The organism is Prevotella melaninogenica (assembly GCF_003609775.1).
Classification (GTDB): Bacteria; Bacteroidota; Bacteroidia; order Bacteroidales; family Bacteroidaceae; genus Prevotella; species Prevotella melaninogenica_A.
Window position 1 is genome coordinate 865,071 of record NZ_AP018049.1, and the last position, 57,671, is coordinate 922,741.

The window sequence follows — 57,671 nt, forward strand, 5'->3', positions numbered from 1 at the left end:
TATCTCCTTATATTGTATTATTGGGTTGGTATGTTTATTTTATTATTTATCTTTTCTTTCTGCTTGCATATACAAAAAAGGAAATAACCATTATTAGTTATCTCCCTTTTGATTATATATTGAGTTGAAAAGAATATTTTTGTATGTTTCTTAAAGTGCGTTAATCTGCTTTATAAATGTATCGTATTTCTCATTTATTATCTTTCTTTCCTTCGCTGTTTTTTCCTTTAATATATTTATTTCTTCTTTGCGTCTTTTCTCAATTTCCTGCTTTGCTATATCCTTCATTTCTTTTGTAATACAATTATTCATTTTTTAATTGATTTACTGGTTAGTTTATTGAGTATTAAACATTTACGTTATATCCTTTTTGTCTAATCTCTTTTAATACCTTGTCTTGTTTTTCTTGTTCTTTCTTCTGTAATTCCTTGCCTAAATCGACACCCATACAAAAGATACTTACACCGCAAAAGACGGCTGTTAGTATAAAAATTAAAAATAACATATTCATATCTTTTTATCTTTATTCTTTAATTAGTTCTTTAATGTCTTGCACACGTGGCAAAGGTGCTTTTAATGCTTTTCTGTAAGTGGTGTAAACTATATCATTATTTGCCCATTGTGCTATAATTTTACTTTTCGTTCGTGAAATTACTTTGTAAAATATTTTGTCTATTGTTCTGTTTTTGGTATGGTGCATTTTTTGCAGCATTATAACGTCCCCTCTTTTTATGCTGTTGAGGTCGTAGCCGTTGTTATCATTCCACCTTATCCACTGATATTCACCTTCTTTTGTCACCTTTGCGCAATATATTCGGTTTTCACCCCATTTGTAATCAAACCCTTTGAAATGCTGGTGCATTATTCCATTTTTGAGGTTATAAAACTCTCTGTCTGTCAATTCATTAGCCATATTTTCCATATTATATTTTTTATTTCTTTATTATATTATTCTTTCTTTTATTAGTTTACTTGTGTTTGCCCTTTTGCTTGGTTGTATTTTTTAAAAATAAACCTCAATCCGTACCGCTCGTTATCTTCTAAGTTATTGAGTACATAATCAAAATTACAATCTGTTTTGAACTCATCGTAACCGCTTCTTTGCTGCCTGATTATGTGTAATAACTCCCTGCCATTTTCGCCCCAAATGTTGGCTATTGCATTAGCCAGCCCAAGCGTATCTTTGTGATTTTTTGAAAGTTGTATTTTATTTTGCTTGATATCCTCCACCATTGATTTAACCTTTTTAAATTCCCTTTCTGTAAGTGGTTTATTTGCGTTAATTTCCAACCCTTGAAGGGGTTGTTTATTAACTTGGGTTGGTATGTTTAATTTACGTGTATATATATCGCATTTAGTATTCCAATATTCGTTATCGTCAATGCTCATATATCTTTCACGATTGACATTAATGCAACTACTATCTAACTTCAAACCTATTTTATTAAAGTCCTCCTCCAATGCCTTAAACACCGCCTTAAAGTCGGTTTTATTTTCGTCCAAAATTGGTATTAAAGCGTACATTCCTTTGCCTCCTACTGACATACTACTATACATAACATAAGGCAATGAATTAACCCTTTTACGCATTTCTTCAAGTGTCATTCCCTTATTGTCCTTCTCATCTAAATCAACGGCAATTAGTGGGTTAACTTCTTTTACTTCCTTGGCTGTTTCGCCTTGACAAAGACAAGAAGGGGTATAAGATAATACCTTTGCTTTTGCTTGTCTGTACTCACTTTCATTCTTGTTTCTGTCAATGTTTCTCACCGCTTCTATTTCCTCTTTGCAGTTTCTCCCTAACATTATAGCATTGTATAATGTGTATTCATTCAATACTTTATGTTGTCCCATAATGTTAACTTTGGTATTATGTATGAAATCGGGGGTTATTCTTTGCGCCTGCTTTTCCTCTTTTGCTTCCTGCTTTTCTTTCTTTATTTCCTCGGTATTTGCTTTCTCCTTGGCTGCTTCCTCTTTGACTGCTGGGGCTGCTTTGGTTGCTGGTTGTGTTGCTGTTGGGGTTGCTTGTGCTGCTGGCTGGCTGCCTTCCTTTGCTTTTTCCTCCATTATTGCCTTCATTACATCGGTCGCAATATCTTTATTAATATCCTTTGGGGTGTTGTCCTCGGTGCTGCTGTCCGTGTCGCTATATGTAAGGTGTACGGGGTTATACTTTAATACGCATTTGCCCCCCATTACTCCTTTTGCGCTGTCCCTTACTTTCAACACTTTTATAGTTGTTTCTTTGGCTTCATAATCGCTAATTTTCAAACTAAACATAAAATCAGAAATGTTATAAAAGTTTGCGCTGCCATTAACGGAATAAGCAGTAACTTCTTGACCTTCAATTAATTTAGTGGGATGTGTTACTAATATAACCGCTATATCGTTATCTATACTTGCCTGCTTTAGGGCACTCAAAGCCCTTGCTATATTGGTAGTGTTAATCTCACCGATTAAGTGCTGTAGCATTGTAAAGTTATCAATAACCACCATATCAACCCCGTATGTTTCCTTTGCGTCCTTTATCATATCTAATAAATCTTGCCAATCGCTAAAATCATAGTCGTATAATATGCTAAATTCGCTTGCTTTGGCTGCTGATTGGAACAAAATAGATAACATTCTACATTGGCGGTCTTGCGGTGTTTCGGTCGCAATATATAGGGTTTTCCAATTATTATTTTTTGCCATTTGATAGCCGTAAAAATTTGTAAAAGTTGACTTACCGCTGGCAGGGGTTGCGACTATTGTTGTTAATGTCTGTTTGTCTATTCGCAAAATATCATCTATTGATTTAACCCCACATTTATAACCGTCAAATGATTTATAGTCCTTTGCTGCTTGTATGAACTTGTTTGTATCTAATCTTTTGAAACTCATATCTTTATGCTGGTTAAATTTTTATTGCTGCTTGCAATTCTGCAAGTGTTGGCTTATGTTCTTGTTGTGGTGCTGTTTCCTTTTTAGCGTTAATAATACCACCCTTTGAAGGGTTGTTATTATTACTTTGGGTTGGTATGTTTATTTTATTGCTTGTCGCTTTCGCTTGTTTCTGCTTGCCGTCCGTGTCCTTTGCCAACTTTAACGCCTTATTAGATAATATCCATTTTTTCGATTTATATTTATTTTTTGTGTAAATGTCTTTTAAAGGCAAAATATATCCTTGTTCTATCAACTCATTAATTACTTTTGTCATTTGGCGGTGTACATTATCTTTGCCAAATCCGCAAATATTCTCACCGATATATTTTATTTGTGCTTCAATTTCTCGCTTATTAAGCGAAAGCAAGTATAATAAAACTAACTTGCTTGTTGGGCTAATTTCTAACCTTGTTGTTAATATCTTGTAGATGTTCATAGCGTTTTTTTTAACATCATTATTTTTATAGCATTTTTATAGTAAAAAGGTGGTGGAGGAAAACGCTAAATAAACCCCCATTTATACCACCTATATTTTTATCTATTATACTTCATCTTTAAATTGATTGGATAAATCAATTAAATTAATTGCTGCGTTAATCTTCTCCCATTTCTTTTTTATCGCTTCAATTCTTTTCGCTTCCTTTTCTGGTGTCATATTCTTATATCGTGCTTTCTGTGCTTCTGACATCTTGCGCTTTGTTTCCTCGCTGTGCTTTCTTCCTGTCATCATATTTTTATCTTTTTTTTATCGTTATTATTTGGGGTTAAATTTAAGTGCCCCCCTTTATTAAATAATTATCTTTTTATTCTGAAAAGTCAAGTATATTTTTAAAAGTTTTCTTCAAATCTTCTTGAAAACCGCTAAAACAAAGGAAAAATAATTTAAAAATAATTGAAAATAATTTTGAGTTTTCTGTAATTTAATTGAAAATAAGATATAATAGGGGGTAATAATTGGCTGGGGGCTTGCTGGAAGGGGTGTAAATTCAACCGATTATGTCGGTGTTGTGTTCGTTACTGCTGTGCTGGTGGTGGGTAATAAGGCAAAATAAGCACGTATAAGGGGGCTTTTGCTGCTGTAATGGTATAATTTGCAGGCAAAGGGGATTAAAACCCGTCAAATCGCAAATATACGCTTATATGGTGGCTTGGGTGTAATAGTTTGTTATAGCGTTATATATTTCCACCCTTGTGGGGTGTCATTATATAACTTGGGTTGGTTTATTTTTTTTATTGCTCCGCTTTGTCATTGGGTGTATTACTCCCTTACCTTTTACACACTCATCAGTATTACAGCAAAGAATAATATATATTAATAAATCAATACCAACCCAAAGAAAGGAGAAAAGCAAATAAAATGCTTTTTCTCTCTTTCTTGTTATCTCTTTATAATACTATAATATATAAACAGTCATTTTTGACTGTAGGGTAACAGTCATTTTTGACTGTAGGTATTATTTGCTTTTTAGTGTGAATATGAATAATACTTGCAGTCATTTTTGACTATAGGTATTATTTCGTTACTGCTGTAATGTAGGGGGATAGGTGTTATATTACCTATGTAGATACTTCCTATTATATGACTATATAGGGGGTACAAAAATACCCCTGCTTTACTTCTGACAATACAATATACTAAATGAGAAAATACCCCTACTATACATTTACTATATAATAATTTTACACCTTAATTAATATAGAAAATAAAAGCGATATTAGCCGTTAATTATGTGTGGGTTGGTAAGTATAGGGAAAGGGGATAATAAGCCGTTATACGTCAAATAAAGGGGGTATTTGTGGGCTGCTGGGTGTGGTGGGTGTCCCTGCTGTGTGTGTGGTGCTGGTGTCCCCTGCAGGAAGGTGTCTGTTGTATTCGTGGCTGCTTGGTGGTGTCGTCCCTGCTGTGTGTGTGTATTGGCTGGCTAGAAGGTGGGTAAAAGGAAAGAATAAAATAAAAATAAACATACCAACCCAAAATATTATATATCCACCCCTTGAAGGTGGTTATATAATATTGCTAACAACCCCTACAGAAAGAAAAAGGGAAACTAACCAAATACGGCTGTTTCCCCTTGCTTGTTATGCTTCCAATATGTCACAAAGTACGTTTATTTTAGTTATTAAATCGTCCACTTCTTTTGTTTTATCCTTGGTGCTGCTGAATAGTACCTTTATTTGTCCCTTACTTATATACGTGTCTAAGTCCCCACGCAACAAATAAAGCGTGTTTTGTAATTCTTCACTGCTTTTTCTCTCTATTTCTTGGGCTGGGTACTGCAATTTTTTAAGTACTTTTTTTATTAGTTCATTATACACTTTTAAAATGTTGTTTCTTTTACTTATATAATGAAGGGAATAATCAAATACCCCTTCACTCATTACGTTGCTTCTCAACTCCTTTAATCGTGCTAATTTGCTATTTAATTCCTTTTTAATAAAATAGTTGTCTATCTCACTTGTTCCGTATGCTTGTAACGTAACATCATATCCCCCTATGTTCTTTGTTGCTTCTATCTTTGTGCGTGCCTGCTGTGTCGGTGCTGGCTGTTCTGCTTGCACGTGTTGCGCTGGTGCTGCTTGTGCTTGTTGTGGCTGCAACTTGGCTATTATATCGTTGTCTGTAGGGTGTGTGTAAACACGTTCTACCATTTCGGAACTATTGCCCAATTGTAGCGCAATTTGTTCCGATGTTAGCCCCTTTCTTGCCATTTGTGTGGCTGCTGTGTGCCTTGCGTAATGTGTACTTATTTCCTCACATAATGGCTTGCCGTTCTCGGTAATACGTGTTAACCCTGCCCTTCTTGCTATCTTCTTTATGTTGCGGTTTATAAGGTCTTTTAGTGCATCACCATTTTTTGGCAATAACTCACTACCTTGTAACACCTGCAATAAGTCGCTAACTTCCTTTGTCATAGGGATATATGACTTCTTTACTTTTGCCCCCCTTGTTCCCTTTTTATTGATAATTATAATAAATTCGTTGCCGTTGCCGTCTGATTGTGTTGTATATTCCCCTTTTAATATGGTGTATACATCGCTAATTCTCTGACCTGTAGCCAGTTGCAATAAAAATACGTTGCATGAAAATGTTTCCTTTTCGGTCTGTGTTTCCACCTGCTTTAATGCTTCTATTTCCTCCTCCAATAGTTCACATTTAACCTTCTTGCTAATGGTGGCTAAATTTTTGAAAGTCACCTTTTTAATCCCATATTTTGCACCCTTGCCGTTAACTAATTCTTTGATTATACGTGCTATAGTGCTACATTTGATATTGATGTTTTGTGCGCTTTCATTTTGTGCTAACATCCAATCTTTGAATGAATTAAACGCTACTTGACTAAGTGCCTTTGCGCTATCTGTCTGATTGGTGGTAGTTAGCCATTCACACCATTTTTTGTAATCTGTTCGGTATGTGTTAATAGTGTTCTTTGCTAAACTCCCTTGCTGTTCCCACATAGTTAACACCTCTTCTATCATCTTGGTTGCTTTAGGTGTTTTCTTTGATTGTATAAATTGCGGTGTTACTGACATATCGTTATCGGTTAAGTTAATGTTTTCTTTTAATTCGTCAAAGGTAGTAAAATTTTGCGACAATACCAAAATACGGCAATTAGACACAAAAGCGGTTAACTCCGCTTGTTCTTGTAACTGCTTGGTTGTCAAATCGATATGAACACTTGTTAAGATTGGCTGCTGTCGCTTACTATCCCAAAGGGCTGGTAATACTTTCCTTCTCGTTGGTATCTTTGCTTGTACTGATTTTCCTTTGTCATCAACATAGTACACCACCATATATAAGGGGGTGGGGGTTGTACTCTTTGGCTTGCGAAGATTGAAATTAACACTAATTAACTGACTTAATTCCATAATTACACACTTTTTTGTCTGTTCAGACGTTCTTATAAATGGTTCTTATTCCCACATATTTGGAACGTGTGTAAATACGTAACTGATTGATATTCAGCGTTGAGTATAAACGGTAATCATAATATAAGATAATGATAACAAAAGACAGTATCGAAGCTGCTTATTGCTTTTTTCATCAGAAGTATCAAGTTTATGCTTTTTCAAATTGCGAACGACAGAAAGATGACATAGAGTATGCTATCAGTTCCTATGTAGAAGTGATGAATCCAGAACTCTATAAAAAACTTGCAGCAGGAAAAGAAGATTTCCTGCTGACACATTCAAGGTTTGCAGAGGACATAAAAGAGGCTATCGAGAAGCTTTCCGTGGAGTAATTGTCACCTCTATATTCTTATAGCCCATTGCCTTCAAAAACTGAGTAAACTGCTGTTTTGCATTTTTCTCAGCTATCATAATGTTCTCTGCAGTCATACAACGAGCTATCATCTTTTTGTATGCACGATTGTAAAGCTGCTCGCGATCAGCTGAAGTCCAGTCCCCCTTCTCAAAGAACGAACGTGATTTAGCTTCATCTATAAAGTTAGTATCAAGTAATCCAATAGGAGGCAACTTTGCAACGATAACACTGTCATTCTCCACACGAATCCAATGAGGTTCAGTTTGATGCAAGTCAACACCTAAGCGGACTGTCCCATAATAGATACGAACAAGTTCTGAATCAGAGAAGAAACCACGACTTATGGTATCAATAAGTTCCTCGTCGTTGATAGCAAGGAATTCCCATTGTCCGATATCTTGTATTTGCTGTATCTGTGTTGGCGTAATATCAATACGCTGATCTGATGATATACTTATATCATTGGTTGAATTAAACCAATAAAAGAGACCACCACAAAGACTAATGATAATTAAAAAGGTCAGAAGACAGCCTTTATTGGATGCTAAGATACGACTAAGAATCCCTTTCTTAGTCGGCTTATTCTCATTATTATTTTGTTCTATGATAATGTTATCAGATGTATTTATTTTCATTTTCAATCTTTTTTATTTACTTCAATCACCTGTCCTAAATCCTTAAGAGTAAACTTCTTGCGGAAAGATATAGTAACATCAGACTCTTTGTATCCCATAGCTGTAAAGATAGGAACAAGTTGGCGAGCTGCACTCTCCTGTGCTTGTTCTATGATACCCATCTGAGGAATAGAAGCAATAATCTGTTTTCTTCCTTGTGCCTCATAGCTTGTAAGCTCAGCATCCGTAAAGTTATGCCGTGTCAATGCCACATATTGCTTCACCTCCTTATGGTTAATCTTCGTAGAAGTAAGAAGAATCTTAGGATCGGGTAGGGTGACAACAAGTTCTTTTCCTCGACGTTGAATATTCTTATCGCTAAAACTTGATAAATCTATGTATGCCTTCAAAGTAGCATCCATAGGAATTGCAATGCGGCGGTCGCCTAATGGCAAGTTTACACTGAAGTCCTGCTTCATAAACGAGCCAGAAAGTTTCATCTTATCATCATGGGTGATAATCTTATGAATACGATATTCTGTTGTGTAAAGTCGTGAACATTGCTGTACCTGTGTTACCAGCATCGGAATTGTGTCAATGGCCTTTGCTGCAGACTCTTCAGTATTTTTCTTGTTTGTACAACCAATTGTAAGCAACGATAAAAACGATAATATGAGGATGAAATGTTTCATTCTGAATTTTAATAAATATATGTGCGCAAAGATACAAAAAACACACGATAAAACACTTACCAACCTAATAAAAAGAAATAAAAAAGATAGAGTAGGAGTTATATTAGTGCTCCCAGACATCTTATTTTAACGATAAAGATAAAACAATATATCAATCGGCTTATGTCAGTTTCTGCTTGTATAACTCTTTCTCTGACGACATTTTGTTTCCTTTTAGATAACAATTTGCATTGTAGTTAGGCCTTAACACCATTGGTGCGAACCAATAGCACAACACGTGCTAAGCAATAACACAACACGTGTCTGACAAAAACACTCCTATAGTGGATAGGAAAAGTGAAGTATTATAGCCACTATATCAAATATTATAAAACACTAACAGAATAACAAACTATGAGATAAATTATAAGTAAGCACTAATAATCAAAAGGCACGCTATTATTATTTTAAACTTATAAAAAAGCAAGCTGGTAAGGAACAATAGTAGTACAAAAATCGTCTATAGTACAATAAAAAATCATCTTCGCCAATTTATAATTTGTTTTTCTGCATCATTGACATTTTTTTTCGTAAATTTGTAGCATAATAGTAAATTAGAAGTATTTGGGACAAACCATATATGGAATCATTAAGAGAGATATTTAGAATCGGTAAAGGTCCATCGAGTAGTCATACGATGGGACCACAGCGTGCCGCCATTATCTTTGCTGAGCGTCATCCAGAAGCAGCAAGATTTGAGGTTACACTCTATGGTAGTCTGGCAGCCACAGGTGAGGGGCACATGACAGACAAGGCTATTATTGACGTGTTGAAGCAATTAGCACCAGTAGAGATAATACGGGAACCAGAGGTGTTTTTACCTTATCACCCTAATGGTATATTGTTCCGTGCCTATAACAGCAGCCAGGATTTATTAGACGAATGGACTGTTTATAGCGTTGGCGGTGGTGCTCTTTCAGAGGGAAAGGGTAAAGATGACTATTTTCATAAGGAATCTGTTTATGATATGCATACCCTCAGAGAAATACAGACGTGGTGTGAGCATCATGGACGTGGCTACTGGGAGTATGTAAAGCAGTGTGAAGGAGAAGAGTTATGGGACTATCTTCGTGAGGTGTGGAAGACAATGCAGGCTGCCGTGGAGCGTGGTCTCGACAGCGAAGGAGCCTTGCCTGGTCCATTAAATCTTGCGCGCAAAGCACCTAACTATTTTATAAAAGCACGTGGATATAAGCCTTCTTTGCAAAGTCGTGGAATGGTTTATTCATACGCCTTGGCAGTTAGTGAGGAGAATGCATCTGGTGGAACAATAGTAACAGCACCAACTTGTGGTGCTTGTGGTGTTGTTCCTGCAGTTCTATATCATCTCTCAAAAGGACATGAGTTTTCAGAAACTAAAATATTACATGCACTTGCAACAGCAGGACTTTTTGGTAATATAGTAAAACATAATGCTTCTATCTCTGGTGCAGAAGTTGGTTGTCAGGGGGAGGTTGGTGTTGCATGTGCAATGGCTTCAGCAGCTTCTTGTCAGTTGTTTGGTGGTAGTCCTTCTCAGATTGAATATGCTGCTGAGATGGGCTTAGAGCATCACTTAGGCATGACATGCGATCCAGTATGCGGCTTGGTACAGATTCCTTGTATTGAGCGTAATGCTTTTGCTGCTTGTCGTGCACTGGACGCACAGCTTTATGCATCATTTAGCGATGGTAGCCATCGTGTATCATTCGACCACGTTGTTGAGGTAATGAAACAGACAGGACATGATATTCCATCACTCTATAAGGAAACAAGTGCTGGTGGATTAGCAAAGCACTACCCAATGTAAGTCTAACAACTCATGTTCTTATCATGATATTTATCTACACTATATCAAGCTTGTTTATGTTAATATAGAAGTATAGATATTTTTAATGCCCAGTAAACGTTTACCAGATATTGGTAAAAACGATTACTGGGCATTAATCATTATAGAAGAAGAAAATAATCTATGTTTTCGAAACTATAAGACAATAATGATTCTTTGGCTATTGATATACGACGTTATCATATTTCACCTCCATTAGTTTTGTTAAACTTCCTCGGCGACTTTCTGGATTACCTTTCCACTGATGAGTTTTACCTTTGTAGGTAATATCAATACCCATATTACCAGACTTGTCATAAATAGTATAGCTTGCATCCTTATTTTTGAATGTTAACTTACCATTTTTCCTATAGAAAATAAAGTCTGACGTTTGCCGTAATTCTTCAAATGGATAGTAAAACTCCACATTCTGCTTAGCATCAAGAATAACGTAACACAGTCTATCGTCATAAAAATTACAAAGAATAATATCCTTATTCTCCTTATCAACATGAAACTTGAAATAGTCGCTGATAATTTCACTGTCTAAATCAATAGTACTGGTAACTGTCTTTGTCATCTTTTCTCCCTTCCATTCTTCTATTGTTGTAGTGCAAATAGGGGCTTTAAGACAGTCGTCAGTGCGTGTGCGGATAAGCTTTGGATTATTGTTTTCTACTATAAAATCTGAGTAATAGTGCAAACAACATCCACTTTTCTCCATAGTAGATATAAGTCTATTTTTATTGTCAACCACAAACATACCACAATAATTTTGTGCTAAATCCGTGAAAGCATCATTATATATAAACTCTTTATCCGATGCTAAGAAGATTTTAAAGGATGGACCACCATAACAACTATTAAATCCATCCATAATAGCAAAGTCTTTTATTCCATCAAAATTATAGTCTTCATAGAGCAAAACACTATATTCTCCATAAGGAATCTCGGCTATGTTTGCCATAATTTCTCCATCATGAAGGTCAAATGATAGTTCATTGGCATCAACATGAATAAGCTTCTTTTTTGTGGCACGGTCATAAACTTCAACCCAACCTGCAGAAGCAGTCTGTGTTGTATCAGAGAAGTAAACCTTACCATAGTATTGTTCGGAAAAGCCATCAATGTTGAATGTAGCCTGTCCGAAGGCTGAATGCAACCAGCCCAATAATATAAAACAAAGTAGGAAAGTTCTTTTCATTTTTAGAGGTAATTATAGTTTGTTTCTACTTGTACCTTATTCGGTAAGCAGAATAATATAAATTATTAAGTTAAAATGCCCCTCTCTGCATAATTGGAGAGAGGGGAACTCTTTTAAAATCTATTGATTATCTCCTCTGGGGTAAGAAGCTCTTGTTCACCAGTGGACATATTCTTCAGTGTTATCTTGCCTTCCTGCATTTCAGTTTCACCTGCAAGAGCAACAAAACCGATGTTCTTTGCATTAGCATAGCTCATCTGCTTCTTCATCTTCGCCTTGTCTGGGAACATTTCTGTGCGAATGCCGGCTTTACGTGCAGCTGCAACAATTGGCAGACAGTAAGCTGTTTCCTTCTCACCGAAATTGATAAAGAGAAGCTGAGTGCCCTGTACGCTCTCCTTTGGATAGAGGTCGAGAGTATTTAAGACATCATAGATGCGATCAGCACCAAAACTTATTCCAACGCCAGAGATACCTGGCATACCAAAAATACCTGTGAGGTTATCGTAACGACCACCACCTGTAATAGAACCAATCTGTACATCAAGTGCCTTTACTTCAAAGATAGCACCTGTATAATAGTTCAATCCACGTGCCAAAGTAAGGTCGAGTTGTATCTCATTGTTCAGTCCTGAATTCTTCAAGTTGTCAAGAATAAAACGCGTTTCTTCTACACCTTTCAATCCTGTCTCACTCTCCTTTAAGACTTCTGCAATAACATCAAGTTTCTCTTCATTAGTTCCTTCTAACTTAATGATAGGCTGTAACTTCTCTATTGCCTCCTCAGAGATTCCATTGTTACGCAACTCTTCGTTTACATTATCAAGGCCTATCTTATCAAGTTTATCGATAGCAACAGTAATGTCAACAATCTTTTCCTTCTCACCAATCACTTCTGCAATACCTGTGAGAATCTTTCTATTGTTAATCTTTATCTGTACACGAATACCAAACTCTGTAAATACAGTGTCAATAATCTGCATTAATTCCACCTCGTTTAGCAATGAGTCTGAACCAACGACATCTGCATCACACTGATAGAACTCGCGATAACGACCCTTTTGTGGGCGGTCGGCACGCCAAACTGGCTGTATCTGATAACGCTTGAAAGGTAATTGCAACTCATCACGATGCATCACAACGTAGCGAGCAAAAGGTACTGTAAGATCATAACGCAAGCCCTTCTCACAGAGCTTTGTCTGCATCTTAAGTGTATTGCGCTCCTTGAGTTCATCATCGCTAACAGCCTTCAAGTAATCTCCTGAATTCAGAATCTTAAAGAGAAGTTTATCTCCTTCTTCACCATACTTGCCCATCAGCGTTTGTAATGTCTCCATAGAAGGTGTTTCTATCTGCTGAAAACCATAGAGAGCATAGACACGCTTGATAGTATCAAATATGTAATTTCGTTTTGCCATCTCATCAGGTCCGAAATCACGTGTACCCTTTGGAATGGAAGGTTTGTTTGCCATTTATCTCTTATTTATGTTTTTTCGGATAAAAATGTTAGGCTGTGATAACCGGATAAAAGCTTTTAAGAATGCTTATAGCCGCCAGTCACAGCCTAAAAGGGATTATAGAACTATCGTTTGCTCACGGTCAGGACCAACAGAGATGACACCTATACGGGTTTCAAGATAGTTCTCAAGGAAAGATACATACTCACGGAACTCCTCAGGGAATTCATCCTGTGACTTGCACTTTGTCATATCTTTCTTCCAACCACGGAAATCTTTATAGATAGGCTTCACATTATCAATCTCGTAAGGGAAGTCCTTAGTTTCCGTACCATCTGGTAACTCGTATGCAATACAAGCCTTGATAGTTTCGAAGCTGTCGAGGACATCACTCTTCATCATGATAAGTTCGGTTACACCATTTACCATTACAGAGTAGCGAAGCTGAACAAGATCAATCCAACCACAACGACGCTCACGTCCAGTAACAGCTCCATACTCATGACCGAGGTCACGAATATTCTTTCCAGTTTCGTCAAACAACTCTGTTGGGAATGGACCTGCACCTACACGAGTACAGTAGGCTTTCATGATACCATAAACATTGCCCACTTTATTAGGACCAATACCAAGACCAGTACAAGCACCAGCACAAACGGTATTTGAAGAAGTTACGAAAGGATAAGAACCAAAGTCTACGTCCAACATTGTTCCTTGTGCACCTTCGCAAAGGATATGCTTGCCCTCACGAAGAAGATGGTTAATTACATTTTCTGAATCAACAAACTTAAACTCCTTCATGTATGCAATACCTTCCATCCAAACCTTCTCAGTCTCTTCCAAGCCTTCAAAGTCTGTCCAGCCAAGTGCTGCAAGCATCTTCATGTGTCGCTCCTTATGCGCAGCATACTTACGCTCGAAATCGCAGAGGATATCACCTACACGTAAACCATTACGGCTAATCTTATCAGTGTAAGTAGGTCCAATTCCCTTACCTGTAGTTCCAACTTTATCTTTACCTTTTGCAGCCTCGTAAGCACGGTCAAGAATACGATGTGTTGGCATGATAAGGTGTGCCTTCTTTGAGATATGAAGACGCTCCTTTAATGGGTGTCCACTCTTCTCAAGGTCTTTTGCTTCACCCATAAAGAGGTCTGGAGCTAAAACAACTCCATTACCAATAATGTTTACTTTGCCACCTTGGAAGATGCCTGATGGTATAGAACGTAGTACGTACTTCTGTCCTTCGAACTCAAGAGTGTGTCCTGCGTTCGGACCTCCTTGGAAACGAGCTACTACATCGTAGCGTGGTGTAAGCACGTCTACAACCTTACCTTTTCCTTCATCACCCCATTGGAGACCCAACAGGACGTCTACTTTACCTGTGTTCATTTGTTTTTATGTGAGTTTTTAACTTGTTTCTGTGTAAGAAACTTGCTTCTCTGACGCGACAAGGCTGCCTGACAGCGTGAGCATATTCCATATATATATAAGGAGAATCCGTCTCGGCGGAAGCGATGGAACTTTGTGTTCTTGATAGCATCCGCAATCTCTGGGGAATCAACCTCCGTCACTGTTCCGCATAGCGTACAGATTTGATGGATATGATCTTCATTGTTATAGCAGGCCTCATACTTGGTTTGACCAATGAAACGATGTCTGACTACGAGACGTAACTCTATGAAAAGACGCATCGTATTATAAAGCGTGGCGCGCGAAACTCGAAAATTATTCTTTTCAAGTGCTACACCCAGCTCATCCAAGGAGAAATGCTCTCCCATGTCATACACCGCATCCAGAATCGCATATCGCTCTGAAGTCTTGCGATGATTGTTGGCTTCGAGGTATTCATCCAGAATATCTCGAACTCTTTTTTTGACTATATCTTTAGTCACAACTTACTGATTAAATTCGCACAAAGTTACTATTTTTAAATGATATAACTACTATATAGTAATGAAAAAAAGTTAAAAACATGGTGCTTTAATTGTGGCATAAAAGCGGTTCTTCTGTTAAATGCGTAGATTGTAAATAGAATGAGATTAATCCATATACATGGTATGATTACTTTAAATAATATGGTTTTATAATGGGGGGATAAACTACATGATAAACGTCATTAAGTGTGATGTCTATCTGTCTTCTACAAACAATTTATTCCCATGCCATAGATTTTTGTAAACTATTTTCGTGCAATTCAAAACCAATACATGCTCTTTTGGCTTTTAAAAGACGCCTAATTGACTTGCAAAAGGTGCCCTTTTGAGGTCCTACTAACGCCCTTTTGAAGTTCAATTAAGCACCTTTTATTTTACCACTTTATAACTAATTGATTTGCTGTTGATTGCAAACCTGCTTCTTATATGGGTTTTTGCCGTTAGTTATAGATGTTTTTATTGAAATTATGTAATGATTTTTCAAACCCTTATCTGTATTTTTTTGAAGTCTTAAAGTAAAAGGTTTTCAATGTCAGGAGGGTGATAATAGGATAGATAGTTGACTGTCTCAGCCATATTTTTGTTTAATGAGTAACTTTGATTCTTTTGTTAAAGCAATACGAAAAGCATCTACACATTTAACCAAAATTGGTCATTAGAGCCTAAACATATTTTGTTTTATTGGCGAGTAGATTGTTTGTTTTTGTAACGCAGGCGTAGCGGGCTACGTCAAGTTACAAAGACAGACAATATGACGATAAGAAAATAAAAGATGTTAGGAAAGAATACAAAAACAAGAATTCCTAAAACGTTGTTGTCTAATGACCGATTTGGGTTTAATGGAAGAACCATAAAAGCTGTAGTGTAATTCTTTTTACAAGTTTATTACACGTATAGTATTATTCTTTATACAAGTGCTATATCGAATTATTTTCATGAACATAAATTCTTTTCTTCACGATAAAATTATATTAGAATTAGTCTAAATCATAATTTATGATGATTTTTTCTTTTTTCTTTACTTGTCTAATGAAAAATAATACATATCTTTGTGCACGAAACAAGATATAAATCCTATGAAACTAAAAACCATATCTACCAAATTGAAAAGTATGATAGATAAGTTTCTATCATGCATCTCATATCGGCAAAAGGTTACATTATCTATTTTGTGCGGTGTGATAGTAGGATTAACAGGGTTATTCTTTTATCTTCTACGTATGCATACCTATATAATAGGTGATGACCCAGCGGCATGTATTAATTGCCATATCATGTCACCTTATTATGCTACGTGGTCACACTCTGCACATGCTCGAAACACCACATGTAATGATTGTCACGTTCCTAATGATAACGTTGCTGCACACTATGCTTTTAAAGGTATGGATGGTATGAAGCATGTTGCTTATTTTGTTACATTCAATGAATCGCAAACTATTCAGGCAGAATCAGCATCGGCAGAAGTGATAATGGATAACTGTATCCGCTGCCATAAACAATTAAATCAAGAGTTTGTTAATACTGGCAGAATAGATTACATGGAGGCTCAGAGAGGTGAGGGTAAGGCCTGCTGGGATTGTCATCGTGATGTAGCACACATGAAAATGAATTCTCTCTCAAGTACTCCTGGTGCAGAGTATGTGGAACCAATGCCACCTTCTCCTGTTCCAGATTGGTTGCAAAAAATGTTAGGAAAGAAAAAATAAGAACTAAAAATCGATAATTATGGCAAAGACATTAAAGAAATGGCAAGGCTGGCTACTCTTTGGAGGAGCAATGGTTCTCGTGTTCATTCTTGGACTGCTCTGTTCTTCAATGCTTGAAAGAAGAGCTGAGATTGTAAGTGTGTTCAACAACAGACGTACACCGATGACTGACTCCATTGTATCTCAGAATGAGAAATTTGCAGCTGATTTCCCACGTGAATATCAGACGTGGGCAATGACAGAAGACACAAGTTTCGTGAGTAAGTACAATTCTTCCCAGGAAGTAGATGTACTGGCTGAGAGACCCGAAATGGTTATCCTATGGGCTGGCTATTCTTTCTCAAGAGGGTATAATACACCACGTGGACACCGTCATTGTATTGATGACTTACGTAAGATTATGCGTACAGGAAGTCCAGGTGTTGATGGACAAGATGACATACAGCCAGGAACCTGTTGGACCTGCAAGGGTCCTGATGTTCCACGTCTAATGCGTGAGAAAGGAACTGATAAATTCTATGCTGCCAAGTGGAGCGACTGGGGACCAGAGGTCATGAACACCGTCGGTTGCTCAGACTGCCATGATGCAAGGACGATGGAGCTACGTCCCGCTCGTCCTGCTCTCTATGAGGCATGGGCTCGTGTCGGTAAAGACGTGAGAAAAGCCAGTCATCAGGAGATGCGTAGCCTGGTTTGCGCACAGTGCCACACGGAATACTATTTCGAAAAGGAGAATGGTAACAAACTTCATTTCCCTCAAGAAAAGGGTATGACGTGTGAGGCAGCAGAGGAACATTTCGACAGTATTGGCTTCTACGATTACATCAATCCACTCTCAAAGGCTAAGATTCTCAAGGCACAGCATCCTGGTTATGAGTTGTTCTTACAAGGAATTCATGGACAACGTGGCGTTTCATGTGCTGATTGTCACATGCCTTACATTTCTGAAGGTGGCGTGAAGTATACTGACCACCATATCACAAGCCCATTGGCAAACATCGAACGTACTTGCCAGACTTGTCACCGTCAAGATGCAGAAACACTTCGTCAGAATGTATATGAGCGTCAACAGAAGATTTATGACTTCCGTACTAACGTTGAAAGAGAGCTTGCTGCAGCACATATCGAGGCTAAGTTTGCATGGGAAAAGGGCGCAACTGAGGCTGAGATGGAGCCTGTTTTGAAAGATCTTCGTAAGGGTCAGTGGCGTTGGGACTATGCTGTAGCCAGCCACGGTGCATCTTTCCATGCTCCACAGGAAGTTATGCGAATCCTCGCCAGTGCAATGGAATATGCTAAAGATGCTCGTCTGCAGATAGCACGTGTTGTCGCTCGTCATGGATTTACAGGACAAATTCCTATGCCTGATATTTCTACCAAGGCTAAGGCTCAGTCTTACATTGGTTTGGATATGCCTAAACTCAACTCGCAGAAGAAGAAGTTCCTCGATACTATCGTTCCGAAATGGATTGAGCAAGCAAGAAAGAACAAACGGTTTATTACTAAACCTATGTAAATAACCACTTACAGGATTCCTTCCCATTAGGGGAGGAATCTTGTTCAGTAAAATAGGAATACTCTATTTGAAGAATATTCTTGTATCCTAATATTTTATATATCAAAACGAAATCATTTATCTGCTCGTACTTCACAAACATAAAATAAAGTTTTTACAAGACCTTATTAATAGTGGGGGAGAGCCTCTTTTACTATGTGGAATAAACCTTATACACTTAGAGAAGGTACAGCAATAGTCGTTGGTTTATTGGTTACAGGTGGATTATTACAGGTAACAATAGGTCCCTTAGAGTGGGGTGTCTTTGCTTGGCCAGCCAACATTATTACATTAATCTTACTCGTACTGGCACTTATCATAGTCTACGCACTTCGTAAGCGGTCTTATTTCTGTCGTTTCATGTCAACCATGCAAGCGGCGATTCCAGCTATTGCTACAGCTGCAATACTAACTCTTCTTATGGGACTTACCAAACAAGTGGCAGAGGGGAAAGCTCCTATAGACCCACTTGGTCTAACAAAGATGCTTAATTTCTGGCCATTTGTCCTTGTTTACTTATGGATGACAGCCATTGTTGGTGAAGTAACTTTGAATCAAATAGTACATTTCTCTTGGCGTCGCTTGCCAACACTAACGAGTCATGTCGGACTGTTCCTTGTTCTTACATGCGGTACACTTGGTAGTGCAGATATGCTTCGAGTAAAGATGTTTTGCGAGCAAGGGCAGGTAGAGTGGCGTGGTCTTGATACTTTTAGTGCCGTTCATCACCTCCCTGTTGCAATTCAACTGGAGAAGTTTACCATTGATGAATATCCACCTAAGCTCATGCTTATTGATAATATGGGGCTTCCACTTCCTAAGGGAAAGCCAGAGAATATTCTTTTAGATAAGAATGTAAAGTCTGGTCAACTGTTAGATTGTAAGATTGAGATTCTCAAGCGCATTGATAATGCTATGCCAGTTATGCTTAGTAAGATGGTTGGTAAGATGCCTGGTGGTATGATGAGCAATATCCGTATGGACTCTTTAGGACTGGCACGTAATAAGGATGGCTATATAGCTTCGGATGCAACAGGTACAGCTTGTGCGATATTGGTGAAGGTCACTACTGGCAATGCACCCTACAAGGGTGTGCAGCATAGCTACACGGGTTGGCTCACTTGTGGAAGCTATCTTTTCCCTTATCAGTCTTTGAAACTTAGTGATGGTAGAAGATTGGTTATGCCAAATCGTGAGCCACGTCGTTTCGCTTCACTCGTTGACATCTATACGCAGGATGGAAAGAATATTCACACTGAGATAGAGGTTAATAAGCCTTTTAGTATTGATGGGTGGAAAATCTATCAGCTAAGTTACAATGAACAAATGGGCAAGTGGAGTAATCTAAGTATCTTTGAGATTGTAACAGACCCTTGGATGCCAGTTGTCTATGTAGGTATATTCATGTTGTTATTTGGAGCTGTTGGAATGTTCCTGACAGCAAGTCGTAAGAAGGAGGTTAAGCTATGATTTGGAGTTATTTTATCATATTTGCAGTTGTATCAGTAGTTTTATGGGCTATAGGTGCATGGGCTGCATGGCGTAACCGTCGCATCTTAACGTTTGGTGCAACAGGGCTTGGACTTGCGATTTTCTTTGCCTACATTCTTATTATGTGGATAACACTGGAACGTCCACCACTCCGAACGATGGGAGAAACACGCCTATGGTACAGTTTCTTCCTGCCTTTAGCTGGTATTATTGTCTTTAGTCGCTGGCAGTATAAGTGGATATTAAGCTTCTCAACACTTCTTGCAACAGTGTTTGTATGCGTTAATATCTTCAAGCCTGAGATTCATTCCAAGACGCTTATGCCTGCCTTGCAGAGTCCATGGTTTGCTCCTCATGTAATTGTGTATATGATGGCATACGCACTTTTGGGTGCAGCAGTAGTCATGTCGGTCTATCTTCTTTTCTTTAAGAAGGGAACTGATACAGATAAAGAGATGGAGATAACTGATAATCTTGCCTACGTTGGACTGTCATTTATGACACTTGGTATGCTTATGGGTGCTTTATGGGCAAAGGAAGCATGGGGACATTACTGGTCATGGGACCCAAAAGAAACATGGGCAGCAATCACATGGCTGGCGTATTTAGTATATGTTCACTATCGTCAGTACCGTCCACGAACAGTTCGGCCAGCCTTATGGGTACTCATCGTTGCCTTTGTGTTGCTACAGATGTGTTGGTGGGGAATCAATTACCTACCATCAGCGCAAGGTGTAAGCGTACATACATATAATTTGAGTTAAACTTTTATTTTATTTGGTTTAGCTCATTTCAAAGATATAATGAGGCTGTATCAGAGGGTGTAATAATTTACTTCACATTTCTGACACAGCCTCTTTTAATTTAGAAAACATATTAGAGTGTTATTATAGTCATATACTAAGATATAAATGCTGTATCATTGATATTTTTTGTTACTTATGTCTTTTTCATATAGTCGTATACTATTCTATTTACTCTTTTATTTTATTGAAGTTTATAATAAGCTATATTTTTAACAAAATCCTTTGTTCTTCCATATCTTTTTTATACTTTTGACGACTGAATTCAACAATAATAAGATGAGACAAATTATTAATCACTTCACAGACGATGATCTTTACAAGCTTACAATGTGCTGTGCTGTCATTGACAACTATCCACGTGCACATGTTTGCTATCATTTTGTTGACCGTGACGACACGGTTTATCCAGAAGGTTTTGCACGTGAAGTGGAACATCAAATAGAGTTATTGGAGTCGGTTGTTATTACCGATGAAGAGATAAGTTTTCTTCGCGAGAAATGTTATTATCTACCAGAGTGGTTCTTAACATACCTCCGTGGATTCCGTTTTTCACGTGAGTGGGTGAAGGTATGGCAGGATGAAGATGGTCATCTTCATATTGAATTTGAAGGATTATGGGCTGACACTATTTTGTTAGAAGTAAAGGTTCTGGCCATTATCTCAGAGTTATTCTATATGTTTAATGAACAAGCTCAAGAGTTTGATTATCAAGAACTATACGATAAGACCTATCGTAAAACAGAACGACTACTTGAGGCGGGGTGTGTCTTCTCAGACTTTGGCACACGTCGTCGTGCCAGCCTTACAGCAGAAGATACTGCTGTTCGTGCTATGAAGGACTGTTATGATAGTCGTGAATGGAAGGGACGCTTTGTCGGCACCAGCAATATTCACCTTGCGATGAAATATAATCTTATGCCTGTCGGAACTATGGCACATGAGTTTATCTGTGCTATTGGTGGTATGTTTGGTCCTCAAATGGCAAACTATATGGCTATGGAAGCATGGCGTAGAACTTATCGAGGTGCATTGGGAACCTACCTTTACGATTCCTTTGGATGGGATATATTCTCTTATAACTTCTCAGAAGACTTTGCAAATCAGTTTAAGGGATTGCGTATAGATTCAGGAGATAATATCGAGCAGTTAGAGAAAATCATTGCTAAATATAACTCTTTCGGAATTGATCCACGAGATAAGCAAGTGTTATTCTCAAATGCATTAGACACTGATAAGGCTATAGAGATACAGCGTTATGCTGAGAATCGAGTAAAACCATCATTTGGTATTGGTACTCACTTCACCAATGACTTCCCTCACGTTAAACCAATGAATATTGTTATCAAGCTTGTAGCCGTTAAAATTACGGAGTCATGGCCATTCTATAACGAAACCTGTAAGATTTCAGAAGATAAAGGTAAACATACTGGTAAGCCTGAAGTTATTAAACGATTTATGGAGGCTATACATTACGAAGAGTAAATTTTCTACTTGATAGGATACTTCATGTAGAAGAACAATACATAAAAAAGCGGTAATAAGTAATGAAAATATTCATCAACTTATTACCGCCTTTTGCTTTTGCTATTATTTTATTTTGAAGAAGAAGCGTCTTCTATCTTCTTCAACCCCTTCTGATAATAGATATAATATAGTATTCCTGAGAGTGTCAAGCCGAATGGGAAGGCATACCATACACCTACCAGCTGATAGTTCATTACCACACCGAAGAGGTAGCCTAAAGGCAAAGATACGACGAAGAAAGATATAAAGGCAATCCAAATAAGCGGACGCACATTGGCTGTACCACGCATTGCGTTAGCATAATTACACTGCAAACCATCACCAAACTGATAAATCATAAACGGAATAATCGTCATAGATACCATTGAAATAACGTTTACATTATCAGTGAAAAGTCCACCAATGATATGACGGCAAATGAAGATTGGCACAGAAGTTAGTATGGCAAGCAAGAAGACTAAATGAATTCCAGCCGTTGCTGTTCGTCTTACAGCAAGATAGTCACGCTGTCCCATAAAGTTACTGATACGTACTGCCACCGCTGCAGCCAATCCATAGTAAATCATATAGCCTAACTGTGAAATAGTCAACATAACCTGATGAGCCGCTAATGATTCTGTTCCAAACCAACCAACCATTAGACTTGAAAGACTAAAGGCTGCCGTTTCCATACCCATTTGCAGTGCCAAAGGAATACCAAGGACTGTAATTTTCTTAAAATCAGCATACTTTACTGACCCCATGCTCCATCCCTTCTTATATTCTCTATATTTCTTACTGAAAAAGAAGATACCAACCATTACGATTGCCATCACAATACGTGATATCATAGTGGAGAGGCCAGCACCGATCAACCCCAGTTCAGGTAATCCCAAATGACCATAAATAAGTATCCAATTACCAAAGATATTCATTACATTTCCTGCAACAAGAATCCACATTGCTACCTTTGTATCCGTAATACCATCGGTAAACTGGCGAAAAGTATTAAACCAGCAGACAAAAGGGAGGGAAACAAGCTGAATAAGGAAGTAAGGTCGAATGAGGGGCAATAATTCTTCTGGCTGTCCTAATCGGTGAATATTCAGATAAAGAATAACCATAATGACAGACAAAAGTATTGCCATACAAGTGTTAGCTGCTGTAGCACTTTTCATCATCTCACCAATACGATGTGTCTTCTCTTGACCATATAAAATTCCGACGAGTGCTGTAATAGCATACGTAAAACCGATAGCAAAGATAATCACCAGTGTGAACATATTATTGACAAATGCCGCTGCAGCCAATTCCTCTGTACTATGATGACCAATCATAAGCGTATCAGCAAAATTAAGAATAAGGTTTCCTAATTGTCCGATAATGATTGGAACGCCTAAATAAGTAAGGTTTCGGTAGTGTGTTTCGTACTTTGAAAATTGATATGACATACTATTTTTTGCTATTTATTATCCTAAGTGCACTTGCAAAGGTACGAAAAAATATTGTATTTTCATACATATTTCATAAATTACTTATCTTTGTTAATGAAAGAAATGATATAAAACAATATTATATAATAATAAAGGTGTATCTAAATGAAGCCAAGAGTGTCTTTACAACTTTAAAGTCATACCTCTGTTATATAAAAGACAAAAATGATAATAACAAATTAAAAGTATACAGCAGCCATAGAGAAAATAAAACTGTACAAACTAAAAGAGGAGACCACATGGTCTCCTCGAAATAATATAGTATGCGTTTTAATTATTTACAAGTCAAACTTGTAGCCCAAAGTAATCTGGAATACGCTGTTCTTATCCTTGAAGTTCTCAAAAACCTTAGTCAAGCCCCAGTTGTAACGGGCATCAAGCTGGAAGTTGTTGTACTCGTAAGAAATACCTACAGGAATAGAGACGTCAACTGACTTTGCTTTAATCTCATTAGTAGTACTTCCTGATCCAAGGAATGTTTTAGCTTCCGCCTTATTAGTGCTACTAACCAAGAAACCTGGCTGAACACCCAACTTTACTGCCAACCCCTTTGTCACATAAACGTTTGCCATAATTGGAACGTTAATGTAATCAAGCTTATATGTACGCTTAAATGTCTGATTCAAAACAGAAAACTCCTGCTTAGCACCTTGCATAGAGTAGAGAACTCCTGCACTTACAGAAAAAATATCACCAGCCTGATACTCACCTTCTACACCTGCAGCAAGCCCAATACGTGGATCTGAATCTTTAATTTCAGTGAGGTTTGCAATGTTAACACCAACCTTTGGCTGAAGATTGAATGAACCAACTGCATGCTGTGCGAATGTAGCTACTGACGAAAACATCATTGCTGCTACGAATAAAACTTTTTTCATAACTCTTTTGTTGTTAGTTTGGTATAAATTTTATCAATATATTATCCTTTTATTCTTATCGTGTAATACTTTAGAAAAGCATACATTTAAAGATTTGATATCAGCTTTTTTAATAGTTGATGCGTGCAAAGTTAAACGAAACTCATGTATTTCCAAAGAGTTTCATGTTAAATAGTATTTATCTAATGTTATAACTAATGAATTTCAAACAAAAAAAGTGGTTAGAGTAAGAAAAACTTCTCTAACCACCTTATTATTTATCTTATAATCTTCTTCTATGTAAGAATATGTTTATTTGCTTTACTTTACTTCACAACTAAGTTCCTTGTCTTCTGAGAATTCTTTTACACTGCTAAGAGTTGAAACAGCAATATTGTAGAGTGCTTCCTTAGTAAAGAAAGCCTGATGCGAGGTTAACACAACGTTTGGGACCATCAACAAACGAGCCAATACATCATCATCTATCATCTTATCGCTCTTATCCTCATAGAAGTACTCCTTCTCTTCCTCATAAACGTCAAGACCAGCTGAACCCACCTGCTTTGTACGCAATCCTTCGATAAGGTCTTCTGTATGGATTAGCTGACCACGACCAGTATTGATAATCATCACACCCTTCTTCATCTTACCAATACTTTCCTGATTAATAAGGAACTTAGTATCTGGTGTCAATGGGCAGTGAAGTGAGATAATATCACTATTAGCATAAAGTTCGTCAAGCTGAACAATCTTTACATCATACTGTTTTGCAAACTCCTGATCTGGATAGAGATCGTATGCTATAATGTTCATACCGAAGCCATGCAGAATCTTAATAAGTTCTTTGGCAATACGACCCATACCAACAACACCTGCTGTCTTACCATGCATGTCGAAGCCTAACAAACCATGTAATGTGAAATTTCCATCACGTGTACGGTTCACAGCACGATAAATCTTACGATTAAGACTTAGCATCAATGCTACAGCATACTCAGCTACAGCATGTGGAGAGTAAGCTGGTACGTGTGTCACCTTAATACGCCCCTCAGCAGCCTTAAGGTCAACATTATTGAAACCAGCACAACGAAGCGCAATAAGTTTAACACCATTATTCACCAACTCATCAATAACCCTTGCATCACACTCTGCATTTACGAAAATACAAACCACGTCTGCACCCTTTGCCAAAGGCACAGTACTAATACTGAGACGCTCTTGATAATAGCGAATATCGAAATTATAATCCTTGTTTACATCATTGAAAGACTCGATGTCATACGACTTTGCGTCAAAAAATGCTATCCTCATTGCTATTTACCTAATTTAATTATTATAAGTGCTATAGATAATCCTTTATACGGTAAAAGGATTTCTTTATTTTTCTGATTCCTCAGGTAATCTTTAATCTTACTCAAAGACAATGCAAAGGTACACATAATTTGTAATTCTTGCAAATAAATATCTTTCATAGTTGTTCTTTATGAGATAGAATAGTTTACCATTTTGCAGAAATGCAGCAATATTACTATAATAGTTTTGATTTTATTTTGCTGTCACTTTTAACAGTTTAAAGAAATCTGTTATAAATCAATAAGTTACAAGTCTTTTTTAGATGATAGGAGTGACAGGAAATCTATTTTAAAGAATTTGTGATGTTATTAGAAAGCAGAAATTTGGAATGAATTGGTAGGGTAGCGTATAATGGTTTAGAATTACTCATGATTAAAAGTAGAATGTAGTTGTTTTCACTTTGATAACATACCTTATCAACAAGTCTCTTTTTTGGTTCTTCTGTTAAATGCGTAGATTGTTAATAGAATGAGATTAATCACATAAACGGAATAATTACCCCCATTTAGATGGTTTTATAAGGGGGAATAAACTATATGATAAACGTAATTAGCTGCGATATCGATCTGTCTTCTACAAACAACTTATTCCCCCGTTAGTTGAAGTTTGTAAACTATTTTCATGTGTTTCAAAACCAACACATGCTCTTTTTGCTTCTAAAAGACGCCCAATTGACTTGCAAAAGGTGCCCTTTAAGACCCTTACTAACGCCCTTTTGAAGTCCAATTAAGCACCTTTTATTTTACTACTTAGTAACTACTTGATTCTCTGTTGATTGCATAGCTACTTCTTATATGTGTTTTTGGCGTTATTTATAGATATTTTCTTTGAAATTATGTAATAATTTTTCAAACTCTTGTCTACAAGTTTTCAAAGTCTTAAAATGAAAAGGTTTTCAATGAAAGAGGATGATAATAGGATAGAATGTTGATTGTCTTAGCCATATTTTTGTTTAATGAGCAACCTCGGCTCTTACGTTAAAGCAATACGAAAAGCGTCCATACATTTAACGGAAGAGACTCTTTTTTCGGTTAAAGAGGAACCTTTATAAACCCAATTTACCTGATACGCACGTATTATTACGAATGCCTAAGATTAATATGAGATAAAGTTAAAAATAAAAATTTCATTCAGAAGTTTTTGTTTTCATGAAAGTTTTATATATTTGCGTCTGATAGTTGTGATTTGTTATTTTAAATTTATAGTATATGAAAAAAAATCTATTAAAACCTTTTTTAGTAACCTTATTGGTTATCTTTTGCAGCGTATCAGTTAATGCACAGCGAGTAGAAAATGGTAAACTTATTTCGTGGGACGGAGCTTCTGGAAGTATAAAGATACCCGATGGCGTTACTGAAATTGCCGAAAACTGCTTTTATACACAGGATGAAGGTGGAGAAGATAGTTGGGGCGGTGGTGAAGCCATTAGTAACACACAAATTACGAGTGTTGATTTTAACCAAGTAACTACCATTGGTAAGAATGCTTTTAAGGGTTGTACGGGCATTACTTCTTTGGTAGCTATACACGTTAAAACTATAAATAAGGAGGCTTTTGAGGGTTGCTCATCTATCAAAACTCTTTCTCTGCCAGCAGTGGTAACCATTAGTAAGAATGCTTTTGCCAATTGTGAACAATTAAACACGGTGTCTTTGGGAGCTTCCTTATCTAACGTTACAGCTAATCCTTTTTCTAATTGTACTGCTTTGAAAGAATTTGTAGTTGATCAATCGTCAGCAACTTTTATGGCAGATGGTCACGCCTTAATACGCAAAAGTGATGGAACATTGGTTTCATTTCCTTGCGCTTTAACGGAATACACGGCTTCTTCAGTGTGTAAAAAGTTAGGTGATAGTAGTTTTAAGAATTGTTCTAAGCTTGTTAAACTTAATCTTCCTTCTGTTTTAGAAATAGGAGAAAGTGCACTATCTAATTGTTCCTCGCTTGTAGAATTATTAGTTCCTCATTTGCAAAAAGTAAATAATATCTATGGATTGACATTTAATGGAGTAGGAAACTTGAAGGTGGTAGATGTTCATCTAAGTGATCAATTCTCTGGTTTTGGAGGTGCTTTACCAGATAAAGAGGGTACAATTGTATATGTTAGTAATGAGGCTGTAAAGCAAAGACTACAAAATGAGTTCAAAAAAGCAAAGATAGTTGTTGGTGAAGCAAATGCTGTAAAACAAGTAAAGGTGACTTATAGTAGCGAAGGACCTGGCTCGTTAGAGGCTTGGACCTTGTCTGGGACAGATGTGAAAAATAATACATACATTGCACAAGGTTCTAAATTATCTATTAAGAGCATACCTTTATTTGATTGTGAGGCTTATAAATGGTTAGTAAATGGTGAGGATAGAACTTCTAATGTAAAAGAAAACATATTAGAAATAGAAGATGTTGCTCAGGATATAAACGTTGTTGTACATTTTAGGAAAACAGAAGAAGGGGCGTACATCTTTTTCCGAAGTGTGTCGCCTATGATGGGTTCAATTACTTGCACTAAGGAAGATGGAACACAAGTGTTAAGTGCTTCAAAGGTAAAAGTTGGAGAAAAACTTACATTCACAGCTAAGCCACGCCGTGGATATAGAATAACAAACTGGCAAAGAGAAAAGAAAAATGTAGCAACTGCTGAGTTTGAGAACTTAACAGATTTTTATTCAATGTCGAGTATCACACTTTCTGCAGAAGATGCAATGGATATTCAGGTAGACTTTGATCGTAAAGCAGATTATTATGTCGTTAAATTTGCATCGTTTAATGATAAAACTGGTACACTTTCAGCTCAAAATGTAAGCGATAATACTATGTTAAGTACTGGTGAGGCATTGCCAAAGGGATCTAAGATTGTCTTTACTGCGCAACCTAAGGAAGGATATGGTGTTGATGAATGGCAATTAAATGGCAATACAATACTCAAGTACACAAGCTCTACTTATACCATTGATAACTTACAATCAGACGTAGAAGTAAATATGGTTTGTAGTGAAAGGAGAGAAGAGGTGCCAACTGACGCAACAATAGTAGATGGACATTTAATTAAATGGTCACCTGTTGGTGATGCTGTTTTGCCATCTAATGTGACTCACATAGATGCTCATGCTTTTGAAGGAGCTAATCAAATGACCACTCTCACCTTGAATGATAGGGTAGAAAAGATAAGCTATCCTGCATTTTTATATTGTAATAGCTTGGTCAAGTTTGAAGTTCCAGCAACAAATCAATACTTTACCAGTGTAGATGGTGTGCTTTATAGTAAAGATAGAACTACGTTGGTAAGCTATCCTAACGGACGTCCTGATGCGTCTTATACCATACCTGCCACGACTCAAAATGTGCAGCCAGCTGCCTTCACGACAGTTCCTGCCCTAACAAGTGTAAAGGTTGAAGAAGGAAATAGTTATTTACGCAGTGTTGAAGGAGTTTTATATGACGCGCAATTATCAACGCTTTTATTCTATCCAGTTCAACCATCAAGAGAGAAGGCAAAAGAAATAGTGTTAAGAGAAGGTCTTACTACACTTGCACCTTATGCGCTAACACACCACACTGCTTTAGAGAAAATAACTTTACCAGAATCATTAAAGGTAATAAAAGATAATGCATTGTGTTATAACCCTAAACTCACTAATTTGAATATAAAAGAGGAAGGTAGTTCTGCATTAGTATTTATAGGTGAAAGTGCATTTAAGTATTGCCGTAGTTTAGATACTCTTCCTTATTTCTCAATGCTTAAAACTATCTCTAAGAGTGCATTCTCAACCTGTACAGGCTTGTATACTATTCACATTCCAGCAGGTTGTAGTTTGGAAAAGAACGCATTTGAAAAGTGTATTAATCTACATGATGTATATGCTTATGATGTTACTCCTGCTACAATAGATGCTAACATGTTTACGGATATTGTGTTTATAAACGAAACACGTTTGATAGTTCCAGTCAAGAGCGGACATCTTTATGCTAATCAAATAGGTTGGAATGTGTTTGCGGGACATATTATTGAATCTATAGAAACAGGTGTAAGAACTATCGAAGATACGCATGTAACAGTTAGAGAAACATCTAATGGTGTAATTGTAGATGGATTGCAAGCTGGTTTACGCTATGTTCTTTATAGTACAAATGGGTGTCTTGTTGCACAGGGTGTTACAACAATGGCATCTTTAACATTAACACTACAAAAAGGTTTATATATGCTGAAGATAGAGAAGGTTGGTACTTTTAAATGCATGAAATAAATGATTTTGATAGGCTTGATAGCCGTTAACAATCTTCTATAAACTTTTGTGATAAAGGAGGGTGTGTCAAAATTGATACACTCTCTTTTTATCGCTCTTTACCTCATCTGTCGCATGATTCGTTATTTATTGCGGCTATCCTGATAATTTAATATAAATTGCTTGTTCGGCTTCAAATAGCCAATATGAACTTCAATACGTCCGATTCTCTAATAAGTAGACTATGTTTGTTAAGGAGTTAATGCTCCGCACATGTGGTGTTGATGGTAAACACCAATAGTGCGAACGATGGGGAGTGAAACGAAAAAAGCATTCTAATAATATGAATAGTAGTTTTCTTGCTTGTATTTAATAGAAGCTATCATTTCAATGGAACCCCAAAAATGAATAGTAAATTTGCTTTTTAATTTTTTTGTAAATGATTATCTTTGCTTTTTCAATTGTTTGTTATCAAACCTATTAACAAAACATCAATGATGATGAATAATAAAATTATACAACAAAAGACCTTTATGATTCTGAAAGAAGCAGAAACATTGGATTATATACCTTTAAAGGTTACATCGTCAATGGGATTGATGCACACCCCAGTTTTTTTTATATTTCGTTTTTTAGAGGAATGATAAAAGGTCAATTGGAGAATCATTTTTATTGAGTTTAAGTTTATATTAGCCTAAACTTATTAAAGGAGTGTTCGAATATGCTTTAGATATTCATCTACTTGTGGTTCTGACATACGCTTCCATATATCTCCTAAAAAAGCAACACCACCAAAGTGCCACTCTTTGACAAGTGAGATATTATTAGCAGTTATACCTCCCAAGGCAATTACTTTTTCATCAATTACATTCTCTATAGCAGCCTGCTTAAGTAAGGTAGGGGAGAATGCAGCATGATATCCAACCTTAGAAATACTATCAAAGATAGGACTCAAAAAAACATAATCTTTTGAGTCTTTCTGCTTTTTTACCTCTTCTAAGCTATGACAAGAGCAAGAGATATTCCGATGAAAAGAGTTGGGAACTTGCGAACATCGCCGATTTAGATGAATTCCATGAAGCCCAAACTCTTCTGCTAAAGCGAAATGTTCATGTAAGACAATACGACTATACCACTGCTTCGGTATTTGAAGTAAAAGCCGCTTATAGGCTTCTAATGGTGCGTCTGGTTTACGTATATGTAATAAATCAAGCCCCTGTAAAAAGAGTTTATCAATGAAGATAGCCTCTCCCGATATAAAGTCAGGAGAGGTTATAGTTATCCATTTCATCAAATGATGTTTATTTCTTTAGTTTCTCTATAATCAAATCAGCTACCTTCTTGCCAGAAAGTAACATACCACCAAAGATAGGTCCCATTCTTGGAGTGCCTGCTACAGCTGAAGAAGCCATACCAGAGACATAAAGGCCAGGATAGATTTCACGCGTTCCTTCAACAACCATACGTTCACCTTCAGCCACATCCAAAGACATTTCACCAATAACACCACCAGTAGCTGTGTCAAGTAGAATACCATTCTTACGTGATACAACCTTACATATCTCACTATCATGCCCCGTACCATCAATCACACATTTAGCCATAATATTCAATGGATCAACATGTAACCCTTCACGAAGAACAGGAGTCCAGTTAACAACAACGCCACTTACAACATTATTCTTAAAAACAACATCTTCTACTGAGTAGCAATTAAAGATAGTTGCACCTGCATGTGCGGCATGATAGAGCAGGGCAGAGGTGCTTTCAACAGAGTCAATGGTATAAAGTTCATTTTCATAAGGCTGATAGCTGATATTGAAGTCCTTAACAATGTGCAATGCTTCTTCCTGTATAACAATTTGGTTGAACATCATTGCTCCGCCCCACATACCTCCGCCAGGTGACAACTTACGATCGAATAAAGCTGTTTTTAACCCTGCTTTCGCCAGATAATAGGCTGCAACAATACCAGAAGGTCCGCCACCAACGATGGCAACATCCAGTTCTAAATTACGCTGAAGTTTGTCGAAATAGGTACTAATAATACCTTTTGATACTTGTGTCTCAATCATAATAAATTTATATTTACGGGTAAATGTTATTCTTTTGCTTATTCCTCACAGTCATTGAGCGAATGACTTATACGTGCAGCACAGAAATGTGGGCCACACATTGTGCAATAGTTTGCATCTACAGAGTTACTTGCTTTGTAATATTCAAGCGCACGCTCAGGGTCGAGTGCTAAGTTAAACTGGTCTTTCCAACGAAAGTCATAACGTGCCTTACTCAATGCATTATCACGGATAGAAGCACTCGGATGTCCCTTTGCAAGGTCTGCTGCGTGGGCAGCTATCTTATAGGTGATGACACCTACACGTACATCTTCTTTCTCAGGTAGGGCAAGATGCTCCTTTGGAGTTACATAACATAGCATGGCTGTTCCATACCATCCAATGAGAGATGCACCAATAGCAGAAGTGATATGGTCGTAAGCTGGGGCAATATCTGTGACAAGTGGACCTAATGTATAGAATGGCGCACCATGACACTTATCAATTTGTCGTTCCATATTCTCCTTGATTTTATGCATTGGAACATGACCAGGTCCTTCAATAAAAACCTGTACATTCTTAGCCCATGCACGCTCAACTAACTCTCCCATCGTGTCAAGTTCGGCAAATTGAGCTGCATCATTCGCATCGTGCGTACAACCAGGACGAAGTCCATCTCCTAACGATATAGCAACATCATACCTTGCACAGATATCACATATATCATCAAAATGTTTATAGAGGAAACTCTCTTTCTGGTGTTCTTTGCACCATTTGGATATAATACTACCGCCACGACTTACGATACCTGTCAAACGATTGTCAGCAAGATGTATATTCTTTAATCGTATTCCACAATGAATTGTAAAGTAATCTACGCCTTGCTCGCATTGTTCAATCAACGTTTCACGGAAGATTTCCCAGTTAAGAGCTTCAATCTTTCCATTAACTTTCTCAAAAGCTTGATACATAGGTACAGTCCCAACTGGTACAGGACAGTTACGAAGAATCCGTTCTCGTGTCTCATGAATATCCTTACCTGTAGACAAATCCATTAATGTATCACAACCCCATTTACAACTCCAAACAGCCTTTTCAATCTCTTGTTCGATACCAGAAGATGTGGAGGAGTTGCCGATATTGGCATTGATTTTTACAAGAAAGTTTGTTCCGATAATCATTGGTTCAGACTCTGGGTGTTTCTTGTTAGCAGGTATTACAGCCCTTCCTTCGGCTATTTCCTTGCATACAAAGGCTGGAGTGATACGCGTATTGATACCCAACTCCTCACAGTTCATATTCTCTCTGATTGCAACATATTCCATCTCCTCAGTTATTATACCCTGTTTGGCGAAATACATTTGGGTCTCATTGTTCTTACGCTTTGCTATCCAAGACTTACGCAGTTTAGGTAGTCCGCACTCTAAGTTGATATCAATGTTTGGGTCACTATAAGCTCCACTGGTATCATATATATACACTGGGGCATTACTTTCCTCACATCTTTTCCCTTTCTTAATAGTAACAGTAGGAGTAAGATGTACTTTTCTCATTCCTACTTTGAGCTCAGGATAAAGTTTTCCACTTAGGTAAACCTTCTCTGAGGCGGGATAACTAAATTTGAATTCTGTTTTCATTTATTGTTTGATTTAAGTTCGTTGATAAATCGTTTCATTGTTGTAACTGGACTATTATCATTGTCAGCATTGAGGATTGCACCACTTACAGCTATACCACTCATCCCCGTTTGCATTATATCTGATATGTCGGGTAGAAGGATTCCACCTATAGCTATGACAGGGATGTTTATTCCATACGCATTTATTTGCTCTATAATACGTTTGTAGCCATCTAACCCTAAAATGGGAGACAGTTTTTTCTTTGTAGTCGTAAAGCGAAAAGGACCGCAGCCAATGTAGTCTGCTCCAGCAGAATAAATACGTTTGATGTCTTCAAAAGTATTTGCCGTACCGCCAATAATTTTATCCTTTCCAAGAAGACGACGTGCTTCATCGATAGGCATATCGTCCTTACCAAGATGTACACCGTCAGCCCCAGTCCTTTCTACCAGTGCTACATGGTCATCAAGAATAAAGACAGCATTGTATTGCCGGCATAGTTTTCTTGTACTTTCAGCAGTCTTCAGAATCTCCTCTTTTGAAGCATCCTTCATTCGAAGTTGAATCCATCGGCATCCTCCTTCGAGTGCCATTCGAACACCATCTAAGTAATCATAGCGTTCATTGGCATGTGTAATAAACTGTATCATAAAGTTATTAGTTTTTCAGGATTAAACAAATGGTTAACAGGTCCGTGTCCTTCGCCTATATGAATATCCTTACCTGCTTCCAATGCTTGAGAAAGATAGTTCTTTGCAGCCGCTATAGCATCAACTAAATCCAGTCTACGTGCTATAAAAGAAGTGATAGCAGAGGATAGAGTGCAACCTGTTCCATGTGTATTTCGGGTGTCTATTGTCTTATGAGTGAAAGTTTGTACACCTCCATTAGTCGTATAAAGTCGATCTACCTTTCTATCTCCTTTCGCGTGTCCTCCTTTTATCAGAACAGCTTTACAGCCCAAACTCTGAATTCTTTGTGCTGCTATATCCATAGCATCAATGGAATTTATTTTCATGTTAGACAATATTTCTGCCTCAGGAAGATTAGGAGTCAATAGAGTAGAAATTGGAAGCAAAGAGTCACAAAATAGTTCCAAAGCATTTGGTTTCATAAGATTAAAGCCGCTTGTTGACACCATTATAGGGTCCATCACTATCGGACACTTCGGGTAATACTTTAAAGTATCAGCTATGGCGTGTATAGTAGCACCGTCATTTACCATCCCAATCTTTACAGCATCAGGTTTTATATCGTCCATAACCGCCTTAATCTGATCTGCAACGATAAGAGAGTTCACTCCATGAACAGCCTGTACACTTTTCGTGTTTTGCACAGTAATAGATGTAATAGCAGCTGCTGCATAGACACCCAAAGCTGACATTGTCTTTATATCTGCTTGTATTCCAGCTCCACCGCTACAGTCTGAGCCTGCAATTGTCAATGCACAAATATACCTCATTCAACATATCGGTTTGTAGAGGTACGTCTATTGTAGTTTTTCAAAAGATGATACGAGATAGAAAACAGTCCCATTAATGACAAACAAAGTGTAAGTATAGAATGAGACAATCCCTGCGGCTGCATTATCAGCGTCAGGTTCTATGGGTATAATCTCAGCAACACAATCGTGAAGCACCCCTTGTTTCTTAATTTATTTATTGATTGACAAAAGTAAATGTTATTACTTAAATAGGAAATAGTTACTTAAGATTTAACTTATATTTAACGTTTAGTACGCCATATTATATAGTTCTCTTCCCAATTAAAAGACTATGTTTGCCAAGGAGTTGATGCTCCGCACATGTGGTGCTAATGATAAACACCAATGGTGTTGGGTGCTAAATGCCTTGCAATAGTTAGCCAAAGTGAAAGCAACTTATTGTTGCCATGCGTCAGATATACTCATTATTCCTTATTCTTGACCTTTTTATAGGAGCTTTCGATACATATATTGCAGAAAAATATGTAAATTTGCACTTATATTAGCGTTAATCAACACACATATAAATCGTGAGTAATTCTTCCACTATAAAGGGGTATGGTTATGCCAGCCTTTCTGCAATTACGTTCGGTACTATCCCACTTTTCTCTATTCCAGTAATGGAGTCGGGAATGTTACTGCCGTCAGTATTAATCTATCGTTTCGCCTTCGGATGCCTTTTTATGATGGCTATCCTCTTATGGCGTAAGCAAAACCTGCATATACGATGGGGAGATGGACTACGAATTATGTTCCTTTCTATTATGTATGCTGTTTCAGCAGTATGCCTCTTCAGCAGTTACGAGTATATGCCAGGAGGTATAGCAACAACGTTGTTGTTCTCTTATCCTGTATGGACAGAGATATTACTCATCCTTTTCTTTAACGAAAAACTCACAATTCGCATATCATTAGCCATTTTACTTGCTATTGCTGGCGTTGCTTTTCTCGGTGGAATAGGGCAGACAGATGGTATTAAGTCGATGTGGGGCGTTACGCTTGCGATGTCGTCAGGATTGCTTTATGCTATCTATATGGTGCTATTTCCTCACATGAGAATCCGTAAGCTACCTGCATTGAAGGTTAATTTCTACATCTTCTTTATGGCTATGTTGCTACTCATGCTTTATGCAACATTTACAACAGGAGGCGTACAGCGAATCTCTAACGCAGACTCTTTCCTTTCATTGATACTACTGGGATTGATTCCAACCACTATTAGTAATGTAACGTTGGTACGTTCACTTACCTTGATTGATTCTGCCAGTGTTGCGATTTTAGGAGCCTTTGAGCCACTCACAGCAATGACGATTGGCATTACACTCATGGGTGAACCACTTACAACATCAATTATCATTGGTTGTGTACTTATCATTACTTCCGTAATACTTCTTATCACAAAGGGCAAAACCTTACCTAATCCTCTTAAAAAATATGCCGAACATCAAGAATAAAAACATACTATGGCATCTTCTTGCCATTGTTATTGTTGCCGTATGGGGCACTACCTTTGTAAACACAAAAGTGCTTTATAACAGTGGACTAACACCGTTAGAAATATTCTTCCTACGCTTTGTCATTGCCTATATCTGTATATGGTTTATCTCGCCACGTCAGCTCTTTTCTCGTACATGGCAGGATGAATTAATCATGGTTTTATTAGGTATTACGGGAGGATCAGTCTTTTTTCTTGCAGAAAACTATGCAGTGGGGCTTACCTATGTCAATAACGTTAGTTTCATTGTTTGTACTGCACCACTGCTTACAGTACTACTTGGTATTACCTTTGTGAAGAGTATTAAAGCAAGTTGGTCGCTGATTCTCGGTTCATTAATAGCCTTAATGGGTGTTGCCATTGTCATTTTTAATGGTAGTTTTGTCCTACATCTGAATCCTTGGGGCGACCTTCTCACGTTGTTGGCATCACTATGTTGGGCTGTTTATTCCCTATTAATGAAGAAGATTTCAAATAGTTATTCAGCTGTTTTTATAACACGTAAGATTTTCTTTTATGGTCTTATCACAGTGCTGCCTGCCTTTATCTTCGACCCATGGACCGCTACAACCTCTATGCTTCTTACACCAAAAGTACTCCTAAATCTCTTGTTTCTTGGACTTGTTGCATCCTTCCTCTGCTTTGTTCTATGGACATTAGTCATTGCGAAGATTGGTGCCATGACATCATCAAACTATCTATACCTTAACCCTATCACTACAGTAGCAACCAGTGCTATCTTCCTCAACGAGCCGATGACAGCCATAGCGTATGTCGGGAGTGCGTTGATATTAATAGGTGTGGCGGTGTCTAATAAATAATAGTAGTGTTTTGTAGATATCAACTATTAGATAAGAAATCGATAGGAGAGTAAACTCACCTTTCTATTAGTCCGTCTTAAACTATATTGTCTTTTAATAATAACTTAGTCATAATATGAGAAAAATAGTATTAATTACTGGTGCTACCAGTGGAATTGGCGAAGCCTGCGCACATAAGTTTGCGCAAGGAGGATATGATGTTATCATTACTGGCCGTAGAGCACAACTTCTTGCTAACCTAAAGAAAGAACTCGAAGCAGAAGGAGTAAGAGTGTTAGCACTTGCTTTTGACGTACGAAATCGTAATGCAGCAACAGCAGCAATCAATAGCCTACCCCTTGAATGGCAGCAAATAGATGTTTTAATAAACAATGCAGGTTTAGCTCTTGGCTTAGAACCAGAGTACGAAGGAAATTTTGAGGATTGGGATACGATGATAGACACCAATATTAAAGGACTCCTTACCATGACACGCCTTATTGTACCAAGAATGGTAAAACGTGACAGTGGACATGTTATTAACATCGGTTCTGTAGCAGGCGATGCAGCTTATGCAGGCGGTAATGTCTATTGTGGTACAAAGGCTGCTGTTAAGACGATTACCGACGGGCTCCGCATTGACCTTGCCCACACCTCTGTACGTGTAACAAATGTAAAACCAGGATTGGTAGAGACCCACTTCTCTAACGTGCGCTTCCATGGCGATGACGCTCGTGCTGATAAGGTATATGAAGGTGTTAAGCCACTTACAGGTGCTGACATAGCTGAGGTTGTATTCTATGCTGCTTCCGCTCCTGCCCATGTTCAGATTGCCGAAGTGCTCGTTCTTGCTACGCACCAAGCAAATGGAAGTGTGCTACATAGAAACACATCAAAGTAAATCTTTCTTTCCTAATTTACTTTAAGATTGCATTTAACCAAAAGAAGAGAGGATACTTCCACTTTTAAGAGTGATATAAGAGAATCTTACTGCGATGGGAATATGAGTTATAGTTTATTGTAGATGTACCCAATAGACATATAAACTTATATTCCCATTTGTCTTATTCAATTCAAATTAGTGCTATAAACACTTACTTTTTAGAATATTCACTGTTTGAATTTATTTTACATTACGCCTTAATCTCTTTGTAGAAATTAGGTGAAAACATGCTATTTTGTTTATCTTCTTAACTATCTTGTTATTAAGAAGTTACAAGGTTGCATAACAAAAGATGCTTAATAGGACTTCAAAAGGGCGTTAGTAAGACCTCAAAAGGGCATCTTTTGCAAGCCCAAAGGGCGTCTTTTCAAAGCCAATTAAGCCTTGATAATAACAGAGGTGGAGAAAAGTTTTTACAAAATCGGCTGTTTTGTCTAATGTAGATAGTTCTACTTTCCTATTATATCTATAAAGAGTCTTGTATGCTAAGACCTTTCCTTAAAATGTTTATTACCCCTTAGATTTATTCTCACGAGCAGTCTTAATTCTATCTTGAATCATCTGATAGTGTGAGATAGCATGTTTACGAGCATTGATAATCTGGAATCTATAGACAAAGCAGGTTGTAACAAAATATACAGCTGCCTGTATCCATAATGCACGAACCTCAGGTAACACGTCATCAATAGTTGCACCCATTGATGCTATTCGTAAATAGCCACGAACACCAAAGGTAGAAGGTACAAGCCAGCTAACACCTTGCCATCCACCAGGAATACTACTCTGTGGCCATGATGCACCCGTAAGGAAAAGGAAAGGAATAGACGTGAAGACCACTAAAAGCATTACATTCTCACGATAACGCACAAGACATGAGATAGTCATACCAAAGAAGATAACCGCTAACAGATATGGCAAAAGAAGCCAAAAGAGGTCAGAAGGACGAGCAAGCATAGTGAAGTTAAACAAATGGGGTACAACCATTGAGACGTATGCTGCCATAACACAATAGATCATGAAGTAGCAAGAGAATTTACCAAGTACTATCTTCATAATTCCATTGTAGTGCTTACCAATAGGAACAAGGTCTTGAAAACGATTGTTTTCACGTGCTGTACCTGCCGATAAGCCTATTCCGAGAAGTAATGTCTGTTGTAGAATAAGAATCAATACACCAGGAAGAATAGCATTGCCATAACCTCCCGTTGTATTAAAGATCGGTTCTGCATCTACAATCATTGGTTCGGTGCTAACCTCTTCGTCTCTTTCTGTAAACGATAAAGAATGTTCTTTCTTTATGTCAGTACCCATTTCCATTGATACTGCCAATGCAGTCTGATAGATAGCCTTATAGGTAAGCATCAGACTCATGTCACAATACACACCCACATGAGCCTTTTCACCACGATGCAAAGTGCAATCAAAATCACTTGGAAAGTAGAGTACACCATGAACAGCCTGTTTTCCCACCAATGCTTCAGCCTCCTGTAGATTATTACAATAGTAGGCAGCACGTACATCAGGTGATGCATCAAAGTTTTGAATAAACTCACGTGAAGATGAAGAGTGAGATAAATCGACAATCGCGACAGGCACCTCACGCACTACTTCATTATTATATATCCATGAGTAAAGTAGTGGGTAAGCCAAAGGGACAAGGAGAAAGAACATTAATACTCCTTCGTCTTTAATCGTACTCTTCATTTCCAACCACCATATATAACAAAGAGAAGAGAGGAAACTCAGCGGTCCTGAGCTTGCTTTCTTTTTATTAGTAGGCTTTAATGTATTCTTTGTTTCTGACATAATTGACAGTTTATTGATTCCTCTTCTTTGAAAGATTATTTAATCAATGATGAGTAATATACAGAAATATAACCCTTTATATATCTTTTTTGGATATAACATTCTGCAAAAACACCCAACGATTATGACCATTAATGGATGAGACTTTTATATCCTTATGGTATATATACATATTCAACCATCGCTCGCTTAATATTTCTAATCACAAGGATTGGCAATGATGCAAAAGCCACCAGTGCTACGACATTCACCCACGCATTTATCAATGGATAACCATTGAAGATACAGATTTGATAAATCATATAATAATGGCGCAGTGGTATAATCTGTGCCAATGCTTCAATCATTCCGTCCATTGCAAAAAGTGGGAAGGTTGCACCACAGGCAGAGAAACCTACCACAGCCCAAAGAGAACATATACTCATTGACATTCGTAGAGAAGGCATCAATCCAAAGACAAAAACACCGAAGCCCTGAGATGACAATACTGTAAGTATGGCAAGGAAGACTATCATACCCAGACCACCTGGGTGTGGAAAGTTCAGATAACCATAGACATACCATTCATAACTAAAGAATATGGTTAAGAAAATAAGTGTCTGTGGTAATAGCTTACCCATAAGGGCTACAAGAATATTATTTCCAGCCATAGACATCCACTCATTTGCTCTGCCAAACTTTAACTCTGTACCAATAGAGTAGGCTGTAATAAGAAACATGAATAGTACCAGAATACCTGGAATCATTATACTACTCAAATAAACATTATAGTTCATCCAAGGATTACCAACCATGTGCACGTCGAGTCCTATTGGCTGAATGATAGTTTTAATCTCATCTGGCGTCTTTCCAAGCATCTGCAACTTGGCTGCACCAACAGCTGCAGAACTTAATGTAGTCACGGTTTTGAGATCTTTAAAAATCATTCCTCCTGCAACAAGTGTTACATTACTATAGTAGAAAGAGATTTCTGGTTGACGTTGAGAAACAAGTTTTGCCGTTGTTCCTTCTGGGATATAAAGAAAACCATATATCTCATTGCGTTGTATTGCCTTACGAGCTTCAGCTACATTGTTATAATGTCCTGCGACTCGAGTACTTTGAAAACCATCCAACTGACGAATCATTGCACGTGTAACGGAAGTATTATCATAATCGACAACACCACACGGAAGTTTCTCTGGCTGCCCAGTACTCATCAAAGAAGTAAAGAAGAAGATGATAATAATGGGAAAGACCACCATACAACAGATGTAGATGGGGTTATGTATCATCAATCCTACTTCACGAGCAGAGAGATTAACAATCCTTCTTATGTATAAGAGTAATTTCTTCATTATGATTAAAAAAGTCTCCTCAACTCCCTCTATAAGGGGATATTATGTGAGGAGAACTGCCTTTAAATGTCTTTGTCAGATGGTCTTTAAATAATGAAAGTTTACTATCTTATTAGTAAAGTAAGCCCCTCAGTCTTTAGTGTTAAGCCTTAGCACCATTGGTGTTAGCCATCAGCACTACATGTGTTTACCATTAGCACATCTATAGAAGATGCTAAGAGAGGGCTATTTTAGCCATTATTGGACAACTGATTGTTACTTAAATAACCAATTTTATCCCGTTAGGTAGCTCCCCTCCTTTGGAGGGGTTGGGGGAGGTCCTATTTCTTTAATATCAGAGACATACCAGGTTTCAAACCTTCAACCTTCTTTGTTGGTTTTGCCTTTACTTGGAATGTCTTTAAATCATACTGTCCATTGGTCTTAGTGGCCTTCCATACTGCGTAAGAACCCTTATCTTTTAAGGAAGTTACACGCAGTTCGATGTTCTTATCAAGAGCAGGAGCATAAGCTTTCAATACTGTTCCAACCTTCATATCCTTGAGTTGATCCTCACGAACATTAAATGTTCCCCAAATATCATCAACCATTGAGATACTCATAATAGGACTGCCTAAACCAACAAGTTCGCCCACCTTTGGATAGATTGTTTCAACCTCTCCGTCTGCTGTTGCTCGCTGTACGGTCTCTTTCAATACTGAACGAACGACTTCAACGGCAGAACGAGCTGCCTGAGCCTGCTTTCTTGCAGCCTCTTTTGTCTCACGTTGTGCACCATTCTTAGCAAGTTCCCACTGTGATTTAGCTACTTGTACTCCAGCCTTTGTCGCCTCGTATGCAGCCATTGCCTCGTCACGTTTCTGTGCACTCAGAACACCTTCATCATAGAGTCGCTGCATACGGCCATAGGTCTTTTCGGCGATACTATTTGCAGCAATAGCCTGCTGATAAATTTGATAAGCACTTTCAACTGTTTCGCGACGTGTAGGACCTTCTGCCAAAGCACTCAAAGCATCAGTAGCACCAGCGGCAGCTTCAGCTACTTTCTCTTGTGTACTTGCTTCAGGAATAGCCAATGTTGCAAGAACATCTCCCTTATGAACAAAGTCACCCTCCTTCACCTTAATATCTGTGATACGACCAGGGAACTTGCAAGCTACACGATATTCGCTTACTTCCACTTCTCCTTGTATGGTCTCTTCTGTGCGATCAATGGTGAAATAACCAATAACGGCTACAATAACTACAACCGAAACAAAGCCCAACACGGCTAATAGAATGTTGTTATGTTGTGATTTTGCTGACATACTTTTGAGATTTGATTTTTATATGTTAAGTATTTTATTCTTGTAAAATGAGTCTTTAAGAAATGAATTAATGACTTACTAATGCTTCATGAAGTTCAAGTCTCAAAGTTCAAACTTTAGTTATAGACCGCCAAGAGCCTTTTGTAATCCTGTCTGTGCTAACTTAACGCTAATTTCAGCATCAATGATTGCCGTGCGTGAAGTCTGCCAAGCAGTCTGAGCAGCCATGACTTCTGTAACCGTCATAACGCCCTCCTTAAAGCCTACATTTGCACAGCGTAGATTCTCTTCTGCTGCAGCCATATTCTTATGAGATGTAGCAAGTTGCTTGTTAGCATCCTTAAGACGGAGTCTATTTTGCTCTATCTCTAAGTCAATTTTCTTACGTACATCATCCATTTCCAGCTGTGCGATACTTGTAGCTGTCTTGCTTGCACGTACCTTATATTTGTTTTCTCCCCAAGTCCATACTGGTACTTGAACTGTTATTCCTATGTTCCATAAATCTGTAAAACGCTTCTGAAAACCATTAAAGAGATTCGGATTAGACACGGAATAACCAGCTGTAAGAAGTACATGAGGCATATTAAGAGAACGAATAAGTTTGGTGTTCTGTATGCTCAAATCAACTGCATTCTGCAAGAGACGTAACTCTGGACGAGCTTCGTTAAGCCCAGTAGTATCTGAAGAAGAGACAGTGTAGTTATCAAATTGTGGAGAAGGAGTAGGAGGGAGGTCAACATCACCTTCATCCGAGAGCAAGATATCACCATTTAACTCAAGACCACAAAGCTCACACAATGCCATCTTTGCCAATGATACACCACTTTGAATACGAGAGATCTGCATATCAGCAGTATTAACAGCTACCTCAACCTTCAATCCATCAGCTCGAGTAGCAACACCCTCACGTATCATCTTCTTAACATCTTCATTGAGCTTTTGTGCTAAATCACGATAGCAAGTTGCCAATGCCTCTTTCTTCTTTAAGGAGATTGCCAACCAATAGGCATTATCAACTCCATAAAGTACCAACTGTCGCTTGAGGCTGATATTGTTCTGCGCAACCTGCTCACCAATAGCTGCCATATCGTTAGCTGCTTTGATAGCACCGCCCATATAAATAGGTTGGTTTACAACAATACCACCCGCATAGACATTCTTCGTGTTTGAACGGAATGCCTCATTGATTCTTTGCCCGATATTATTTCCTGCCTGAGTGAGCGGTGTAGCAACATTGCTAAAGAGCTGACCAAGCTGCTGAGCCATCTGTGGACTGAGAATACCTTGTTGTGCTAACGAAGTGAGATTCTGACCGATCTGCCCCCCTAACTGCCCAAAAGTATTTGTTCCGAGATTACTAAAAGTATTCTTCTGGTCGTCACTGAGGAGTGATATCTCACGTGAAAAGTGCTGATAACCAGCGAGCGCATCGACACGTGGCAAATATTTTGTCTTAGCTGCCTTACGTGTGTTTTCTGCTACTTCTACTGTCATACGTGAAACCTGTAACTGGCGATTATTCTGTAAAGCAAGCTCTCGACATTTCTGCAGAGAGTACACCTCCTGCGCATGAATGCCCAAGATAGCACCCAATAGAACTACTATGGCGAATAATTTTTTCATTATCTAAATGTCTCTAAAAATATCTTTTGCAAAAATAGTCTTTTTTAATTGATTAACAAGGAAAAGGGAAGAGATTATCATTAAAATACAAAAATATGCCTATTTTTAGGGAAATATAGAACAACTTTGGAAATAAATGTTTAACTTTGCAGAAGTGGTTTGTATAAAATACAAGTACGAAAACATTTCATACAGTGAACAAAAACAATTTCTTTTATCGTGCATTTGACCTCTATTATGATGGTTTTCGGCACATGACATTAGGTAAAACGCTCTGGACAGTAATAATAGTTAAGTTGGCTATTATGTTCCTTGTGTTAAAGATATTCTTCTTTCCAAACTTTTTAAAAGAGAATGCGGAAAAAGGAAAAGAAGGTGATTTCATTGAGCAACAGCTGATGAAAAGATAATTTCTTTCAACTATTTTCACTACTTTGTTACCAATAGCAAATATTCAATTCTTAACATTTTAATAAATAACAACAAACAATGGAAAACCTACTTTTAGCCATTGATCCAGGAACTGTTGACTGGTCACGTGCACAGTTTGCACTGACAGCCATCTATCACTGGCTTTTCGTTCCCTTGACACTGGGCTTAGCTGTCGTAATGGGAATCATGGAGACTTGTTATTATCGCACCCGAAAGGAGTTCTGGCGTACTGCAACTCGATTCTGGCAGCGATTGTTTGGTATTAACTTTGCCATGGGTGTTGCCACTGGTATCATCCTTGAGTTCGAGTTCGGAACAAACTGGAGCAACTATTCTTGGTTCGTTGGTGACATCTTTGGAGCACCACTTGCCATTGAAGGTATCTTGGCTTTCTTTATGGAGTCAACATTTGTTGCAGTGATGTTCTTCGGTTGGAACAAGGTCTCAGCAGGCTTCCATCTCGCGTCAACATGGCTCACTGGTTTGGGAGCAACGCTCTCAGCATGGTGGATTCTCGTGGCTAATGCGTGGATGCAGTATCCTATTGGTTGCACCTTCAACCCAGATACGATGCGTAATGAGATGACCTCATTCCTCGACGTTGCACTGAGTCCATTTGCAATTGACAAGTTCACACACACCATTACTTCTTCTTGGATATTGGGTGCAGCATTCACCGTTGGTGTAAGTTGCTGGTATCTGCTTCGTAAGCGTCACATTGAACTTGCAAAGGAAAGTATCAAAGTGGGTGCTGCAGTTGGTCTTGTAGCTTCTCTTTTAGCAGGCTCTACAGGTCACAACTCTGCTTACATGGTAGCACAGGCACAGCCAATGAAGCTTGCTGCAATGGAAGCTCTCTATGAGGGCGGTACAGACCAGAGCCTGACTGCAATTGCTTGGGTAAACCCATTTGAGCAGCCTGATTACATGAATCAGTCTGAACCTCCTATGCGAATAGCTGTACCTAACATGCTTTCTATTCTCGCTACAAAGGATGCTCATGGTTATGTTCCAGGTGTAAAGGAAATTATTAATGGTTATCAGAAGCCAGATGGCACAGTAGAACCTTCATTGAAGGAGAAGCAGGAACGTGGTCGTAATGCCATCCAAGCACTTAAAGACTATCGTGCAGGAAAGGACAAAGAGTCTAATCTCAAAGTTCTTGAAAAGGATATGAAGTACTTCGGCTATGGATATATTAAAGATGCAGAGCAGATTGTACCATTCATTCCTGTTAACTTCTGGTCATTCCGCATTATGGTTGGCCTTGGCTGTTTCTTCATTCTTATCTTTGCAGTGATGTTGTTCGTTGTTTACAAGAAGGACATTACTCGTCCACGCTGGTTGCAGAGAGTAGGTATTGCACTCATCCCATTAGCTTTTATTGCAAGTGAGTGTGGATGGCTTGTTGCCGAATTTGGCCGCCAGCCATGGACAATCCAGGATATGCTTCCAACATGGGCAGCAGTGAGCGACCTCTCAAGTGGTGGTATCGCATTCACCTTCTTCCTCTTCCTTGTTCTCTTTACTGCAATGTTGACAGCTGAAGTTAGTATTATGTGTAAGCAAATTAAGAAAGGACCAGAACTATGACATACGATTTTCTGCAACATTACTGGTGGTTCATCATCTCACTTTTAGGTGCGCTACTTGTCTTCCTGCTGTTCGTGCAGGGTGCAAACTCAATGATTTTCCAATTGGGTAAGACAGAAGAAGAGCGCCGTATGCTCATTAATTCAACAGGTCGTAAGTGGGAGTTCACCTTTACAACACTTGTAACATTCGGTGGAGCATTCTTTGCTTCTTTCCCATTGTTCTATAGTACCAGTTTTGGTGGTGCTTATTGGGTGTGGGTATTAATTCTCTTCACATTTATCATTCAGGCTATTAGTTATGAATTCCAGAATAAGGCAGGTAACCTCTTTGGTGTTCGTACCTTCCAGACTGGATTGATTATTAATGGTATTCTTGGTCCATTGCTCTTAGGTGGAGCTGTTGCAACCTTCTTTACAGGTTCTAACTTCATCGTAGAGAAAGGTAACATTACTGACTTCATGCAGCCTGTTATCTCTCATTGGGCAAATGGTTCACGTGGACTCGACGTACTGCTTAATCCTTGGGTAGTTATCTTTGGTATTTCAGTAGTATTCCTTGCACGTATTCTCGGAACACTCTATATTAATAATAATGTGAACGATGATATTATCCGTGGACGTGTTCGCAAGCAGTTACTCGTAAATACTGTTCTTTTCTTACTGTTCTTCTTGCCTTTCCTTATTGTAACATTGGTAGGCGAGGGCTATGCAGTAAATGAAGCTGGCATTATCGTTATGGAGCCTATGAAGTATTTGAACAACTTATTAGCAATGTGGCCATTGGCTATCATTCTGCTTGTAGGTGTTGTTCTCTTGCTTTTCGGAATCGTTAAAACCGTCCTTAAGCCAGAGTATGTACGTGGTATTTGGCCTGCAGGTATTGGAGTTGTATTGGTTGTTTTGGTCCTCTTCCTCATTGCAGGATGGAACAACACAGCTTACTATCCATCAACAGCCGATCTACAGAGTTCATTGACACTTCAGAACAGTTCTTCAAGTGAGTTCACATTGAAGGCTATGTTCTATGTTAGCTTCCTTGTTCCATTCGTTTTGGCATACATTGTTTATGCTTGGCGTGCAATCGACAAGAAGGCTATTGATCGTAAGGAAATTGCAGAGGACGACCACGCTTACTAAGTTTTAGTCCTCCGGTTCTATACAGATAAAAGTCTATGGGGTGAGAGAAGTTTCTATTTATGAACTTTTCTCACCCCTTCTTCTTATAGAAAGAAATACTAAACTTGTTTTAACTCAGCTTGTTTATTAGACAATAACACTCACTTTTTTTATAAAAACAGTTATTTATTACGATTGAAAGATGTTTACAAAAATCTCTGTAAAAAGCACTTTTGAATTCAAGAAATGACCATCAAAGACCATAGTTGCAACTATCAGTTAGTCAACAGATTACAAAGTTCAAAAACAAAAGGTGCTTATTTAGCTTCTAACTAACGCCCTTTAAGGGTTCAATTAAGCCTTAGTTAGAAGTCAATTAAGCCTTAATTGAACCCTTATTGGGCGTCTTTTATTTTGCATGTTTAGAATTATCTTTACAAAATAGCGGCTTTGTGTTGTATCAATCAAAATGAAATTCAAAAAATAAAGTTCAAATTTCGATTTAGCCAATATCTTTTATATCTTTGCAGAAAATTGCTACATGAAATTGAAGATAAAGATATTAGTTTTATTTATAGCTTTATTTTTCTTTGGAGGTTGTTCTTCCGAAGTCAGCTATAGTAGTCAAATAATAAACTATGATTTTCATCAGTTAGATGGTGTCTTAATCTATAATAGAGATATTGACGTGACTATTTTTGAGCTTTTTAGGGTAAAGGCGAGTGGTCTTGTGTTTGTAGATAATCATCTAAGAATAACTAAAAAGCCAAAAAACTATCCCTTACAGGATAACAAGATTATTAAGTTACTCAAGGCTTACAAGAAATTAAATTTATCGTATTGCCGCATAGATTATGGTAAAATAATAAGAGTAATGTCTAATGGCATTGACTATATTAAAATAAATAAAGACTATAATGACAAATTATACCTTTTCGATTCGTATAAGCAAGAATATGAATATATTGGCAATGATTGGTATGTAAAGAGGATGTAAATAATATAGATAAAAGAAAAATGAAACAGAGATTATTAATTTATACGGTATGGATTACCATTTTCCTATGCATATCGATTTTGATTCTTTTCATAACTGGCATAACACAAGGCTATTTTCCATATCTAAATTTGCTGATATACGTACCAATGATTATACTTTCATCTGCCTCCTTTGCAGTCATCTTTGAAGACAAATGGTGGGTAAGTCTAATTGAAGGTATGGTCATAAGTCTGCCAGCTCTTTACCTATTCTGTTTTATTTAAATACCTTTAATTGTAGAAAAGTAAAAGAATATTCTTTCTACTTTTCTTTATCACCCTCTACTTCACCAATCTTTCGTGAAGAATTGTCAGCTAACACGTCGTTGACTATGTTAGTAAGTTGCTCTTTCAATTCATTAATAAATTGAGAAGCATCATACTTTTTAGCTTCAATATCACGAAGCTTCTTCTCCCAGATACCCGTCAATTCGGCTGATGTAAGAAGTTTCTCGTGAATTGTATCAATGAGTGCAATACCTGTCTCCGTAGCTTCTATATTCTTTCTTTTACGACGAATATAATGGCGTTTGAAGAGCGTCTCAATAATTCCTGCACGTGATGAAGGTCGACCGATACCGTTCTCCTTCATAGCAGCACGTAGGGTTTCGTCCTCAACAAACTTACCAGCTGTTTCCATTGCACGAAGCAAAGAGGCCTCGGTGTAATGCTTCGGAGGAGTTGTCTGCTTTTCGGTAAGGGTAGGGGTGTGCGGTCCTGATTCCCCTTTCTTAAAGGTAGGAAGTAAAGGAGAGGCTGTTGCGGTTCCTTCTTGGCTGTCATCAGATGGAGTAGAGGAGGAGCCTGCTGGTGTATCAATGCAAACTCTCCAACCCAAATCTAATATTTCTTTACCAGATACCTTAAACTCTATCTCGTCAACTTTGCCTAATACTGTTGTCGTAGAGAACTTACAATCGGGATAGAAAGCTGCGATAAAGCGACGAGCTATGAGGTCGTATACCTTTTGCTCAGCATCTGTCAGTCCTTGTGGTAGTACACCTGTCGGAATAATAGCATGGTGATCTGTCACCTTTGAGGAATCAAAGACGCGTTTTGTCTTAGGCAATGGCTTGCCACCCAAGGTCTTCACGATATCAGCATAAGGCTTTTTACCCGCAAAGGTAGTCTGAAAGAGTCCGTTCATTATCTGTGGACACTTCGGATAGATATCATCAGAGAGAAACTGTGTGTCAACACGTGGATAAGTTGTAAGTTTACGTTCGTAGAGAGTTTGAATCGTATTGAGTGTCATTTCAGCAGAAAATCCAAACTTACGGTTACAATCTACCTGCAGAGAGGTGAGATCATAAAGTTGTTTAGGCTGTTCTGCCCCTTTCTTTTTTGCAACGCTTGTAATCGTAAAAGGCTTTCCTTCAATCGTTGAGAAGGCTTGCTCACCTTCTTCTTTAGAGGTGAATTTACCCTTTGTTGCCGTAAACTGCGTATCACGATAGACTGTAGCTAATACCCAATAAGGTTCTGGCTTAAAGTTATCTATCTCTTTCTGTCGCTGTACGATGAGTGCCAAGGTTGGTGTCTGTACTCGACCAATTGAGAGAACCTGACCTCTACCATAACTATTGTTTCCATACTTTAATGTATAAAGGCGTGTGGCATTCATTCCTAACAGCCAGTCACCAATTGCACGAGACAATCCTGCGAGGTAAAGTGGTTGATATTGCTCTTGTTCCTTTAAGTTAGCAAACCCCTCGCGAATAGCTTCATCCGTCATCGAAGATATCCAAAGACGCTTCACAGGACATTTCACACCAGCCTTTTGCATTACCCACCGCTGAATTAATTCACCTTCCTGACCAGCGTCACCACAGTTGATAATCATCTCAGCCGACTGGTAAAGCTTCTCAATAACAGCAAACTGCTTCTTGATACCTTCGTCCTCAATGAGCTTAATACCAAAGCGAGGAGGTATCATTGGCAATGCAGCGAGACTCCAATACTTCCAGTTTGTGAAATAATCATTAGGCTCCTTCAACTCACAAAGGTGGCCGAAGGTCCATGTTACCTGGTAATTATTGCCTTCCATATAACCATTACAAGCCTTATTGGCTCCAAGGATTCGAGCTATATCTTTAGCAACACTGGGTTTCTCTGCAATGCAAACTATCATACAATTTCTTCTTAGTTTTAAGCCATTTTACCTTTGCAAAGGTAAGAAAAATATTCTTTGTGACGGATTAAACTTATTTTATTGCCTGTCTTTCTTTCAATTTTCTTATGCCATCTAAGTTATTTTATCTAAATTTGTAGCACAGAAACGAACAAGAAAAATAAATTTATGAGAGTTGGTCTCTTTATTCCATGTTACGTCGATGCACTTTATCCACAAGTTGGCGTAGCAACTTATAAGCTTTTAAAAAAGCTAAAAGTAGATGTAGTCTATCCCGAACGTCAGACTTGTTGTGGTCAACCAATGGCAAATGGTGGCTTTCAGCGTATGTCTGATCACCTTGCAGAACGTTTTGAGGATAAGTTTAAAAAATTCGATTATATAGTAACACCGAGTGTATCTTGTGCTGCTTTTGTGCGGGTTAATTACCCACAAATACTCGATCATGAGTGTCAGACACCTAAGAAAACAATGGAGTTGGTAGAATTCTTACATGATGTTCTGAAGGTAAAGGAACTTCCTGGAAGTTTTCCTCATGTCGTGTCTGTTCATAACTCTTGTCATGGTGTACGTGAGTTAACGCTTAGTACACCTTCAGAATTGCAAGAGAAGCCTGCAAATAAGATCGTTGAATTATTGAAACTCAAGGAAGGTATTACGGTTAAAGAACCTGATCGCAAGGATGAATGTTGCGGTTTTGGTGGTATGTTTGCTGTTGAAGAACCTTATATCAGCACTGCTATGGGTAACGATAAAGTGAAACGCCACATGGATACGGGAGCTGAGTTTATCACTGGTTCGGATAGTTCATGCTTAATGCACATGCAGGGTGTAGCAGGAAAGAACCACTATCCTATTAAGTTCATGCATGTAGCTGAGATCTTAGCTGCAGGGTTATGATTTGTATGTAAAGATTATAAAAGACAAAAGAGTTATGTCAACATATCATTCTAAAAAAGCAAAAGAGTTTCTGAAAAACCCTAAGAAGGTTGAACGACATGACCGTACATTTTGGTCATTGCGTCAGAAAAGAGATGCTGCAGCGGCAGAATTACCAGAATGGGAGGATTTACGCGAACATGCAAGTCGAATAAAAGAGCATACAGCGACCCATTTAGCTGACTATTTAGAGCAATTCTCTAATAGTTTGGAACGTAATGGGGTTATTGTTCATTTTGCAAAAGATGCACAAGAGTTTAATGAAATGGTTTATGGGATACTTGAATCTCATAAAGTAAAGAAACTCGTTAAATCTAAATCAATGCTGACCGAGGAATGTGAAATGAATCCTTATCTGATAAAGAGAGGAATCAATGTCGTTGAATCCGACCTTGGTGAGCGTATTCTTCAACTCATGCACTTGAAGCCTGCGCATATTGTTATGCCTGCTATTCACTTGACTCGTGATGAGATTGGAGAGATGTTTGAAGAGAAAGGAATCTCTAAAGAGAAAGGAAATCATGACCCAGCTTATCTTACACGTTGTGCGCGTGAAGATTTGCGTGGTGATTTTATGGATGCTGAAGCAGGACTGACAGGTTGTAACTTTGGTGTTGCTGCGACAGGAGATTGTGTTGTCTGCACTAATGAAGGTAATGCTGACATGTCAACTTCAGTACCTAAATTACATATTGTTGCCATGGGTATTGAGAAAGTTATTCCTGATTATGATTCGTTGGCAGTGTTCCAACGCTTATTAGCACGTAGTGGAACGGGACAACCTTCAACTGCCTTTACCTCTCAATTCCGTAAGGCACGACCAGGAGGTGAGATGCATGTAATATTGGTAGATAATGGTCGTAGTGACATGATTGCTAATAAAGAACATTGGATGACACTGAAATGTATTCGATGTGGTGCATGTATGAATACTTGTCCTGTCTATCGTCGTTCTGGAGGTTATTCATATAGTTACTTTATTCCAGGCCCTATTGGAGTTAACCTTGGTATGCTTAAGAATCCAAAACTGCATAGTGGGAATGTGTCTGCATGCTCATTATGTTTGAGTTGTGATTGCGTTTGTCCTGCAAAGGTAACACCAGGTAGTCAGATTTATCGATGGCGTCAAAGCCTTGAGAAATATGGTACAGAGAATAAAGAAAAGAAGGTGATGGCAGAAGGAATGAAAGTTGTTTACGAAAACTATCATATTTATGATGCTTTACTTCGTAACTCATCAGTTGCCAATTACATACCAGAATCACTAATGGATATAAAGCTTAACCCATGGAGCATTGGACATACTATGCCTAAGTTTGCAAAAAAGCCTTTCCATGTTATATTTAAGCAAACAATGGAGGAATTGAAGCATGAATAAAGAAGATTTATTTAGCAAATTACGACGTAATACAAAAGAACAATTTGATATGCCTGAGAAGTCTATTGAGGGTATTAAATATCAAGATGTAGTACAGCAATTCATTGAGATGAGTCATACTGTGGGTTGTGAAGTCATTGAGGCACAAGCTGAAGATGATATTAATAAACTGATACAAAAGGCTTATCCTGATGCTAAGGTGTTGGCTTCAAATGTACAAGGAATAAAGGCAGACCTTAATCCTGACACTGTTTCAAAGGCACAAGATCTCAATGGAACAGATGTTGGAATTCTTCAGGGAGAAATTGCTGTAGCAGAGAATGGATGTATATGGGTGCCACAAACAATGAAAGAAAGAGTTGTTTGTTTCATCTCAGAGAACCTTGTAATCCTTGTTCAACGTAACAATATCGTCAATAATATGCATGAAGCATATAAAAAGATTAACATGACAGACTATGGTTACGGCTGTTTTATATCCGGTCCAAGCAAAACAGCCGATATAGAACAAGCACTTGTTATGGGAGCACAAGCAGCACGTGGAGTCACAGTTATCATAAAGGGATAAACGTTAATTTTGTCAAAAACATAAATATAACGTATTGTTAGGAGAGGTTTACGACTTTTTTTATTAACTTTGCAAGGAGAAAAAGAAAGTTAAAAATATAACTGATTTTTAATAAACATATAAGTTATGAAGATTGAAAAAGTACATGCTCGCGAGATTATGGACTCACGTGGCAATCCTACAGTTGAAGTAGAGGTAACTCTCGAAAATGGTGTAATGGGTCGTGCAAGCGTTCCATCTGGTGCATCTACCGGTGAGAACGAGGCTCTGGAGCTTCGTGATGGCGACAAGAACCGTTTCTTGGGTAAGGGTGTTCTCAAGGCTGTTGAGAATGTAAACAACCTTATCGCTCCAGCTTTGAAGGGTGACTGCGTGCTGAATCAGCGTGCTATTGACTACAAGATGCTTGAACTCGATGGTACTCCTACTAAGAGTAAGCTTGGTGCTAACGCTATTCTCGGTGTTTCTTTGGCTGTAGCTCAGACTGCAGCAAAGGCATTGAATATTCCATTGTATCGTTATATCGGTGGTGCAAATACTTATGTATTGCCAGTACCAATGATGAATATCATCAATGGTGGTGCTCACTCTGATGCTCCAATCGCATTCCAGGAGTTCATGATTCGTCCAGTAGGTGCTCCTTCTGAGAAGGAAGGTATCCGTATGGGTGCTGAGGTATTCCACGCACTTGCTAAGCTTTTGAAGAAGCGCGGTCTTTCTACAGCTGTAGGTGATGAGGGTGGTTTCGCTCCTAAGTTCGATGGTATCGAGGATGCACTCGATTCAATCATTCAGGCTATTAAGGACGCAGGTTATGAGCCAGGCAAGGATGTTAAGATTGCTATGGACTGTGCTGCTTCTGAGTTCGCTGTATGTGAGGATGGTAAGTGGTTCTATGACTATCGTCAGTTGAAGAACGGTATGCCAAAGGATCCTAACGGTAAGAAGCTCAGTGCTGATGAGCAAATTGCTTACCTTGAGCACCTTATCACAAAGTATCCTATCGACTCTATCGAGGATGGTCTCGATGAGAACGACTGGGAGAACTGGGTTAAGTTGACATCTACTATTGGTGACCGTTGCCAGCTCGTTGGTGATGACTTGTTCGTAACTAACGTTAAGTTCCTCGAGAAGGGTATCAAGATGGGTGCAGCTAACTCTATCCTTATCAAGGTTAACCAGATTGGTTCTTTGACAGAGACTCTCGAGGCTATTGAGATGGCTCACCGTCATGGCTACACAACTGTAACTTCACACCGTTCTGGTGAGACAGAGGATACAACTATCTCTGACATCGCTGTTGCAACAAACTCTGGTCAGATTAAGACTGGTTCTATGTCTCGTACAGACCGTATGGCTAAGTACAACCAGCTCATCCGTATTGAGGAGGAACTCGGTGCTTGTGCTAAGTACGGCTACACTAAGTTGAAGTAAATCATTTAATCACTTCCGTGATTAAATGAAATTTTATAGAGTAGGGGATAATTGCTTTCATAGGCGGTTATCTCCTATTTTTTTTATTTGTAGTTATGACGAATACTGCAAAACTTCTCATAACATAAATAGATATTTTTGTTATACACTAAATTATTCAATGTATAATGCCATATTTTATTGCAATAAAACAATTTGCATTTTAGCGTATGTTTTATTTGAAAATACATTACATTAATTTCTAAAATATACTCATTAACAAACTTCAAAAATACTATTTTAAACAACTAATGTAAGTTGCTTATCCTGATCAAGTTACAAAACAAGAAAAGAAAAGGTGCTTAGTTGGACTTTAATAAGGCGTTAATAGCATCTTAAAAGGGCGTCTTTAGCAAGCCAATTAAGCCTTAACTCACATGCAGTTTATCCTCAACAAAAAACAATGAGAAGAAATTTATTTACAAACACAATTCTTAATCAATTAGTGAAACGTAATATTTATACTTCAATTCTTTATTAAGTTTATAAGATTTATCATTTTATTCTGGACCTTTTTTCATATTTCATTTTTCTCATTTAAGTTTTTTCGTAGATATTCTGTCGTATAAATCAGATGTATTTTTTAATAATACATATATTTTTGACATGAAAATAACTGTCGCTTAATGGCTTTTAATACTCCAAAACATATTTAAAATATAATGAACATTATGATAAATAAAAACTTGTTACCCAAAATTACAAATAAAGATAAAGAGATTCTTCCCTGTTCTCTTTATACAAACTTTCAATATATATTGTGAAAGTTGGAGTAAAATTTGATTTTAGAAAAGAATAAATAATTTTCTTATAGGAAGGCTAAATATATCGTAGTTTTAAATAATCAAATCGTATAAGTAAAAAATAATACTCCTTCAGAATACTAAGAATATATTGTGATTGATCTCAGTATCTATTAGAAAATGATTATACAAAAAATCCCTATCCCACCCTCGTCAAATATGTTATAGTCAGCTAATGGTAATGCTATATGCAAAATGCAAACTACACCGTACAAGTCCGATAAGACATTATATGCTGGGAAATGCAACCTGCAGATAATATTCCGAGACCCCGTACTCTGATGTAATGTTATTTTTAGCTCACACCTACAACATAATAAGACTACACCTAAAAATCTTTCTTTAATTTCTTACTTTCTTTATAGAGTTTACTCCATTAATTCTGTTGTAAAGTTTAATGTCTGTATCTTCATATCAAGCTCACGTAATTGCTTTGACAAGTCATCTATTTTTTTACCTAAAGGCTTGATATCTATTGTTGTTACCATTTTTATTTCAGAACGGCTGTAGCGTTCCTGAGATTCTGATGCTTTGTTGAAGATTTCACGAAGTGACGTAATACGTATAGAGAGGATATCACGCTCTGCCATCATTTCTGTTATAGTACGCCCTTCGCTAATAGTATTCATGTTAGTTTTGTTAATCTTGAATATTAAAGCAAAAAGTGTATTCAGACAGGCATCCATCTCTTTCATCAATTCTTTTGGTTCTTCAGAAGGCACATCACCTTCCTGTACACGAACATTATTTAGCACTCGACTTTTAAGTTGTTCTATCCTTTTTTGCGTATCTTTACGGATTGCTAATGCTTCTGCTAATTTCATTGCTATGTATTTTTATTATTATTCTACTATATTCTGACTATTCTTACGTGATTCATCAAACTTTGCCTTCATTGTAGGATTCATGTACGTTAGCCTACGTATAGTGAGATCGTCTGTGTCTTTATTAGCAAGACGAAGATTATTCTCACTACTTAAAAGTTCCTCACGTACCTTTTGAAGTTTTATAATTGTAGCATCAATATCCTTAATGGCATCATTAAACTTCTTTGATGCCATCTCATAATGGCGACCAAACTTAGTTTTAAAGTCTTCTATCTTATTTTCAAAATTGGTAACATCCACCTCTTTACTCTGTGAAAGGATAAGCTGCTTCTTATATTCTAAACTCTTCTTTGATGTTTGTACAAGAAGATTGATAAATGGAACAAAGAACTGTGGACGTATAACATACATCTTCGGATAAAGATGACTTTTATTTACAATACCTGTATTATAGAGTTCATTATCAGCTTCAAGCAAACTTACTAAAACAGCAAACTCACAACCTTTCTTCTTACGATCATCATCAAGCTTCTTCAAGAAGTCATCGTTCTTATGTTTGGTAGCAGTAGTATCCATTTCATTTTTCATCTCAAACATGATAGAGATATACTCAGTACCATCTTCTTCCGCACGAAATATGAAATCCCCCTTTGTACCATCACTCGCATCATTATCTTTCTCAAAGTATGCAGTAGGCATCATTGGACGAATATACTGATCGAACTCAATACTACAATGCTGTTCAAGTGTTTCACCAATCATCTTTGTAGACATCTTGGTTTTCAAATCTTTGTAGTAGTCTACCAAATCCTGCTTCATACGAAGTTCATTCTCATGATGCTTGATGAGTGATGCCTCATGAAGTTGTGCTTCACGCTTCTCTAATTCTGCAGCAGAACGAAGTTGAGAGATTTCTGTATCCTTTGCTTGAACTTCCTTCTGAGCTTTACTTCGCTCTTCCATTATCGCAAG

Annotated in this window: 47 protein-coding genes and 1 riboswitch (1 of these 48 only partly in view); of the genes, 19 read left to right on the forward strand and 28 right to left on the reverse strand. The window is 37.8% G+C overall.

Annotated features, from left to right (window positions below; translation table 11 throughout):
• Positions 1 to 150 precede the first annotated feature (150 nt).
• The 7 genes from PMEL_RS12195 to PMEL_RS03505 form a co-directional block, all read right to left on the reverse strand.
• Positions 151 to 288, reverse strand: a complete 138-nt coding sequence (locus tag PMEL_RS12195) for a hypothetical protein (protein WP_172586739.1) — start codon at positions 286 to 288, stop codon at positions 151 to 153.
• Positions 289 to 346: 58 nt separating this feature from the next.
• The gene (locus PMEL_RS12200; RefSeq protein WP_172586740.1) at positions 347 to 511 is read right to left on the reverse strand and encodes a hypothetical protein; all 165 of its coding nucleotides are present in this window, start codon (positions 509 to 511) and stop codon (positions 347 to 349) included.
• A gap of 12 nt (positions 512 to 523) precedes the next feature.
• Complete coding sequence (locus PMEL_RS03485; RefSeq protein ID WP_120173986.1) at positions 524 to 922, reverse strand: hypothetical protein; 399 nt, start codon at positions 920 to 922, stop codon at positions 524 to 526.
• A 41-nt stretch (positions 923 to 963) separates the two neighbouring features.
• Positions 964 to 2,886 carry an AAA family ATPase gene (locus PMEL_RS03490; protein ID WP_120173987.1) on the reverse strand — a complete coding sequence of 641 codons (1,923 nt, stop codon included), beginning with the start codon at positions 2,884 to 2,886 and terminating at the stop codon, positions 964 to 966.
• 13 nt (positions 2,887 to 2,899) lie between these two features.
• Entirely contained in the window at positions 2,900 to 3,364 is a 465-nt protein-coding gene (locus PMEL_RS03495; protein WP_145985347.1) for a hypothetical protein, read from the reverse strand.
• 105 nt (positions 3,365 to 3,469) lie between these two features.
• Entirely contained in the window at positions 3,470 to 3,658 is a 189-nt protein-coding gene (locus PMEL_RS03500; RefSeq protein WP_120173989.1) for an NUMOD3 domain-containing DNA-binding protein, read from the reverse strand.
• Between the two features lie 1,349 nt (positions 3,659 to 5,007).
• Positions 5,008 to 6,795, reverse strand: a complete 1,788-nt coding sequence (locus tag PMEL_RS03505) for a tyrosine-type recombinase/integrase (RefSeq protein ID WP_120173990.1) — start codon at positions 6,793 to 6,795, stop codon at positions 5,008 to 5,010.
• A 131-nt stretch (positions 6,796 to 6,926) separates the two neighbouring features.
• Here PMEL_RS03505 and PMEL_RS03510 point away from each other — a divergent pair, with 131 nt between their 5' ends.
• Positions 6,927 to 7,169 carry a hypothetical protein gene (locus PMEL_RS03510; RefSeq protein ID WP_120173991.1) on the forward strand — a complete coding sequence of 81 codons (243 nt, stop codon included), beginning with the start codon at positions 6,927 to 6,929 and terminating at the stop codon, positions 7,167 to 7,169.
• Here PMEL_RS03510 and PMEL_RS03515 read toward each other — a convergent pair.
• Both PMEL_RS03515 and PMEL_RS03520 read right to left on the reverse strand, forming a co-directional pair.
• Entirely contained in the window at positions 7,144 to 7,827 is a 684-nt protein-coding gene (locus tag PMEL_RS03515) for a DUF4230 domain-containing protein (protein WP_120173992.1), read from the reverse strand. The genes PMEL_RS03510 and PMEL_RS03515 overlap by 26 nt on opposite strands.
• Positions 7,828 to 7,829: 2 nt before the next feature.
• Positions 7,830 to 8,498 (reverse strand): DUF4230 domain-containing protein, encoded by a 669-nt coding sequence (locus PMEL_RS03520; RefSeq protein WP_120173993.1) that lies wholly within the window; start codon positions 8,496 to 8,498, stop codon positions 7,830 to 7,832.
• Between the two features lie 619 nt (positions 8,499 to 9,117).
• On the opposite strand from PMEL_RS03520, the gene PMEL_RS03525 reads away from it, so the two are divergent.
• Positions 9,118 to 10,326: an L-serine ammonia-lyase gene (locus PMEL_RS03525; protein ID WP_120173994.1), complete on the forward strand. Its 1,209-nt coding sequence runs from the start codon at positions 9,118 to 9,120 to the stop codon at positions 10,324 to 10,326.
• Between the two features lie 199 nt (positions 10,327 to 10,525).
• Here PMEL_RS03525 and PMEL_RS03530 read toward each other — a convergent pair whose 3' ends face one another.
• The 4 genes from PMEL_RS03530 to PMEL_RS03545 form a co-directional block, all read right to left on the reverse strand.
• A complete protein-coding gene (locus tag PMEL_RS03530; RefSeq protein WP_120173995.1) occupies positions 10,526 to 11,548 on the reverse strand; it encodes an XAC2610-related protein in 1,023 nt (340 codons plus the stop codon).
• A 113-nt stretch (positions 11,549 to 11,661) separates the two neighbouring features.
• Positions 11,662 to 13,020 (reverse strand): histidine--tRNA ligase, encoded by a 1,359-nt coding sequence (hisS, locus tag PMEL_RS03535; RefSeq protein WP_120173996.1) that lies wholly within the window; start codon positions 13,018 to 13,020, stop codon positions 11,662 to 11,664.
• 102 nt (positions 13,021 to 13,122) lie between these two features.
• Positions 13,123 to 14,397, reverse strand: coding sequence for an adenylosuccinate synthase (locus PMEL_RS03540; RefSeq protein WP_120173997.1), 1,275 nt, complete (start codon positions 14,395 to 14,397; stop codon positions 13,123 to 13,125).
• Positions 14,394 to 14,900 (reverse strand): Fur family transcriptional regulator, encoded by a 507-nt coding sequence (locus PMEL_RS03545; protein ID WP_120173998.1) that lies wholly within the window; start codon positions 14,898 to 14,900, stop codon positions 14,394 to 14,396. The genes PMEL_RS03540 and PMEL_RS03545 overlap by 4 nt, the downstream gene beginning before the upstream one ends.
• A gap of 1,118 nt (positions 14,901 to 16,018) precedes the next feature.
• Here PMEL_RS03545 and nrfH point away from each other — a divergent pair.
• The 5 genes from nrfH (at position 16,019) to pncB (ending at position 21,985) form a co-directional block, all read left to right on the forward strand.
• Complete coding sequence (gene nrfH, locus PMEL_RS03550) at positions 16,019 to 16,651, forward strand: cytochrome c nitrite reductase small subunit (RefSeq protein WP_021670679.1); 633 nt, start codon at positions 16,019 to 16,021, stop codon at positions 16,649 to 16,651.
• Between the two features lie 19 nt (positions 16,652 to 16,670).
• Positions 16,671 to 18,167, forward strand: a complete 1,497-nt coding sequence (gene nrfA / locus PMEL_RS03555) for an ammonia-forming cytochrome c nitrite reductase (protein ID WP_120173999.1) — start codon at positions 16,671 to 16,673, stop codon at positions 18,165 to 18,167.
• A gap of 195 nt (positions 18,168 to 18,362) precedes the next feature.
• The gene (locus tag PMEL_RS03560) at positions 18,363 to 19,676 is read left to right on the forward strand and encodes a cytochrome c biogenesis protein ResB (protein ID WP_120174000.1); all 1,314 of its coding nucleotides are present in this window, start codon (positions 18,363 to 18,365) and stop codon (positions 19,674 to 19,676) included.
• Positions 19,673 to 20,461 carry a cytochrome c biogenesis protein CcsA gene (gene ccsA / locus PMEL_RS03565; RefSeq protein ID WP_120174001.1) on the forward strand — a complete coding sequence of 263 codons (789 nt, stop codon included), beginning with the start codon at positions 19,673 to 19,675 and terminating at the stop codon, positions 20,459 to 20,461. The genes PMEL_RS03560 and ccsA overlap by 4 nt, the downstream gene beginning before the upstream one ends.
• A 318-nt stretch (positions 20,462 to 20,779) precedes the next feature.
• Complete coding sequence (gene pncB / locus PMEL_RS03570) at positions 20,780 to 21,985, forward strand: nicotinate phosphoribosyltransferase (RefSeq protein WP_172586741.1); 1,206 nt, start codon at positions 20,780 to 20,782, stop codon at positions 21,983 to 21,985.
• A 110-nt stretch (positions 21,986 to 22,095) separates the two neighbouring features.
• On the opposite strand, the gene PMEL_RS03575 is transcribed toward pncB, so the two are convergent.
• The 3 genes from PMEL_RS03575 to PMEL_RS03590 all read right to left on the reverse strand — a co-directional run bounded on the left by PMEL_RS03575 (position 22,096) and on the right by PMEL_RS03590 (position 25,667).
• Positions 22,096 to 23,457, reverse strand: coding sequence for an MATE family efflux transporter (locus PMEL_RS03575; RefSeq protein ID WP_120174003.1), 1,362 nt, complete (start codon positions 23,455 to 23,457; stop codon positions 22,096 to 22,098).
• 320 nt (positions 23,458 to 23,777) lie between these two features.
• Positions 23,778 to 24,377, reverse strand: a complete 600-nt coding sequence (locus PMEL_RS03585; protein ID WP_120174005.1) for a porin family protein — start codon at positions 24,375 to 24,377, stop codon at positions 23,778 to 23,780.
• A gap of 300 nt (positions 24,378 to 24,677) precedes the next feature.
• Positions 24,678 to 25,667: a 2-hydroxyacid dehydrogenase gene (locus PMEL_RS03590; RefSeq protein ID WP_172586742.1), complete on the reverse strand. Its 990-nt coding sequence runs from the start codon at positions 25,665 to 25,667 to the stop codon at positions 24,678 to 24,680.
• Between the two features lie 1,250 nt (positions 25,668 to 26,917).
• Between PMEL_RS03590 and PMEL_RS03595 the strand changes: the two genes are divergently transcribed.
• A complete protein-coding gene (locus tag PMEL_RS03595; RefSeq protein WP_120174007.1) occupies positions 26,918 to 29,950 on the forward strand; it encodes a leucine-rich repeat domain-containing protein in 3,033 nt (1,010 codons plus the stop codon).
• A gap of 682 nt (positions 29,951 to 30,632) precedes the next feature.
• On the opposite strand, the gene PMEL_RS03605 is transcribed toward PMEL_RS03595, so the two are convergent.
• Genes PMEL_RS03605 through thiD form a run of 5 tightly spaced genes read right to left on the reverse strand, consistent with a single transcriptional unit; the run spans position 30,633 to position 35,064 of the window.
• Positions 30,633 to 31,220, reverse strand: coding sequence for a thiamine phosphate synthase (locus PMEL_RS03605; RefSeq protein ID WP_120174009.1), 588 nt, complete (start codon positions 31,218 to 31,220; stop codon positions 30,633 to 30,635).
• A gap of 10 nt (positions 31,221 to 31,230) precedes the next feature.
• Positions 31,231 to 32,004 (reverse strand): sulfide-dependent adenosine diphosphate thiazole synthase, encoded by a 774-nt coding sequence (locus tag PMEL_RS03610; protein WP_120174010.1) that lies wholly within the window; start codon positions 32,002 to 32,004, stop codon positions 31,231 to 31,233.
• A gap of 38 nt (positions 32,005 to 32,042) precedes the next feature.
• Complete coding sequence (gene thiC / locus PMEL_RS03615) at positions 32,043 to 33,620, reverse strand: phosphomethylpyrimidine synthase ThiC (RefSeq protein WP_120174011.1); 1,578 nt, start codon at positions 33,618 to 33,620, stop codon at positions 32,043 to 32,045.
• Positions 33,617 to 34,252 carry a thiamine phosphate synthase gene (locus tag PMEL_RS03620; RefSeq protein WP_120174012.1) on the reverse strand — a complete coding sequence of 212 codons (636 nt, stop codon included), beginning with the start codon at positions 34,250 to 34,252 and terminating at the stop codon, positions 33,617 to 33,619. Before PMEL_RS03620 ends, thiC begins: the two co-directional genes overlap by 4 nt.
• A complete protein-coding gene (gene thiD, locus PMEL_RS03625) occupies positions 34,249 to 35,064 on the reverse strand; it encodes a bifunctional hydroxymethylpyrimidine kinase/phosphomethylpyrimidine kinase (RefSeq protein ID WP_120174013.1) in 816 nt (271 codons plus the stop codon). Before thiD ends, PMEL_RS03620 begins: the two co-directional genes overlap by 4 nt.
• Positions 35,065 to 35,156: 92 nt before the next feature.
• A riboswitch (TPP riboswitch) is annotated at positions 35,157 to 35,255 on the reverse strand.
• 360 nt (positions 35,256 to 35,615) lie between these two features.
• On the opposite strand from thiD, the gene PMEL_RS03630 reads away from it, so the two are divergent.
• The 3 genes from PMEL_RS03630 (at position 35,616) to PMEL_RS03640 (ending at position 38,281) form a co-directional block, all read left to right on the forward strand.
• Complete coding sequence (locus PMEL_RS03630) at positions 35,616 to 36,539, forward strand: DMT family transporter (protein ID WP_120174014.1); 924 nt, start codon at positions 35,616 to 35,618, stop codon at positions 36,537 to 36,539.
• The gene (locus PMEL_RS03635; RefSeq protein ID WP_120174015.1) at positions 36,520 to 37,401 is read left to right on the forward strand and encodes a DMT family transporter; all 882 of its coding nucleotides are present in this window, start codon (positions 36,520 to 36,522) and stop codon (positions 37,399 to 37,401) included. The genes PMEL_RS03630 and PMEL_RS03635 overlap by 20 nt, the downstream gene beginning before the upstream one ends.
• 115 nt (positions 37,402 to 37,516) lie before the next feature.
• Positions 37,517 to 38,281: an SDR family oxidoreductase gene (locus tag PMEL_RS03640; protein ID WP_120174016.1), complete on the forward strand. Its 765-nt coding sequence runs from the start codon at positions 37,517 to 37,519 to the stop codon at positions 38,279 to 38,281.
• A 552-nt stretch (positions 38,282 to 38,833) separates the two neighbouring features.
• On the opposite strand, the gene PMEL_RS03645 is transcribed toward PMEL_RS03640, so the two are convergent.
• From PMEL_RS03645 to PMEL_RS03660, 4 genes are all read right to left on the reverse strand, one after another.
• Complete coding sequence (locus PMEL_RS03645) at positions 38,834 to 40,129, reverse strand: ABC transporter permease (RefSeq protein ID WP_120174017.1); 1,296 nt, start codon at positions 40,127 to 40,129, stop codon at positions 38,834 to 38,836.
• 155 nt (positions 40,130 to 40,284) lie between these two features.
• A complete protein-coding gene (locus PMEL_RS03650; RefSeq protein ID WP_120174018.1) occupies positions 40,285 to 41,466 on the reverse strand; it encodes an ABC transporter permease in 1,182 nt (393 codons plus the stop codon).
• Between the two features lie 320 nt (positions 41,467 to 41,786).
• Positions 41,787 to 42,773 (reverse strand): HlyD family secretion protein, encoded by a 987-nt coding sequence (locus PMEL_RS03655; protein ID WP_120174019.1) that lies wholly within the window; start codon positions 42,771 to 42,773, stop codon positions 41,787 to 41,789.
• A 120-nt stretch (positions 42,774 to 42,893) separates the two neighbouring features.
• Positions 42,894 to 44,399 (reverse strand): TolC family protein, encoded by a 1,506-nt coding sequence (locus tag PMEL_RS03660; RefSeq protein ID WP_120174020.1) that lies wholly within the window; start codon positions 44,397 to 44,399, stop codon positions 42,894 to 42,896.
• A gap of 194 nt (positions 44,400 to 44,593) precedes the next feature.
• Between PMEL_RS03660 and PMEL_RS03665 the strand changes: the two genes are divergently transcribed.
• From PMEL_RS03665 to PMEL_RS03680, 4 genes are all read left to right on the forward strand, one after another.
• On the forward strand, positions 44,594 to 44,809 hold the full coding sequence (locus tag PMEL_RS03665) for a DUF4492 domain-containing protein (RefSeq protein ID WP_120174021.1): 216 nt from the start codon (positions 44,594 to 44,596) through the stop codon (positions 44,807 to 44,809).
• A gap of 79 nt (positions 44,810 to 44,888) precedes the next feature.
• Positions 44,889 to 46,424, forward strand: coding sequence for a cytochrome ubiquinol oxidase subunit I (locus PMEL_RS03670; protein WP_120174022.1), 1,536 nt, complete (start codon positions 44,889 to 44,891; stop codon positions 46,422 to 46,424).
• Complete coding sequence (locus tag PMEL_RS03675; protein ID WP_120174023.1) at positions 46,421 to 47,563, forward strand: cytochrome d ubiquinol oxidase subunit II; 1,143 nt, start codon at positions 46,421 to 46,423, stop codon at positions 47,561 to 47,563. Before PMEL_RS03670 ends, PMEL_RS03675 begins: the two co-directional genes overlap by 4 nt.
• Before the next feature lie 520 nt (positions 47,564 to 48,083).
• The gene (locus PMEL_RS03680) at positions 48,084 to 48,539 is read left to right on the forward strand and encodes a hypothetical protein (protein WP_120174024.1); all 456 of its coding nucleotides are present in this window, start codon (positions 48,084 to 48,086) and stop codon (positions 48,537 to 48,539) included.
• A 303-nt stretch (positions 48,540 to 48,842) separates the two neighbouring features.
• Here the strand turns inward: PMEL_RS03680 and PMEL_RS03685 are convergent, their stop codons facing one another.
• Positions 48,843 to 50,711: a DNA topoisomerase 3 gene (locus PMEL_RS03685; protein WP_120174025.1), complete on the reverse strand. Its 1,869-nt coding sequence runs from the start codon at positions 50,709 to 50,711 to the stop codon at positions 48,843 to 48,845.
• A gap of 168 nt (positions 50,712 to 50,879) precedes the next feature.
• Between PMEL_RS03685 and PMEL_RS03690 the strand changes: the two genes are divergently transcribed.
• The 4 genes from PMEL_RS03690 to eno all read left to right on the forward strand — a co-directional run bounded on the left by PMEL_RS03690 (position 50,880) and on the right by eno (position 55,030).
• Positions 50,880 to 51,611 carry a (Fe-S)-binding protein gene (locus PMEL_RS03690; RefSeq protein ID WP_120174026.1) on the forward strand — a complete coding sequence of 244 codons (732 nt, stop codon included), beginning with the start codon at positions 50,880 to 50,882 and terminating at the stop codon, positions 51,609 to 51,611.
• Positions 51,612 to 51,645: 34 nt separating this feature from the next.
• A complete protein-coding gene (locus PMEL_RS03695; protein WP_120174027.1) occupies positions 51,646 to 53,028 on the forward strand; it encodes a lactate utilization protein B in 1,383 nt (460 codons plus the stop codon).
• Positions 53,021 to 53,596, forward strand: coding sequence for a lactate utilization protein C (locus PMEL_RS03700; protein ID WP_120174028.1), 576 nt, complete (start codon positions 53,021 to 53,023; stop codon positions 53,594 to 53,596). The genes PMEL_RS03695 and PMEL_RS03700 overlap by 8 nt, the downstream gene beginning before the upstream one ends.
• Positions 53,597 to 53,722: 126 nt before the next feature.
• Entirely contained in the window at positions 53,723 to 55,030 is a 1,308-nt protein-coding gene (gene eno / locus PMEL_RS03705; protein ID WP_120174029.1) for a phosphopyruvate hydratase, read from the forward strand.
• Positions 55,031 to 56,240: 1,210 nt separating this feature from the next.
• On the opposite strand, the gene PMEL_RS03710 is transcribed toward eno, so the two are convergent.
• Together PMEL_RS03710 and PMEL_RS03715 are read right to left on the reverse strand one after the other, a co-directional pair.
• Positions 56,241 to 56,696: a DIP1984 family protein gene (locus PMEL_RS03710; protein WP_120174030.1), complete on the reverse strand. Its 456-nt coding sequence runs from the start codon at positions 56,694 to 56,696 to the stop codon at positions 56,241 to 56,243.
• Positions 56,697 to 56,714: 18 nt separating this feature from the next.
• Positions 56,715 to 57,671: the 3' portion of a DUF2130 domain-containing protein gene (locus PMEL_RS03715; protein ID WP_120174031.1), read on the reverse strand. 438 nt of this gene lie beyond the right edge of the window; the window shows 957 of its 1,395 coding nt (coding positions 439-1,395); its start codon lies beyond the right edge, outside the window; the stop codon is at positions 56,715 to 56,717.

Bases quoted from the DNA above. Each gene is read 5' to 3' on its own strand.
- PMEL_RS03695 (WP_120174027.1), top strand. From the start codon at position 51,646: ATGTCAACATATCATTCTAAAAAAGCAAAAGAGTTTCTGAAAAACCCT.
- PMEL_RS03585 (WP_120174005.1), bottom strand. From the start codon at position 24,377: ATGAAAAAAGTTTTATTCGTAGCAGCAATGATGTTTTCGTCAGTAGCT.
- PMEL_RS03525 (WP_120173994.1), top strand. From the start codon at position 9,118: ATGGAATCATTAAGAGAGATATTTAGAATCGGTAAAGGTCCATCGAGT.
- PMEL_RS03640 (WP_120174016.1), top strand. From the start codon at position 37,517: ATGAGAAAAATAGTATTAATTACTGGTGCTACCAGTGGAATTGGCGAA.
- nrfA (WP_120173999.1), top strand. From the start codon at position 16,671: ATGGCAAAGACATTAAAGAAATGGCAAGGCTGGCTACTCTTTGGAGGA.
- PMEL_RS03610 (WP_120174010.1), bottom strand. From the start codon at position 32,004: ATGATTGAGACACAAGTATCAAAAGGTATTATTAGTACCTATTTCGAC.
- PMEL_RS03620 (WP_120174012.1), bottom strand. From the start codon at position 34,252: ATGATACAGTTTATTACACATGCCAATGAACGCTATGATTACTTAGAT.
- PMEL_RS03490 (WP_120173987.1), bottom strand. From the start codon at position 2,886: ATGAGTTTCAAAAGATTAGATACAAACAAGTTCATACAAGCAGCAAAG.
- PMEL_RS03660 (WP_120174020.1), bottom strand. From the start codon at position 44,399: ATGAAAAAATTATTCGCCATAGTAGTTCTATTGGGTGCTATCTTGGGC.
- PMEL_RS03690 (WP_120174026.1), top strand. From the start codon at position 50,880: ATGAGAGTTGGTCTCTTTATTCCATGTTACGTCGATGCACTTTATCCA.
- PMEL_RS03495 (WP_145985347.1), bottom strand. From the start codon at position 3,364: ATGAACATCTACAAGATATTAACAACAAGGTTAGAAATTAGCCCAACA.
- PMEL_RS03515 (WP_120173992.1), bottom strand. From the start codon at position 7,827: ATGAAAATAAATACATCTGATAACATTATCATAGAACAAAATAATAAT.
- PMEL_RS03700 (WP_120174028.1), top strand. From the start codon at position 53,021: ATGAATAAAGAAGATTTATTTAGCAAATTACGACGTAATACAAAAGAA.
- PMEL_RS03540 (WP_120173997.1), bottom strand. From the start codon at position 14,397: ATGAACACAGGTAAAGTAGACGTCCTGTTGGGTCTCCAATGGGGTGAT.
- PMEL_RS03560 (WP_120174000.1), top strand. From the start codon at position 18,363: ATGTGGAATAAACCTTATACACTTAGAGAAGGTACAGCAATAGTCGTT.
- PMEL_RS03575 (WP_120174003.1), bottom strand. From the start codon at position 23,457: ATGTCATATCAATTTTCAAAGTACGAAACACACTACCGAAACCTTACT.
- PMEL_RS03590 (WP_172586742.1), bottom strand. From the start codon at position 25,667: ATGAGGATAGCATTTTTTGACGCAAAGTCGTATGACATCGAGTCTTTC.
- PMEL_RS03500 (WP_120173989.1), bottom strand. From the start codon at position 3,658: ATGATGACAGGAAGAAAGCACAGCGAGGAAACAAAGCGCAAGATGTCA.
- PMEL_RS03645 (WP_120174017.1), bottom strand. From the start codon at position 40,129: ATGTCAGAAACAAAGAATACATTAAAGCCTACTAATAAAAAGAAAGCA.
- thiD (WP_120174013.1), bottom strand. From the start codon at position 35,064: ATGAGGTATATTTGTGCATTGACAATTGCAGGCTCAGACTGTAGCGGT.
- ccsA (WP_120174001.1), top strand. From the start codon at position 19,673: ATGATTTGGAGTTATTTTATCATATTTGCAGTTGTATCAGTAGTTTTA.
- hisS (WP_120173996.1), bottom strand. From the start codon at position 13,020: ATGGCAAACAAACCTTCCATTCCAAAGGGTACACGTGATTTCGGACCT.
- PMEL_RS03680 (WP_120174024.1), top strand. From the start codon at position 48,084: ATGAAATTGAAGATAAAGATATTAGTTTTATTTATAGCTTTATTTTTC.
- PMEL_RS03670 (WP_120174022.1), top strand. From the start codon at position 44,889: ATGGAAAACCTACTTTTAGCCATTGATCCAGGAACTGTTGACTGGTCA.
- PMEL_RS12195 (WP_172586739.1), bottom strand. From the start codon at position 288: ATGAAGGATATAGCAAAGCAGGAAATTGAGAAAAGACGCAAAGAAGAA.
- PMEL_RS03485 (WP_120173986.1), bottom strand. From the start codon at position 922: ATGGAAAATATGGCTAATGAATTGACAGACAGAGAGTTTTATAACCTC.
- PMEL_RS03655 (WP_120174019.1), bottom strand. From the start codon at position 42,773: ATGTCAGCAAAATCACAACATAACAACATTCTATTAGCCGTGTTGGGC.
- nrfH (WP_021670679.1), top strand. From the start codon at position 16,019: ATGAAACTAAAAACCATATCTACCAAATTGAAAAGTATGATAGATAAG.
- PMEL_RS03675 (WP_120174023.1), top strand. From the start codon at position 46,421: ATGACATACGATTTTCTGCAACATTACTGGTGGTTCATCATCTCACTT.
- PMEL_RS12200 (WP_172586740.1), bottom strand. From the start codon at position 511: ATGAATATGTTATTTTTAATTTTTATACTAACAGCCGTCTTTTGCGGT.
- PMEL_RS03685 (WP_120174025.1), bottom strand. From the start codon at position 50,711: ATGATAGTTTGCATTGCAGAGAAACCCAGTGTTGCTAAAGATATAGCT.
- PMEL_RS03605 (WP_120174009.1), bottom strand. From the start codon at position 31,220: ATGAAATGGATAACTATAACCTCTCCTGACTTTATATCGGGAGAGGCT.
- PMEL_RS03635 (WP_120174015.1), top strand. From the start codon at position 36,520: ATGCCGAACATCAAGAATAAAAACATACTATGGCATCTTCTTGCCATT.
- PMEL_RS03510 (WP_120173991.1), top strand. From the start codon at position 6,927: ATGATAACAAAAGACAGTATCGAAGCTGCTTATTGCTTTTTTCATCAG.
- PMEL_RS03530 (WP_120173995.1), bottom strand. From the start codon at position 11,548: ATGAAAAGAACTTTCCTACTTTGTTTTATATTATTGGGCTGGTTGCAT.
- PMEL_RS03650 (WP_120174018.1), bottom strand. From the start codon at position 41,466: ATGAAGAAATTACTCTTATACATAAGAAGGATTGTTAATCTCTCTGCT.
- PMEL_RS03595 (WP_120174007.1), top strand. From the start codon at position 26,918: ATGAAAAAAAATCTATTAAAACCTTTTTTAGTAACCTTATTGGTTATC.
- PMEL_RS03710 (WP_120174030.1), bottom strand. From the start codon at position 56,696: ATGAAATTAGCAGAAGCATTAGCAATCCGTAAAGATACGCAAAAAAGG.
- eno (WP_120174029.1), top strand. From the start codon at position 53,723: ATGAAGATTGAAAAAGTACATGCTCGCGAGATTATGGACTCACGTGGC.
- thiC (WP_120174011.1), bottom strand. From the start codon at position 33,620: ATGAAAACAGAATTCAAATTTAGTTATCCCGCCTCAGAGAAGGTTTAC.
- pncB (WP_172586741.1), top strand. From the start codon at position 20,780: ATGAGACAAATTATTAATCACTTCACAGACGATGATCTTTACAAGCTT.
- PMEL_RS03505 (WP_120173990.1), bottom strand. From the start codon at position 6,795: ATGGAATTAAGTCAGTTAATTAGTGTTAATTTCAATCTTCGCAAGCCA.
- PMEL_RS03520 (WP_120173993.1), bottom strand. From the start codon at position 8,498: ATGAAACATTTCATCCTCATATTATCGTTTTTATCGTTGCTTACAATT.